We start from the raw sequence: 54,270 nt of genomic DNA, 5'->3' as shown, positions 1-54,270 counted from the left end.
GGATAGCCGTGGCACCAGCGTTGCTCAATTTCCTGATCCTGCTCAGTGGATGCAGGTGCGTCGGCCGCTCGAACCATGTTGAAGTGCATCGCGCCTCTTTCCGGAGAAACGCGCATTCGCATGAAGTAGTCGTTCCAGCCACGACCCTGAAACAGGACGGTGCCGCCTTCAGCGAACAGGGTATGTGCGATGCCTTCGACTTCGTAACCCAGGTCTTTGAGCGTCGATTCGAGAATCTTTGCAGCCAAGGCATCCCGAGTCCGTTGTGCCGCCTCTTCCAGTTCGGCCAAAGCCGCATGGCCGAGCTGTTCCAGATCGCCGTCCCAGGGCCTGACGCCAGCAACCACATCGGCCAGTTGCTCGCGCAAGTCGGCGTGTCTCCCTTGCACATCCAAGGTGGCGAGTCGGTTGCGCCATTCAGCGGCGACGGCCATGGATCGACGGCGCGCATCGACTCGCTCGTTGTGTTGCTGCACCCGCAGACGCAATTCGGTGCAAATCATGTCAAAACGGGCGATGTTCTCGCTGCTGGCCGCGCGTTGAATCAGTGATTCCAGCGCGGTCGGCAGATCCTTCAACGGCGTATCGCGCAACCGGCCCACGATGCGATCAACCGCCTCACGGCGATCTGCAGCGTTTCTTGATTGGTTGTCCACCGTGGTGCTGGGTGCGTGTTTCAGACCCGTGGAAGCCAGGAAACGATCCAGCATCGCGTCCAGGGAGTCGACTTGACCCAGGCTGGAAAGGTCTAGCACACCGAGCGCGTTGGCAGTCCTCAAGCGGTGATGAATCTGTGCAAGGCGTTGGTCGATCTCATGCAGCAACGCCATCATCTCGTCCAGCCCAGCCGAGGATTCATCCCATATCTCTGGAAGCACGGGCAACACCGGGTTGTTTGGGTCTGGCGGTAGCTGGGCGATGGCTCTGTACAGATCCTCTCGCGTAGTGGCCAGCCGCCGTTGGGTGGTGCGCACGGCTTCGAGCTTTTGCTGCCGTACTCTTTCGAGCCTACGCGCCTCCTCGGCGCGGGCGCGTGCTTCTGCTTCGCGGCGTTGGCGCTCTGCTTCGATACGTCGACGCTCTTCTTCTGCACGCTGGCGCTCTTGCTCTTCTTGAAGCTGTGCGACGTGCAGTCGCTCCACCAACTCTGCGCTCAACGTGTAGCTGGCTGATTTCGGCCCACTCATTCGGTGCCTCCAGGATGGACTTCAGCAATGATGATGCTGATGTTGTCGTGACCGCCGGCGGACTTCGCCTCCTGCAGCATGGCCTCAAGCGCCTTTGGTGGTGGCAGGGTCATGAGTTGCTCAAGACGGTCGAGGCTGACCTCATCGGTCAGGCCGTCCGTGCACAGCAGGTATCGGCGTCCTGGCTTAAGCCGTTCCAGCTTCACGCAGGGTCTGACTTTTCTGAGGTCTGTTGTCCCTCCCATGGACTGGGATAGCGAGCGTCGTCCTTCCGGCGTGACGACCACATGGTCATCAGATCGCTGATTTAGATAGCCCGCATCGAAGCGGAAGACTTTCGAGTCACCCACATTCATGCAGACACCTCCGTGTTCGTGACACCAGATGGCAGCAACGGTGGCGCCCATGGCGCACAACCCAGGATCATTGCTGGACATGACGTGAAGTTGCTCATTGGTGAGGTCAAGAAGGCTTTGCGCCGCCTCTGCCGAGGGGGCAAACTGAACATGCAGTTTGGAAATACTGCTGGCGACACTGGCGCTGGCTTCGTTTCCGCCTCGGTGCCCGCCCATACCGTCCACGACTGCGAGCAAGTGTGGAACGTCGAGAGTTAGGGTGCTTTCACCAGACCAGTGCGCCTGATCGGTCACCACTTGGGATCCCAAGCAAAGAGCATCCTCGTTGTGGTGACGAACACAACCTACATCGGTGGTTGCCCACACTTGGAGTGTCGGCGTCATACAGAGGATCTCATCAACAGCGTGACCCGGAGGCTGGCTCCGAACCGCAACTCTCTGTTCCCTGTGACCGGCGTCTCCGCATGAGCAGCAATGGGAACGCCGTCAAGAAAAGTCCCGTTGCTCGAATCCAGATCGGTGACGGACGCCGCAGAACGCAAGACGGTGATTCGGGCGTGTTGCCGCGACACGTTGTCTAGGCCCAACTGGTTCAGCCGACGCCGTAACCATTCAGGGCTCGTATCGCGTCCGATCAGCATTTCGTCAACGATCTGGGTCTCTTCGCCCCACGGCCAGACAGCAAACCATTTCGTTGGCGGCGAAATCTCGTAATCGCATCGGGCACAGCGACAGGGTTCGCCTTGCTGTTCGAGGCCGCATTGCGGACACCGAACTCTTGGCGCCTCCAGGGTAGCGGCGGTCGTTGTGGGTGAGTCTGGCGGCGACCCTTCGTTCACTGCTTTTTCGACGGGCTCAACGTGGCTGATGGAAGTTCCACAGGAAGCGCAAAAGAACACCGTCGCCTCGTTCGTGGACTGGCAGGTGGGGCAAAGGCGATGCAGCATGCGAGTTGAGATGGACGAGAGGTTTGCTCGGATGTATGCCGTGCTTGATGCGGGTGGTCGCTCTATCTGGTCGCTGCGCAGCCCCGTACATGAAAACCCGCTCTTGCAATCAACAAGCGATATTTGCCGACCTGATTGGGCCGAGGAAAGAGGCGCGTCGCAGGGATCAGATGATTCGGCGCAATCAGAGAAGCTGCACGGATATCCCACCAAATGATCACCCAGAGCCAGTCTCTTGAATGAAAAAACAGGGGTGTATTCACACCCCATTTCTCCGTTTCGGCGATGGGGTGCCCTGGCCGGTAGGGCAAGCGGCTATTGAGGCACTGGCATAGAGAAAGCTCTGCGTCTGCGTCTGCGTCTGCGATGCAAACTGACACACCCGGCGAATTCGAGTGTCTGTAACTACGCTTTTTTTGGAGATCTCCAGTGCCGTCGTCAATGCGAACAATGACTTTGCGCAGCTTGTCGAGGTGAGCGTCCCGAAGCTAACGTTAAGTCGAGTTGAGCATCACCCCAAAAACGCCACCACCCGATTCGCCTCCAGCTTGCCCATGGCCCGGGTGAACAAATCGTGCGCCAGCCACCCGCGCAGCCAGCCCTGCAGCGCGGGCAGGGGCAGGGCGTCGAACCAGGTGGGTTCCACCGCGACGAACTGGCGCACGAAAGGGAAGAGGGCGATGTCGGTGGCGCAGGGCGTGGCGCCACCCAGTTGGGCGCTGTGCCGCAGCCGAGCGTCCAGCGGCTGCAGCAGCACCTGCACCGCCTGCGCGTGGTGGTGGGCCTTGACCTCGGCGGTGTCGCCGAAACGCTCGGGGTATTTGGTGCGGTCCAGGTGGTGTTTGAACGGGCCGTCGCAGGTGGCGAGCAGGGCCAGGGTGTCATCGCTCTGCGCGCGGGCCCACCAGCCATCCAAGTCGCCGGTGGACGTGAAGGCCCAGCGCACGATGTCCAGGCTCTGTTCCAGCACGCCGCCGCCCGGCAGGCGCAGCACCGGCACCGTGCCCTTGGGTGACAGGGCCAGCAATTCGGCGGGTTTGTCGCGCAGCACGATCTCGAACGCGTCGAAAGCCACACCGGCCTGCAGCAGGGCCATGCGGGCGCGCATGGCGTAGGGGCAGCGGCGGTAGGTGTAGAGCAGCGGGGCGGTGGTCATGGCCCGGCATTACAGCGCAAAGCGGGCGTGGCCGTGCGGGTGGGCGGCTACCATCGCCCCATGACCCAAGACACCCAGGACCCCATCCACGAAGACCGCGTGTGGAACGACGAGCGCTGGACGGCGCGTGTGATCAAGAACGAAGACGACGATGGCTGGGCGGTGGCCATGTTCCTGCACGGGCAGTCCGAGCCGGCGCTGGTCGGCCCCTGGACCATGGGGCGCGACAAGAAGAACCCCAAGCCGCTGGACGTGAACGCTTTCAACACGCTGGTGAAGACGGCCGGCGAGTTCATCCGCCGTTCCGAACAGCAGCGCCATGCCGAACTGAACAAGAGCGTGCAGGTCTCGGTGAACGGGCGCCGCGTGCGCGTGGCGCTGGCCATCGTGCCCGACGAGGAAGGCGCGACCGCCACGCTGCGCGCGACCGACGAGTACGACGAGGAACTGGCCGTGGTGCCGGTGCCGCCCACCTTCAAGCTCAACGTCGCCAGTGCCGAGGCCTGGGTGGCCTCGGGTTTTGAAAGGCCGCGCCGATGATCGACGGACTGGTGGCCGGCCGGCTGATGGGCGATGCCTCGCGCCGCGTGGACAAGGCGGGGCGCCCGTTCATGGTGGCGCGCGTGCTGGCGCGCAACAAGGCGGACGAAGAATTCATCGTCAACGTGATCGCGTTCGACGACGCGGCCTGTGCCGCGCTGCGGGCGCTGGCCGATGGCGACGCGATCGCGCTGGCCGGCGCGCTCACCCCGAAAGTGTGGACCGACAAGCAGGGCGTGGTGCGGCCCAGCCTGGACCTGGTGGCCACCCGGGTGTTGACGGCGCACCACGCGGCACCGACGTCTGACGACGGAAAGCCGCCGTTTTAGGGTTTTTCCACGTCTGGAGCGCATAATGCGGGTTGCGCGGGTCGTCAAGACCGCGCATATCCAAGTGATCGGTCAGTTTCGCGTGCCACGGTGCACTTTCGGGTTTGTTGTGCTTTCGGGACCCCATCGCTTTTCGTTTCTGCTTTCTTAGGAGTCCTCCATGGGCAACAAACTTTACGTCGGCAACCTGCCGTACACCGTGCGCGACGACGACCTGCAACAGGCCTTCAGCGAATTCGGCTCTGTCACCAGCGCCAAGGTCATGATGGAGCGCGACACCGGCCGTTCCAAGGGTTTCGGCTTTGTCGAAATGGGCAGCGATGCCGAAGCGCAAGCCGCCATCAACGGCATGAACGGTCAGTCCCTGGGTGGCCGCAGCGTCACCGTGAACGAAGCCCGTCCGATGGAAGCCCGTCCCCCCCGCACCGGCGGCTTCGGCGGCGGTGACCGTTCGGGCGGCGGCGGTGGCTACGGCGGCGGCGGCAACCGTTCCGGTGGCGGCGGCTACGGCCGCGGCGGCTACTGAGCCCTGCAGATCTGTTGAACCGGCCTCGCGCCGGGTCCAGTCAAAAAAAGCCCCGAAGCTCACGCTCCGGGGCTTTTTTGTTGCCGCCGTGGCGGCGGCACTCGGACTCGGTGGGCCGAACTCAGCGGCGGATGCGCTTGCCGGTCTTGAACACCCACCAGACCACGGTCAGGCAGGCGCTCATGAAGACCAGGGTCATGCCGGTGCTGACGGCGATGTGCACGTCGGCCTGGCCGTAGAAGGCCCAGCGCAGGCCGCTGATGAGGTAGACCACCGGGTTGAACAGCGAGACGGTCTGCCACGGCTCGGGCAGCATGCTGATGCTGTAGAACGCGCCGCCCAGGAAGGTCAGCGGCGTGATCACCAGCAGCGGCACCACCTGCAGCTTCTGGAAGCTGTCGGCCCACAGGCCGATGATGAAACCGAACAGGCAGAACGAGACCACGGTGAGCAGCAGGAAGCCGACCATCCACACCGGGTGGGCGATGGAGTAGGGCACGAAGGCGCGCGCGGTCAGCAGGATCAGCGAGCCCAGCAGCAGGCTCTTGCTGGCGGCGGCGCCCACGTAGCCCAGCAGCACCTCGACCCAGTTCACCGGCGCACTCAGCAGTTCGTAGATGGTGCCCGACCACTTGGGCATGTAGATGCCGAAGGACGCGTTGGAAATGCTCTCGCTCAGCAACGAGAGCATGAGCAGGCCGGGGATGATGTAGGCGCCGTAGTCCACGCCGCCGATGTCGCCCATGCGCGAGCCGATGGCCGAGCCGAAGACGATGAAGTACAGCGAGGTGGTGAGCACCGGCGCGATGATGCTCTGCGCCCAGGTGCGGAAGGCGCGGTTCATCTCGAACATGTAGATGGCCTTGACGGCGTGCAGGTTCAAGCTCATGGGGTCTTCGCTTTCTGGTCGTTGACGAGGCTGACGAAGATGTCTTCGAGGGAGCTTTCGCTGGTGCGCAGGTCTTTGTAGGCAACGCCCTGTGTGGCCAGCGCGGCCAGCAGCTCGGCGATGCCGGTGTCGTCCTTCTGGGTGTCGAAGCCGTAGGTCAGTGTCAACCCGTCGGCCGACAGCGCGAGCGGCCAGCGCGCCAGCGCATCGGGCACGGCGGCCAGCGGCTGCTGCAGGCTCAGCGCCAGCTCCTTGCGGCCGAGCTGGCGCATCAGCACGGCCTTGTCTTCCACCACGATCAGCTCGCCCTGGCGGATCACGCCGATGCGGTCGGCCATGTCCTCCGCTTCTTCGATGTAGTGGGTGGTCAGGATGATGGTGGTGCCGGCCTCGCGCAGCTGGCGCACCAGGCGCCACATGTCGTGCCGCAGCTCCACGTCCACCCCGGCGCTGGGTTCGTCCAGGAACAGGATCTTGGGTTCGTGCGACAGCGCCTTGGCGATCAGCACACGCCGCTTCATGCCGCCCGAGAGCGTCATGATCTTGTTGTCCTTCTTGTCCCAGAGCGACAGGTCCTTGAGGATGCGCTCGATCAGCGCCGGGTCGGGCGCCTTGCCGAACAGGCCGCGGCTGAAGCTGACCGTGGCCCACACGGTTTCAAAGGCGTCGGTGTGCAGTTCCTGCGGCACCAGGCCGATGGTGGCGCGCGCCTGCCGGTAGTCGCGCACGGTGTCGAAGCCGTCGGCCGTGATCTGGCCTTCGGTCGCGTTGGTCATGCCGCAGACGGTGCTGATGAGGGTGGTCTTGCCGGCACCGTTGGGGCCGAGCAGGGCGAAGATCTCGCCGCGGCGGATGTCCAGTGTGACGTTCTTGAGGGCCTGGAAGCCGCCTGCGTAGGTCTTGCTCACGCCGCGGATGCTGACGATGGCGTCGCCGCCGCCGGTTGGAAAAGGTGGGTGCATCGCGCGATTGTCCGCTGCGCGGCCCCAACCCTCAGTCTGCGGGGGCTTCGGTGGGCGGCGGTCGCTGGGCTTTGGCGTGCGCCAGCATGCGCTCGAACAGCGCCAGCAGCTGTTCCTGCTCGGCCGCGCTCAGGCAGCCGGTCACCGCGGCGTTGCGTTGTTCGACCAGCCGCATCAGCCGTTGCCACACCGGCAGACCGTCGGCCGTGAGTTCGAGGAACACGCTGCGCCCGTCGTGCGCGCTGGCCACCTTCTGCACCAGGCCCTTGTCGACCAGGGCCTGCGCGGCGCGGCTGGCCTGGCCCTTGTCGAGGTTGGCCTCGAAGGCCAGCTGGTTGACCGTGAGGCGGGGAAACGAGCCGATGGACGCCAGCGCGCGCGACTCCGACAGGGCCAGCCCGCCCTCTTGGAGGTAGAGGGCCTGGCTGGCCAGGTCGTTGAGCTTGGTCAGCGTGTTCAGGCGGTAGGTGAAGTACCGCGCCAGCGCCGGCCGCTGGCCTGCCGCGTCGTTCACTTTTTGGTGTTCTTCGCGATCAGGGCGCGGGCGTCGGCCAGCAGGGCTTTGCCGTCAGCGCCCTTCTTGCTGACCTCGGTCACCCACTCGTCGTCCACGTTGGCCGAGGCCTGCTGCCAGCGCAGCAGCTCGGCCTTGGGGATCACGCTGATGGTGTTCTTGGCGGCCACCATGCGGGCTTTGCCCGGCACGTCGTTGTCGCCCATCATGCGGCCGAACCGCATCGACACGTCGCGGCCCGAGTGCTTGTCGATCACGGCCTTGAGGTCGGCAGGCAGCCCGTCGTAGCGGGCCTTGTTCATGGCGGTCACGAACAGGGCGGTGTACAGACCGGGCAGGGCGGGGTCGCCCTCGGCGGTGAAGTGGGTCAGTTCGTCGAGCTTGATGCTGGGGCTGACTTCGTAGGTGGTCACGGCGCCGTCGATCACGCCCTTGGACAGCGCGTCGGGCACCTGCGGCAGCGGCATGCCCACGGGCGTCGCGCCCAGGGTGGTCAGCAGCTTGGTGACCGGGCGGGTCGGGCCGCGCAGCTTCAGGCCCTTGAGGTCTTCCAGCGTCTTGACGGGCTTCTTGGCGGTGAACACGTTGCCCGGGCCGTGGGTGTGCAGGGCGATGACCTTGACGTCCTTGAATTCGTCCTTGGCGTTCTTTTCGTAGTAATCCCAGGCGGCGGCGCTGGTGGCTTCGGCGTTGCTCATCAGGAAGGGCAGCTCGAACACTTCCATCTTGGAGAAGCGGCCGGGTGTGGAACCGGGCAGGGTCCAGACCACGTCCACCACGCCGTCGCGCGCCTGGTCGAACAGCTGGGGCGGCGTGCCGCCGAGCTGCATGGCCGGGAAGATCTGGCACTGGATGCGGTTGGCCGAGTCCTTGGCCAGGTCGTCGCACCAGCCCTTGAGCATGCGGGTGTGCTGCATCGCGGTCGGGGCGAGGAAGTGGTGCACCTTGAGCGTGACGGTCTGGGCCTGGGCGGCGACGGCCGAGCAGGCCAGCAGGGCGCCGAGGGCGATGGACTTGAGGGCGGTGTTCATGGATCTCCTGGGGACGGATGGGAAGTCTGTGATTCTAGAAAAGGTTGCGCCCACAACCAAATGCCTTTTCATCGGGGTTTACGCGGGGGTGTTGGTGTTAATGACTGTACGTGTGTACAGTATTGTCATGGCCGATGTTGTCATTCCCCTGCAGGCGCTCAAAGGGCGCGGCGTGGCGCACCGCCAGCCGCACCGCTTCGAGCGCGACCAGCGCGCCGCCTTTGACGACGGCTGGGGAACGCTCGACGACGGACAGGCCGCGGGCGAGGAAGCCGCCGCACCGGCCACGCAGGTCACCTGGGAAGACTGCAAGAGCGCCATCACCCGCAACGACTCGCCCGACATCGGCTTCAATCTCGGCCTCAACCCCTACCGCGGCTGCGAGCACGGCTGCGTTTATTGCTACGCGCGGCCCACGCACAGTTACCTCAACCTCTCGCCCGGGCTGGATTTCGAGACGAAGCTGGTGGCCAAGCGCAACATCGCCGCCGTGCTGCGGCAGGAATTGCAACGCCCCGGCTTCGTGCCCGAACTGCTGGCCGTGGGCACCGTGACCGACGCCTACCAGCCGATCGAACGCGAATGGCGGTTGACCCGTGCCGTGCTGGAGGTGCTGGGCACCGCGCAACTGCCGCTGGCCATGGTCACCAAGGGCAGCGGGGTGGAACGCGACCTGGACCTGCTCGCGCCGCTGGGCCGGCAGCGCCTGGCGGCGGTGTACGTGACCATCACCACGCTCGATCCGAAGCTCGCGCGCATCCTGGAGCCGCGCGCCGCGGCGCCGCACCGCCGGCTGCGCACCCTCCGCACCCTGTCGGACGCGGGCGTGCCCACGGGCGTGAGCGTGTCGCCGCAGATTCCCTTCATCAACGACGACATGGAACAGGTGCTGGAGGCGGCGTACGAGGCCGGCGCGCGCCGCGCGTTCTACCAAGTGCTGCGCCTGCCCTGGGAGCTGTCACCCATGTTCCGCCAGTGGCTGGAACTGCACTACCCCGACCGCGCCGCGCGCGTGATGGGCCGGGTGCAGGACCTGCGCGGCGGCCAGGACTACGACGCCGATTTCGCCACCCGCATGAAAGGCCAGGGCATCTGGGCCGACCTGCTGCGCCAGCGCTTTGTGAAAACCTGCGAGCGCCTGGGCTTCAACCGCGAGCGCGAGCCGCTGGACTTGAGCCGCTTCCGGCCCGCGGCGCTGCGCGGGCAGGGCGATCTGTTCTGAAGCGCTGAAACCGACGGTGCCGATGTGCCCTGATCGGCAGGTCGCTCGGTCGGTGGCCTGGCCTCGCATCCGCTGCGGTCCGTTGCACCCGCGTGGCGCCGGCTGAACGGGCTCCCGTTCCGCGCCAGCCGGTGGGCCGGTGGCGGCGGCTCAGGCCGGGCGGTCCTGGGCGTGCTCCCACGGTGGCGGTTTGGCGTCCTTGCTCAGGGCCAGCGGGCCGCCCACCGGCAGCCAGACGCGGATGGCGGTGCCCTGGCCCTCCACCGAATGCACCTGGATGGAGCCGCCGTGTTTCTGCACGATGGAGAACGACAGCGACATGCCCAGGCCGGTGCCTTTGCCCACGTCCTTGGTGGTGAAGAAGGGCTCGAAGATCCGGCGCCTGACCTCGGCGCTCATGCCGCAGCCGGTGTCTTGCACCTGCACCCAGGCCCAGTCCTGCTCGACCCCGCTGAGCAGGGTGATGGTGCCCTGGTCGGCGATGGCGTGGGCGGCGTTGACGATCAGGTTCATGAAGACCTGGTTGAGCTGCGCGGCCAGGCAGATCACCGGGGGCAGGGGCTGGAGTTTCCTGACCACCTCGGCCTTGTACTTGACCTCGTGGCGGACGACGTTGAGGGTCGATTCCAGCCCGACGTTGAGATCGGCCTCGGCCCAGTCCGAATGGTCGACCCGCGAGAAGTTCTTGAGGTCCTGGACGATCTTCTTGACGCGGCCCAGGCCGTCCGCGCACTCGTCCAGCAACTGGGGCAGGTCCTGGCGCAGGAAGTCGATCTCGATGTCGTCCCGCGTCTGCGCCAACGCTCGGCACACGCTGGCGTCGCCCGGCGCGGCCAGCATCGCGTCGGCGGCCTCGCTCAGCTGCAACAGCCCGTTGACGCAGTGGCGCAGCGAGTGGAGGTTGGAACTGACGAACGCGATCGGGTTGTTGATTTCGTGGGCCACGCCCGCGGCCAGCTGACCGATCGAGGCCATCTTTTCCTGCTGGAGCAGCTGGTTCTGCGCCTCCTCCAGCTGGTGGTTCATGGTGTCGAGCTCGTTGATCCGGGCCTGCAGCTGTTCTTGCGCGTCCCGGATGTCGGAGCGGTCCTGGATCATCCACCAGGTGCCGTGGGTCGTGTCGACCCAGTCGGCCACGTGGGCGTCGAGCTGCATCCACATCGGGTGACCGTCGGCGTGCCGCATCCAGATCTCGCTGTGGATGGGCTGCCCCTGGGTCAGCAGCGGCCCCGCGTAGCGGCCAAAGGCGGCGTAGTCCTCGTCCGACAGGTAGACCGCGCGGCCCGGCAGGCCGATCAGGTCGTCAGCGGCGTAGCCGAACATGGCGGCCATGGCGGGGTTGGCCCGCTGGATGGTGCCGCCGCTGGAATACGCCACGCCGATCGGCGAGTTGGCGACGAAGACCTCCAGGTCGCGGGCCGTGGCCGCCAGCTCGGCCGACCGCTGCCGGACGATGTCTTCCAGTTCGTTTCGGTGTTTCAGCAGCGCCTCTTCCGAGGTGCGGCGCGCGGTCACGTCCTGCAGGGTTTCGATGGCCCCGATCACCTGGCCCTGTGCGTCGTGCAGGGGCGCTGCGGTGAAGAACAGCCACTTGCCCGATGGGCCGAACTGGGGGAAGAAGGCCTCGACCTCCACGCCGCCGGACACGATGGCGGAGCGGTTCATCTGCCCGCCGTAGAAGGCCTGCAGGGCCGCGTCGTCCAGGCCGTCGACGATCATGTCGGCCAGCAGCGGGCGCTGGTCGCGGTAGAAGGCCTTCCAGCCCTCCTGCGAGCCCAGCACGTCCTGGCGCCGGATGCCCGTCAGGCGTTCGCAGGCGGTGTTCCAGTGCGTCACGCGGTGGTGCTGGTCGATCACCAGGGACGCGACCGAGGCGCCGTCGATGATCTGGGACAGCAGCTTGGTCATGTCCAGCAGGCTGCTCTGCACGTGCATGACGTCGCTGTGGTCAACACAGGTGACGACCACCTGGCTGCGTTCGTCGAGCTGCACCGCGCGGGCGTGGATATCGACCGGGCGCAGACCCCCATCGGGGGTTTCGATCGAGGCGGAGATCACCGGCGGCGTGTCGCCCTGGTCGGCACAGCCGCGGATGGCCGCCAGCAGATGGGGGCGCGACGCCGGGTCGACGAGGTCGATGAAGGACATCCCGCGCAGCAGCGCCGCGGGCCGCGCGCTCAGCCGGCTCAGGGCGTCGTTGGCGACCCGGATCTGTCCGGCGTCGAGCAGGGCCGACGGGACGGCCACGGCGTGCACGATCGCGCTGGCCACGCTGTCGTGCGACACGGCCGTGTCGGGTGTATCGGTCATGCCGGTACGGTCACGGGCGGGGCCGGCTGTCCGGCGTTCGCCGCCACGGCATCGCCTTTCACCCACAGGGTCAGGCGCACCCCCTCGCGCGAGGCAAACGCCGTGACCTGCTTGACCACGCGCTCGTCGAACACATAACCGGCCGCCAGCAGCGTGGCCCCTTTGGAGGACAGCACCGCCCGCGCCAGCACCATGCCGGGCCGCAGTTGGTGGGCTTCGATCTGCACGTCGTCCTTGGCGGCCGCGGCCATGTCGATGGCCACCTGGAGCAGGGTGTCGACCACCGCGCGGTCGTAGTGCGTGTCCACGCCGCCGCTGAGCATGGCGTGTGTCCGCTCGACCGAGAGATGGTGCTCACCCAGGGCCCCGTGGGCCAGTTCGTCGAGGTCGCTGGCTGCGGCCACGATGCGCGCCCCCATCGCGATGGCGGTCCCCACCAGGCCGTCGGGGAAGCCTTTGCCGTCGACCCGCTCGTGGTGCTGCCGCACGATCCTGGCCACCCCTTGCAGCTGCGGCAGCGCCATCAGGGCCGTCTCGCCTTCGATGGTGTGGCGCCGGTAGCGCTGGTGTTCGTCGGCGGTGTAGGCCGACACCGGCTTGCTCAGCATCGCATCCGGAAACCCGATGGTGCCGATGTCGTGCACCAGCGCGGCCAGATAGACGTCGCGGACCTCCTTGTCGGGCAGGCGCAGGCGCCGGGCGGTTTCTTTGCTCAGGTCGGCCACGCGGCGCGCATGGCCCGTGCGGCTGCCGCGCATCTCCAGCAGGCTGGCGAAGACGTTCACCGCGTGCACGAAGGTGTTGTCCAGGTCTTCGTAGGCCGCGTCCAGCATGCCGTTGAGCTGCTGGAGTTCGGCGGTCCGGGCCGTGACGCGGGATTCCAGGGTCTGGTTGGCTTCCTGCAGCTGCTCGTTCTGGCGCTGCGTCAACTGGGTCAGCGCGGCGTTCTGGCGTTCCAGGTCGCGCCGGCTCAGGGCCTCGCGCACCACCAGCACCAGGTCCTGGTCGTCCCAGGGTTTGGCGATGTAGCGGTGGATGGCGCCTTTGTTGATGGCCTCGATCGTGGACGACATGTCGGCGTAGCCGGTGAGCAGGATGCGCACGATGCTCGCGTCGTGGGCCTTGACCTGTTCCAGGAAATGGGCGCCGTCCATGCCGGGCATGCGCATGTCCGAAATCACCAGGTCCACCCGCTGGCCCTTGAGCAGCACCAGGCCGTCGGCGGCACTGGTGGCCTGCAGGGTCTTGATGCCCTGGGCGCGGAACACCCGGCGCAGGGCACTGAGCACCGAGGGCTCGTCGTCGACGGTCAGCACCGTCGGTTCCCCGTGCAGGCCTTCGACCCTTTCGGTGGTGGGCGACTCTTCGGGTAGCGCAGTGGTGGTCATGGGACGGCAGGAAGTCCAAACGTGGGGTACCGGTATTTCGGCCGCCCCGCCACGCACTTGAGTGCGCCGCCGTGGTAACCCCCGCGAGGGGAGGGTCAAACACCCTCTGCCTGCCTGCCTGCCTGCCTGCACGGCGCGCCGCGCGGTCCGGCGGTTCAGCTGCTGGCCAGCCGGGCCAGCGCGTCCACTCGCCAGTGGTGCAGCGCTTCGTAGAAGCCTTCCCACACACAGCCGTTGCAGCCGCGGCCGCAGCAGCTGTCGGGCTCGGGCGGCGGCGGGCGCAGGGCCGCGTCGAGGTTGTCGCCGCGTTCGCGTTGCGCCCGCCCGCGCAGGTGGGCGATCAGGGCGCGGGCGGTGCTCAGGTCGCCCAGCGGCACCCGGGCCGGGTCGTGCGGCGTGAAGCGCGGCTGCTCCTTCCCCTCGAACACACCGCGTTCGGCGAACATGGCGGCCGGCCGCACCCACAGACCGAAGCCGCCGTAGAGCGCGCGGTACAGCGTCATGCCCTGCAGGGTTTCGCTGCAGCGCACGGTGTCGTGATCGCTCGCCGGGCCGCCCCAAGAGCGATCGCGCCCCCCCGGGGGGCCTGGCATGGCCAGGGCTGGGGGCGAAATCACCTCGTACCAGCCGCCCTTGTAGTGGCGGTACAGGCCGGGCGGGGTGGCGTTCAGCGGGGGCAGGTCGTGGTCGGTCGGGGCGCTCATCGGTCGGGGAAAGATGTCAGTCGTCGGCGATCAGCCGGCCCATGCGGTGGGCCAGTTCCACCGCCGAGGCCACCCCGAGCTTGTCGAAGATGTTGGCGCGGTGGAACTCCACCGTGCGCTGGGCGATGCCCAGGTGGTCGGCGATGTTCTTGTTGTAGTGGCCCTGCAGCAGCTCGGTCAGCACCTCGCGTTCGCGCGCGCTCAGGGCGGCCAGGGCCTGCTGGAAGCGCAGCTTTTCCCGCGCCTCGGTGTGCAGGCGCAGGGCGGCCTGCCGCGCGGCCTCCACCTTGTCCACCAGCTGGTTGTTCTGGAACGGCTTTTCCAGGAAGTCCCAGGCCCCGTTCTTGACCGCGGCCACCGCCATGCCGACGTCACCGTGGCCGGTGAGGAACAGCACCGGCCAGGGCCAGCCCAGGGTCTTGAGCTGCTCGAAAGTGGCCAGGCCCGACAGCGGCTCCATGCGGATGTCCAGCAGCAGCACGCTGCAGGCCCGGGCCAGTTCACCGAGTTCGCCGCGTTGCAGCGCCTGCACGAAGGCGTCGCCCCCGGTCCACACCCGCGTGGGCAGGCCGCGCGAATCGAGCAGCCAGGCCAGGCCGTCGCGGAAATCCGCGTCGTCGTCCACGATGTGGACCGGCGGGTTCGGTGGGGTCAGGGGTTCAGGGGCAGCCACAGCGTGAATTGTGCGCCGAGCAGGTCGGGGCAGTCGCCCAGCTCGATGTGGCCCTGATGCGCTTCGGCGATGGAGCGGCAGATGGCCAGGCCCATGCCCATGCCGCCGGGCTTGTGGCTGGCGAAGGCGTCGAACACGGTGGCGCGCTGTTCGGGCGGCACGCCGGGGCCGCTGTCGCACACGCGCAGGCCGACCTGGCCGTCGCCGGCCACCAGGCTCACGCGCACGGTGGGCGGGGTGCGGTCGCTGCGCGCGGCCCATTCGCCGGCGTTGAGCACCAGGTTGTGCAGCGCGTTTTCCAGCAGCAGCGCGTCGGCCGGCACGGTGGGGCCGTCGCCCTCGGGCAAGGCCAGCACCAGCCGCACGCCCTCGGGCAGTGGCACGGCCTGCGCCACGCGGGCCGCCCACGGCGCCAGCGCCAGCGGCAGGCGCACGGTTTCCTGGCGCCGGGCCAGGGCGTTGACGCGCTGGATCACGCGGCCGGCCTTGTCGGCCATGCGCTCCATGCGCTCGACCACCGGCACCACCTCGTCGAGGGTGATGCGCTGGTCGCGCACCCGGTTGAGCAGGCCGGTGGCGAAGCTGCTGAGCGCGCCCAGCGGCTGGTTGAGTTCGTGCGCCAGGGTGGACGCGACCTCGCCCATGGCGACCAGCCGGCCCGAGGCTTCGAGCTGTTCCTGCTGGCGCGCGGCCAGGCGTTCGATGCGGCGGCGCTCGGTCACGTCCAGCACCGAGCCGACCCAGCCCGCCACCTCGCCGCTGGCCAGACGCAGCGGGGCGCTGTGCACCAGCACGTCCAGCCGCTGGCCGTCGCGGTGCAGCAGCTGCAGGGCCTGGGCCTCGGGCGCCTGCGCGGCGCGCTGCACCTGGGCGAACTCGTCGCCCTGTTCGGCGGGCCAATACGGCTGCGTGCGGGGCGGCGGGCCGCCGTGCGCCATCAGCTCGGCCGGCGTCCAGCCCACCAGGCGGGCAAACGCCGGGTTGACGTGCAGCAGGCGGCCGGTGGTGTCCCAGGCGCGCAGGCCCAGGGGCACCGAGCGTTCCATGGCCGAGCGCAGGGCCAGCTGGGTCCGCAGCCGCGCCTCGGCGCGCTGGCGGCGGGCGCCGTCGCGCCACAGCGCCAGCAGCGCCAGCAACATGCCCAGCAGGCAGAGCAGGGCCACCGCAAAAAAGGCGCGCGGCGCCAGCGGCGGCGTGCGGTCGGTCAGATCCACCCGCAGCCGCAGCTGCGCGCCGGGCAGCTGGATGGGGGCGACAAAGCCCGGGTCCTCGTCGACCGGGGCGGGGGCGCTGTCGTCGGCCAGGCCCACCGCGTGGCCCTGCAGGAACCAGGCCGGCAGCGTGTCGGCCAGCAGGCGCTGCACCGGCACGGCGGCGACCGCGTCGCCGGTGAAGCGGCCCTGCTCGAAGTGCGGCACCGCGAGCCAGAGCCAGGCGTCGGCACCGTCCGCCGTGGCGAGCGGCCCGGCGTAGGCCGGGCGCTGCAGGCCGCGCGTGGTGTCCAGCATGGTGGTCAGCGCGGCGGCGTGCCCGGGCGCCTGCGCGGCGGCATGCAGTTCGGCGGGCCAGGCGCTGCGCCGGTCCGGCGCGCCGGCGGGCACCCAGCCGTGGAAGGCGATGCGGCCGGGGCGTTGCCACCAGGGGCCTTGGCGGGTCACCGCCGCCGGGTCGCCGCCGCCGTGCTGGTGGGCCAGCGCCAGCGCGGCCAGGTCGGTTTCCAGCCGGCGGAAATGGAAGCGCAGGGTCTGGTCCAGCCACTCGGCGTCGGCGGTGCGGCGGCGGTCGGCCTCGCGCGCTTCTTCGCTGCGCAGGAACAGCCACAGCGCCAGCGCCGACGCGGCCACCAGCACCAGCAGCGCCACCAGCCAGCCCATGGCGCGGCGCGTCAGCGCAGCGGTCTGGCGCGTGTCCAGATCCAGGGTGTCGAAGTCGGGGGTGGCGGCGGGCGGCATGGGCCCGCTAGCATAGCCAGCATGGCCGCCCCCCGTCTGCCCACCGCCCCCCGTTTGCCGCGGCGCACCGTGCTCGGTCTGGCCTGCGCGGTGCTCGGTGCGCCGGTGCTGGCGGGGGCGGTCCCGCCCGTGCTGCTGCGTTTCTCGCACGTGGTGGCGCCCGACACGCCCAAGGGCCAGATGGCGTTGCGCTTCCAGTCGCTGGTGCATGAGCGCGCGGGCGGGCGCATCCGGGTGGAGGTGTTCCCCGATTCGCGGCTCTGGGGCGACGACGACGAGGTGGAGGCGCTGCGCCTGGGCGCGGTGGAGATGCTGGCACCCTCGCTGTCCAAGTTCGGCATGGCCGGCGTGCCGGAGTTCGAGGTGTTCGACCTGCCCTACCTGTTCACCGACCTGGCCCAGGTGCGGCGCGTGACGCAGGGCGCCGTGGGGCGCGGCCTGCTGGAGCGGCTGGCGCGCCAGCAGATGCGGGGGCTGGGCTTTCTGGACAACGGCTTCAAACAGATGAGCGCCACGCGCGCGCTGCGCACGCCGGCCGACTACCGCGGCCTGCGCGTGCGGGTGCAGGCCTCGCGGGTGCTGGGCGAGCAGGTGCGCGCGCTCGGCGCGCAGCCGGTGGTGCTGCCGTTTGGCGAGACGCCGCGCGCGCTGGCCAGCGGCGTGGTGGACGCGGCGGAGAACCCGCTGTCGAACTTCCTGACCCAGGGGCTGGCGGCGCGGCAGCCGCACCTGACGCTGACGCAGCACGGCTACCTGGGCTACGCGGTGGTGACGCACCCGCGCTTCTGGGCCAGCCTGGCCCGGGCCGACCGCGCGCTGGTGGACGACGCGCTGGCCGAGGCGCTGGCCCACGGCAACCGGCTGGCCGAGGCGCTGGACCGCCAGGCCCTGGCCACGTTGCGCCAGACCCCCGGCCTGCAGGTGCACGCGCTGAGCGCGACCGAGCGCGAGGCCCTGCGCCGCCACCTGCGGCCGGTGGTGGACGGCTTCGGGCGCAGCGTGGGGGCGGGCTTGCTGCGCGACCTCCTGCGCGCCATCCCGACCGGCTGACCCGGCCGGTACGTAGTTCTACGACTGTTGAACGCCACAGTTGGCGCGCGGCGGGGGGCTGCGTATCGTCCCGCATCCCCCAAAACGGCCTTCACGGAGACACCCCATGGCTGCACCCGCCGAGCGCAAACCGCTCTACAAGTCCCTCTACGTCCAGGTCCTGGCCGCCGTCACCATCGGCGTGTTGCTGGGCCACTTCCACCCCGAGCTGGGGGCGCAGATGAAGCCGCTGGGCGATGCCTTCATCAAGCTCATCAAGATGATCATCGCGCCCATCATCTTCTGCACCGTGGTGGTGGGCATCGCCGGCATGGAAGACATGAAGAAGGTCGGCAAGACCGGCGGCCTGGCCCTGCTGTACTTCGAGGTGGTGTCCACGGCGGCGCTGCTCATCGGCCTGCTGGTGGTCAACCTGATCCAGCCCGGCGCGGGCATGCACGTGGACGCCGCCACGCTGGACACCAAGGCCATCGCCGCCTACACCGCGCCCGGCAAGATGCAGGGCACGGTCGACTTCCTGCTGGGCGTGATCCCCAGCTCGGTGGTGGGCGCGTTCGCCCAGGGCGACATCCTGCAGGTGCTGCTGTTCTCTGTGCTGTTCGGCTTCGCGCTGCACAAGTTCGGCGGCCGCGGCACCCTGGTGTTCGACTTCATCGAAAAGTCCTCCCACGTGCTGTTCGACATCGTCGGCATCATCATGAAGGTGGCCCCCCTCGGCGCCTTCGGCGCCATGGCTTTCACCATCGGCAAGTACGGCATCGACTCGCTGTTCTCGCTGGGCAAGCTCATGGGCACCTTCTACCTGACCTGCCTGATCTTCGTGTTCGGGGTGCTGGGCCTGATCGCGCGCCTGCACGGGTTCAGCATCGTGAAGTTCGTCCGCTACATCAAGGAAGAGCTGCTGATCGTGCTGGGCACCTCGTCCAGCGAATCGGTGCTGCCGCGCATGATGGAGAAGATGGAAAACCTGGGGGCGCGCAAGTCGGTGGTCGGCCTGGTGATCCCCACCGGTTATTCGTTCAACCTCGACGGCACCTCGATCTACCTGACCATGGCCGCGGTGTTCATCGCCCAGGCGACCGACACGCCCATGACGCTGACCCAGCAGCTGACCCTGCTGGCCGTGCTGCTGCTCACGTCCAAGGGCGCGGCCGGCATCACCGGCAGCGGCTTCATCGTGCTGGCGGCCACGCTCTCGGCGGTGGGCGGCGTGCCGGTGGCCGGCCTGGCGCTGATCCTGGGCATCGACCGTTTCATGAGCGAAGCCCGCGCCCTGACCAACCTGGTGGGCAACGGCGTGGCAACCCTGGTGGTGGCCAAGTGGACCGGCGACCTGGACATGCAGCGCCTGCAGCAGGGCCTGGACCGACCCACGGCGCAGGAAGCCGACGAGCCCGAAGAGATCCTGGACCAGCAGGTCGCGCACATGGCGGTGGGCAAGGCCAAGGCCTGACCGGACGCGCTCGACCCCAGAAAAAAAGCCGCTCGATGAGCGGCTTTTTTTCGAGAGGTGGTGGCGCGAAGTGCCTGCGTCCAGGGACACCGAGGAACCGGCTTTTCCGGGCCTCAGGTGTCGTCTCCCTCCCAGCGCCGCAGGCGCGCCAGAGAGGGGGAAGCCGCGCAGCGGCGCAGGGGGTGAACACCCCTCTCGCAGGGGGGGCTTACAGCTTGACGTTGGCGATGTAGCTGTCAAAACGCCATTCCGAGAACTTGCTCCACAGCACCTGGTCGCGCTGGAAGGCGCGCATGTCCTGGTGGATCTTCCTGAACTCGGGCGACCGGGCTTCGTGCGCGGCGAACACTTCCATGCTGGCCTTGTAACCCGCGTCCATGATCTCCTTGCTGAAGCCGCGCAGCTTGGTGCCGCTGGCCACCAGGCGGCGCAGCGCGGCCGGGTTCTGGGCGTCGTATTTGGCGGTCATGTCGCGCGCGGCCACGGCACCCGCGGCGCGCACGATGGCCTTGTGCTCGGCCGACAGCGCGTCGAACGCCTTTTTGTTGATGAAAAACGCCAGCTCGGCGCCGCCTTCCCACCAGCCGGGGTAGTAGTAGTGCTTGGCCACCTTGTGGAAGCCCAGGCGCTCGTCGTCGAACGGGCCGACGAACTCGGTCGCGTCCAGCGTGCCTTTTTCCAGCGCCTGGTAGACCTCGCCGGCGGGCATGTTCTGCGACACCACGCCCAGCCTGGCCATGGCCTCGCCGAACAGGCCGCCGCCCATGCGCATCTTCAGGCCCTTGAGGTCGGCCACGGTCCGGATCTCCTTGCGGTACCAGCCGCCCATCTGGGTGCCGGTGTTGCCCGCGCTCATGGAGACGATGTTGTACGGGGCGTAAAACGCGTCCATGTATTTGCGGCCGTTGCCGTGTTCCATCCAGGCGTCCATGTGGCGCGCGGTCAGGCCGAAGGGCACGGCGCAGCCGAAGGCGAACACCGGGCTCTTGCCGGTGAAGTAGTAGGGCGCGGTCTGCGCCATCTCGACGGTGCTGTTCTGCAGTGCGTCGACCACGCCGAACGGGGGCAGCAGGTCACCGGCGGCGTGCACCGAGATGTCGAACTTGCCGCCCGACAGGGCCTTGACGGTTTCGGCGAACTTTTCGGCCGAACCGAAGATGGTGGGCAGCGACTTGGGAAAGCTCGACGCCAGGCGCCAGCGCACCGCGGCCTGGGCGTGAACGGCCGGGGCGATGCCGGCGGACAGCACGCCGGCGATGCCAGCGCTCTGGAGGAGGGAACGACGGTCCATGGGGTTTTCTCCGGGATGAAAAGCCGGTGCTCCTGGGCGTCTGGCGCCCCGGTCGCCCGGCGGTGACGAAACCCCCGGACCTTACCAGAGCCGAGGGTTAACCCTTACCCAGAGACGGGGCGGTCGGGGCCGCGCAGCGTGGCGTGCGGCAGGGCCGGCACGCCGTGCTGGCCGCGCACCGCCTGCCCGGTGCGCCAGGCGTTGCGCCAGGCCGGCAGGGTGCTGGCGGGGTCGTCGCCCAGCCCGCGCACCACGCAGCCACCGGCCGCGCCGGCCGCGGCCACGGCCTGCAGTTGCGCGGGGTCCAGCACGCCACCAATGCCCACCACCGGTGCCGGCGCCATGTGCGCCCACCAGGCCAGGTTGTCCAGGCCCTGGGGTGCCCAGGGCATGGCCTTGGTGGTGGTGGGCCAGACCGGGCCGCAGGCGATCAGGTCGGGCCGCAGCGCGGCGGCGCGGCACAGCTCCCACAGGCTGTGCGAACTCAGCCCGAGTTGCACGCCCCGGTCGCGCGCGGTCTGCAGCGTCGCCTGGTCGGCGGGCGTGAGCGCCATCAGGTCCTCCTGCCCCAGGTGCAGCGCGCGCGCGCCGGCCAGCAGCGCGGCCCGCCAGTGGTCGTTGATGACCAGGGGCACCCCCGCGGCATCGGCCGCGCGCTGGCTGCGGCCGATGGCCTCGCGCAGCTGCGCCTGCCAGTCCGCATCGGGCAGGCCGTCGGGCCGCTTCATGCGCAGCTGGACCGTGTCCACCGTCGGCGTGGCGCGCAGCACGGCCTGCACCCGCTCGGCGCTGTCCACGATGGCGTAGACGCCGGGGTCGCGCGCACGCGCTCGGGCGGCGGGCCAGGCGCTGGGGGCCTGCGCGTCCAGCGACAGCCGGGGCAGCAGCGTCGGGTCGGTGCCGAAACCTTCGCGCGCGGCCACCGGCCCGGCGCCGCGTCCCACCGCGCGCGCATGCCGCAGCGCGTGGGTGGTCGCCATCTTGGCCAGCACGGCGGCGTCGGCCGCCACCCAGCCCAGGGCCAGCGCGGCCGCCAGCGCGGTGGCGAAGGTGCAGCCGGTGCCGTGGTGGTGCGGTGTGTCCACGCGCGGCAGCGTCAGCCAGCCCTGCGCGTGGGGCGCGTCCAGCCAGTCGCTCGACAGCCCGGGCGTGGCCGCGTCGCCCCCGGTGACCACCACGGCCGGCACGCCCAGCGCCCGGAACGCGCGACCGAGCGCCGGCACGTCGCTGCCACCGAGCGGGCCGAGCAGCAGCACCGCCTCGCTCTGGTTGGGCGTGATGACGCTGGCGCGCGGCAGCAGCCGTTCGCGGTAGGCCTGCATCAGGGCCGGGTCGGCGAAGGCTGCGCCGGTGCTGGCGCGCAGCACCGGGTCGATCACCAGTGGCAGCGGGCCGCGCTGGCGCAGCCGGTCCACCCAGCGCGCGACGACTTCCACGTTGGCCGCGCTGCCCAGCAGCCCGGTCTTGATGACGGCCGGCGGCAGGTCCTCGGCCAGGGCGGCGAGTTGCGCCTCCAGCAGCTCGGGGGCCACGGCGTCGATGTGCGTCACCGCGGTGGTGTTCTGCGCCGTCACGGTCGCGACGACCGGGCACAGGTGCACGCCGAAGGCGTCGGCCGCGCGCTGGTCGGCCGCCAGGCCGGCGCCGCCGCCGCTGTCGGTGCCGGCGATGCTCCAGATCACGGGGACCATGGCGTCATCCGATCAGAAAAGGGTGGCCGGACACGGGCGTGGAGGCCACGGCCATGTCCTGCGGGGCCATCACGCCGGCCTCGAACGCGGCGCGGCCGGCTTCGATGGCCAGGCCGAAGGCGCGCGCCATGCGCACCGGGTCCACCGCCTGCGACACGGCCGAGTTCAGCAGCACCGCGTCGAAGCCCAGTTCCATGGCCGCCGCCGCGTGCGAGGGCGCGCCGATGCCGGCGTCCACCACCAGCGGCACGCCGGGCAGGCGCGCGCGCAGGGTGCGCAACGCAAACGGGTTGATCAGGCCCTGACCCGAGCCGATGGGCGCGCCCCAGGGCATCAGCACTTCGCAGCCCGCGTCCAGCAGGCGCTGGCAGGTGACCAGGTCGTCGGTGCAGTAGGGGAAGACCGCGAAGCCGTCCTTGATCAGCTGCGTCGCCGCCTCCACCGTTCCCCAGGGGTCGGGCTGCAGGGTGTGTTCGTCGCCCACCACTTCGAGCTTGAGCCAGCGCGTGCCGTACAGCTCGCGCGCCATGTGGGCCAGCGCGATGGCTTCGCGCGCGGTGCGGCAGCCCGCGGTGTTGGGCAGCAGGTGCACGCCGCTGTCGACGATGCCCTGCACGACACCGTTGTCGCCGGCGGCCGCCAGCGTGCGCCGCAGGCCGACGGTGACGACCTGGGTGCCGGCGGCGGTGATGGCTTCGCGCAGCACCTGGGGCGAGGGATAGCCCGCGCTGCCGAGGAAGAAGCGGCTGTTCAGCGGGGTGCCATAGACGTTCAGCGTGGACATGGTTCAGGCTCCTTGAGAGACCGTTGGCGGGGCGACCGGTGTGCAGGCCAGCCGGTCCAGCGCCTGGACCAGCCGGTCGATGTCGGCTTCGGTGTGGGCGGCCGAGAGCGCGATGCGCAACCGGGCCGTGCCCTCGGGCACGGTGGGCGGGCGGATGGCCGGCACCCACAGACCCTGCTCGCGCAGGCCCTCCATCACCGCCAGCGCCTCGGCGTTGCCGCCGATCAGCAGCGGCTGGATGGGCGTGTCCGAGTGGCCGAGTCGCCAGCCGCTGCGCGCCAGCACCGGCGCCAGACCCTGGCGCAGGCGGGCGATCAGGCGCTGCAGCTGCGCCCGGCGCTCGTCGCCGTGTTCGATCAGCCGCAGGCTGCGGCGCAGCGCGCAGGCCAGCAGGGCCGGCGCCGCGGTGGCGAAGATGTAGCTGCGGGTCTTCTGCAACAGCCACTCGACCAGGTCGTCGGGCCCGGCCACGAAGGCGCCGGACACGCCCGCGGCCTTGCCCAGCGTGGCCATGTAGAGCACGCGGCGCGAGGCGCTGTCGCCGGTCAGGCCCGCGGCGGCCAGGCTGCCGCGCCCCTGCGGGCCGCAGACGCCGAAGCCGTGTGCGTCGTCCAGCAGCAGCAGGGCGTCGTGCCGCTCGCACAGTGCCCGCAGCGCGGGAATGTCGGCCGCGTCGCCGTCCATGCTGAACACCGCGTCGCTGATGACCAGCTTGCGCCGCGCCGGGCTCGCGGCGAGCTGTTCTCCGAGTTCGGCCAGGTCGGCGTGGGCGAAGCGGTGGATGCGGGCGCGCGAGAGGCGGGCGCCGTCGATCAGGCAGGCGTGGTTGAGCGCGTCCGAGAAAATCGCGTCCCCATCGCCCACCAGCGCCGGCACGATGCCGATGTTGGTGGCGTAGCCGGCGTAGAAGTACAGCGCGCGCGGCAGGCCCACGAAGGCCGCCAGCTCGCGCTCCAGCACCTCGTTGGCGCTGCTGTGACCGCTGACCAGGGGCGAGCCGCCGGCGCCGACACCGTATTGGCGGGCGCCTTCGCAGGCGGCGTCGGCCAGGTCCGGGTGGCCGGCCAGGGCCAGGTAGTCGTTGCTGCAGAAGGCCAGCATTTCGCGCCCGTCCACCCGCAGGCGGGCGCCCGCGCCGGGGCCGTTGGCGGGCTCGACGGCGCGGCGGCGGCGGCGCAGGTGGGCGTCGTCCAGGGCGCTCAGGCGCTGGGGGATCTCGTCCAGCCAGGAGCTGGTGGGGGGTGTGGGGTTCATGGCAGCTGGAGGTCCACGGTGCGGAAGTCGGGGGCGCCGCTGTGGGCGATGTCGGCCAGCAGCGGGGCGGGCAGGTGCTGGCGCAAGAAGGCGATGTTGTCGTCGGGCGCGGCCATGGCGGGGTCGATGCGGTTGGCCACCCAGCCGGCCAGCGTGAGGCCGCGCGCGCGGATCGTCTCGGCGCTGAGCAGCGCGTGGTTCAGGCAGCCCAGGCGCAGGCCCACCACCAGCAGCACCGGCAGGCCCAGGGCCTGCGCCAGATCGCCGCCGGTGTGCTCGGGCGAAAGCGGCACCAGGAAGCCGCCCGCACCCTCCACCACCATGGCGTCGGCGTGCTGGGCGAGTTCGCGCTGGCAGGCCACCAGGTGGGCGATGTCGATGTGCGTGCCCGCGCGCTCGGCCGCGAGGTGGGGTGAGAGCGGGTCGGGCAGCCGCACCGGGCTGTCCAGTCCGGGCGGCACGCGCACGGTCGAGGCCGTGCGCAGGGCGATCGCGTCCTCGCTGTCCCAGCCCTCCGGCGTGGGCACCAGGCCGGCGGCCACCGGCTTCATGCCGACCACACGCGGGTGGCGGCGCGCCAGCGCATGCAGCAGGGCGCAGCTCACGAAGGTCTTGCCGACGCCGGTGTCGGTGCCGGTCACGAAGAAAGCGTTCATGCCCTTGGCTCCATCCAGGGCACCCGTGGAACCGGCTTTGCCGGGCCACAGGGGTGAGTCCCCCTCCCGCCGAAGGCGAGAGAGGGGGAAGACGCGAAGCGGCGCAGGGGGTGCCTCATGTCATTCCTCGGCCAGCGTGGCGTCCAGCGCGGCCAGCGCGCCGTGGGCCAGGTGCTGCATCGCCTCTTCACCCAGCACATAGGGCGGCATGAAGTACAGCGTCTGGCCGATGGGCCGCAGCACCAGGCCGCGCGCCAGCGCGTGGCCCTGGTAGCGGCGCGCAAAGTCGGGCAGCGGGGTCTCGATGTCCCAGGCCCAGATCATTCCCTGGCGCCGCGGATGCCGCACCCGCGGGTGCGCGGTCAGCGGCGCCAGCAGCGTGTCCAGCGCCTGTGCGGTGGCGCGGTTGCGGACCAGGGCGTCTTCCTGTTCGAACAGGTCCAGCGTGGTCAGCGCGGCGCGGCAGGCCAGCGGGTTGCCGGTGTAGGAGTGCGAGTGCAGAAAGCCGCGCGCCACGTCGTCGTCGTAGAAGGCGGCGTACACCGCGTCGGTGGTCAGCACCGCCGACAGCGGCAGGGTGCCGCCGGTCAGGCCCTTGGACAGGCAGAGGAAGTCGGGCCGGATGCCGGCCTGCTCGTGCGCGAACAGGGTGCCGGTGCGGCCGAAGCCGGTGGCGATCTCGTCCACCACCAGGTGCACGCCGTGCTGGTCGCACAGGGTGCGTGCCTGGCGCAGGTAGGCCGGGTCGTGCATGGCCATGCCGGCGGCGCACTGCACCAGGGGCTCGACGATCAGCGCGGCCGTGGTCTCGTGGTGCTGGGCCAGCCAGTCGGCCAGTGCGGCCGCGGCGGCATCGGCGCCGGCGCCACGCCGGTCGGGGCTGGGTACGGTGGCGGCCAGCCGCACCAGCGGCGCGTAGGCCTCGCGGAACAGGGCGATGTCGGTCACGGCCAGCGCGCCCACGGTCTCACCGTGGTAACCCCCGGCGAGGCCGACGAAGCGGCTCTTGGCCGGGCGGCCGCTGTTGCGCCAGAAGTGCGCGCTCATCTTCAGCGCGATCTCGGTGGCCGATGCGCCGTCGCTGGCGTAGAAGGCGTGGCCCAGGCCGGTCAGCGCCGACAGCCGCTCCGACAGTTCCACCACCGGTGCGTGCGTGAAGCCGGCCAGCATCACGTGGTCCAGTGTGTTCATCTGGTCGGCCAGCGCGGCGCGCATGGCGGGGTGGCTGTGGCCGAACAGGTTGACCCACCAGGAGCTGACCGCATCCAGGTAGCGGGTGCCGTCGGTGCCGACCAGCCACGGCCCTTCGGCGCGCGCGATCGCCACGGGCGGCTGGGCCTCGTGCCGCTTCATCTGCGTGCAGGGGTGCCACACGCTGCGCAGGCTGCGCTGCGCCAGGTCTTTGTCGGTCATTGCTGCTGCACCGGCACGTGGTCGCGCGAGCCGGTGGCGCGGTTGTGTTCGTCGACGAAGACCAGCTGCGGCCTGTGAGCAGCGACGTGGTCCTCGTGCACCTGTGCGAAGGCCGCGATGATGAGCAGGTCACCGACCGAGGCGCGGCGCGCCGCCGAGCCGTTGACCGAAATCATGCCGCTGCCACGCGCGCCCTGGATGGCGTAGGTGATGAAGCGCTCGCCGTTGTTGATGTTCCAGATGTGGATCTGCTCGTTTTCGCAGATGCCTGCGGCTTCCAGCAGGTCTTCGTCGATGGCGCAGGAGCCTTCGTAGTGCAGCTCGCACTGCGTCGCCGCGACGCGGTGGATCTTGGACTTGAGCAGGGTGCGGAACATGGTGGGGTCTCCGGGTTCGGTGAAGGGGGTCAGCCGCCGACGATGGCCTGGAAGGTCAGCACGGTGTCGCCGGGCTGCAGCAGGGTGGTGGCGCGCTGGGGGCGCGGGACGAAGGCGCCGTTGACGGCGGTGGCCACCCGGATGGCGTCCACCCGCTGCGCGTCGAGCAGCGCGGCCAGCGTCAGGCCTTCCGGGCAGGGCAGGGTGAGGTCGTTGAAGGTCAGCATGGGTCGGTGCGCGCAAGGATTTCGTCCAGGACAGCCGTGGAACGGGCTTCGCCCGGCCACAGGCTGTGTCCCCCCTCCGGCACGGGAGGGGGGAAGCCGCGCAGCGGCGCAGGGGGGAGTCCGATCTTTTCCAGCGCGTCCTGCACCAGCGCCGGCGCCAGCAGCCAGCCGTGGCGGTACAGGCCGTTGATGCGCAGCAAACCGGGCGCGTGATCGATGCGCGGTTCGTTGTCGGGCAGGGCCGGGCGCAGGTTGGTCTCCAGGTGCACGATGCGCGCCTCGGCCAGCTCGGGCATCACGCTCTGGGCCGCGGCCATCAGCTCGACCGCGCTGCGCAGGCTCACCGGCGAGCGGTCCTCGCTCTCGATCTCGCTGGCGCCGATGACGATGTGGTCGCAGGGCCGGGGCACGATGTAGACGCGGTGGCGCGGGTGCAGCAGGCGCACCGGCCGCTGCAGCGGCACGCCGGGCGCCTGCAGCCAGACCACCTCGCCGCGCACACCGCGCACCGGCAGGTCGGGCCGGGCGCCCGTGCCGCGCACGTCGATGGCCAGGTCGAAGCGCTGCTCGGTGCCGTCGTCCAGTTCGATGCGGCCCGGCCGCACCGAGGCCACCGTGTGCCGCCAGCGCCAGCGCACGCGGGGCGAGGCCGCGCACAGCGCGGGCAGCACCTGCAGCGGCAGGATCTGCCCCTCGCCCGGCAGCAGCCAGGCGTGCAGGCGCGGGTCGATGGCGGGCTCCAGCGCGCTCAGGGCATCGCGGTCCAGCCGCTGTGGGCTGGCCGCGATGCCGGCCAGGTCGGGCGCCTGCGCCAGCCGCGCCAGCACCCGCTGCGCCGCGCCCAGGTCGCTGCCGTGCGCCACCAGCAGGCTGCCCAGGGTGCGCAGCTGCAGCGCCGCCGCGGCGCCGTCGCCATCACCGCCCGGTGTGGCGCAGCCGGTGCAGCTGCCGCAGGCCGCCGGCAAGGCGCCCGTTCGCGGTGAACGGGTGTGCGCCAGCGCCTCGGTGATCTCGCGCCACAGCGCCATCGAACGCCAGCCCAGGGCCGCGATGGCCGGGCCGCTGTTGTCCAGCTCGGCCAGCGGGCTGAGCATGCCCGCCGCCGTGAAGGCCGCCGGCCCCCGGCCATCGCTGCGGGCCTGCGGTCCGTCGGCGGGGTCGAACACCGTCACGTCGTGGTCGGGCGCCAGCCGCCAGGCGAGCAGCCGGCCGAGCAGGCCGGCGCCTGCAATGCCGATGCGTGCCATGGCTCAGCCCCTTTTCGAGGTCAGTGACTCCACCGGCACGTAGAACTCGCCACCGACCGCCTTGAACTCTGCGCTCTTCTGCGCCATGCCATCGGTCAACGCGGCCTCTTCGCTCAGACCCTTGGCGGCGGCGTAATCGCGCACGTCCTGCGTGATCTTCATGCTGCAGAACTTGGGCCCGCACATGCTGCAGAAATGCGCCTCCTTGGACGAGTCCTTGGGCAGGGTTTCGTCGTGGTAGGCCTCGGCGGTCTGCGGGTCCAGGCCGAGCGCGAACTGGTCGCGCCAGCGGAACTCGAAGCGCGCCTTGCTCATCGCGTCGTCGCGTGCGCGTTGTCCCGGGTGGCCCTTGGCGACGTCGGCGGCGTGCGCCGCGATCTTGTAGGCAATGATGCCCTGCTTGACGTCGTCGCGGTCGGGCAGGCCCAGGTGTTCCTTGGGCGTGACGTAGCACAGCATGGCCGTGCCCATCCAGCCGATCATGGCCGCGCCGATGGCGCTGGCGATGTGGTCGTAGCCCGGCGCGATGTCGATGGTCAGCGGGCCGAGCGTGTAGAACGGTGCCTCGTGGCAGTGCTTGATCTGCTCGTCCATGTTGGCCTGGATCATGTGCATGGGCACGTGGCCGGGGCCTTCGATCATGGTCTGCACGTCGTGCTTCCAGGCGATCTGCGTCAGCTCGCCCAGCGTGCGCAGCTCGGCGAACTGCGCCTCGTCGTTGGCGTCGGCGCCCGAGCCGGGGCGCAGGCCGTCGCCGAGCGAGAAGGTCACGTCGTAGGCCTTCATGATTTCGCAGATCTCGTCGAAGTGCGTGTACAGGAAGTTTTCCTTGTGGTGCGTGATGCACCACTTGGCCAGGATCGAACCGCCGCGCGAGACGATGCCGGTGCGCCGCTGCGTCGTGAGGTGGATGAAGGGCAGGCGCACGCCGGCGTGGATGGTGAAGTAGTCGATGCCCTGCTCGGCCTGCTCGATCAGGGTGTCGCGGAAGATCGCCCAGCTCAGGTCCTCGGCCACGCCGCCCACCTTCTCCAGCGCCTGGTAGATCGGCACCGTGCCGATGGGCACCGGCGAGTTGCGCACGATCCAGTCGCGCGTGGTGTGGATGTTCTTGCCGGTGGACAGGTCCATCACCGTGTCGCCGCCCCAGCGGATCGACCACACGAGTTTTTCGACCTCTTCCTCGATCGACGAGGTCACGGCCGAGTTGCCGATGTTGGCGTTGATCTTCACCAGGAAGTTGCGGCCGATGATCATCGGCTCGACCTCGGGGTGGTTGATGTTGGCCGGGATCACCGCGCGGCCGCGCGCCACCTCGTCGCGCACGAACTCGGGCGTGATGATGTCGGGGATGCGCGCGCCCATGGGGTTGCCGCGCAGGCGTGCCTCGCGTTCGGCGCTGCCCAGGTACTCGCGCATCCACTCGCGTTTGCCGTTCTCGCGGATCGCGATGTATTCCATCTCGGGCGTGACGATGCCCTTGCGCGCGTAGTGCATCTGGGTCACGTTGGCGCCGGCCTTGGCGCGCAGCGGCTGGCGCTGCAGAGCCGCGGCCTCGGCGCGCAGGGCTTCGATGCGGGCGTCGGTGGTGTCCCCGTGTTTGCCGCCGTCGTCCAGCGCCACACGGCTGCGGCCTTCATAGGCTTCGGTGTCACCGCGCGCCGCGATCCAGCCGGCGCGCGCGCCCGCGGCCAGACCCTGGCGGATGTTGATGGCCGCGGCCGGGTCGGTGTAGGGACCGGAGGTGTCGTAGAACGTGACCGTCTCGCCGTTGGTCAGCGCGATCTCGCGCATGGGCACCTGCACGCCGGGCTGGGCACCGGGCACATAGACCTTGCGGGACTGGGGGAAGGGTTCGCGGGTGAGCGTGAGCAGTTGTTGCAGCTTGTCGGGGGCGTTCATGAGGCAGTCTCCATGTGGATTGGATGAATGCCCCGCCTCGACGCCGTGGGGTGCAAGCCCACCAGTGACCCTATGGGCCCGGACGGACTCGCGCACATCGGCGCTGCAGCTCTTCTTACGCTGGTACTAACCAGATCAAGTTCGCGGTTCCGGCGGTCAAGTCCGCCATCTCAGCACGCCTTACGTGCACCCCGGAGCGGGACGGAGTGTAAACGCCTTTGGCGCGCGGGGTGCGCCGACCCAGCGGTCTGGAGGGACATGGGCCCTGTCGGGACCAACGCGCACCGCTGGCCTCAGACCGCCGCCTCAGACCTGCGCCTTTGCACCAGCGCCCGCACCATGACCGCAACGACGACCACATTGACCGTCAGGACCGCCAGGCCCAACGCAGACGGTTGGCGCATGAGCTCGACCAGCTCGACCGGCACATACACGCCACCGCTCACCGCCGCCAGCCATTCCGCCCAGGCCCGCTCCCAGAACAGGCCATAGGCCTCGACCAGGCGCAGCGTGGCGTAGACGGCCGCCCCCAGCGCGAGCCAGACCAGCCGGGGCTGCCAGTGCGCGGCCGCATCCAGAAAGATGTGGGGGTATTCGGCGGCGGGGTTCAGATGGAAGTGCGCCACCAACCGGACCGCCAGTTGATGGAGGTCCTCATGCACCATTGAGGCCAGCCCCGTCGCGGCGAGCAACACGATGACGCCTTTGGCGGCTTCGACGCAGGCGATGGCCCTGATCGCGCGGCGCGACGATGGACGGGTGGCGTGTGTTGAACTCATGCGCGTGCACACCGCGCGACGGTGTCCCAGGTCCTGGTCGTCACCTCGGTGCCGTAGGCCCGCTGAATGAGCTTCATGAAGACCGGGCCGTCGGGGCCGGGGATGTAGGCGGTGAAGACTTCGGCACCGATCTGGTGAATCACCGTGGCCGCGCCTTCTGTCAACGGCAGCGGCAGCCTGGACGGCATCGGTGTCTTCAGGAAGGTGACGACGCGCTTGGCATGGGCGGGCAGGCCGTACGGCGCATAGGGATCCGAGCGGAGCAGCGCCGCCAGCGCTTCGGCGCTGCGCAGCATGACGGGAAACACGCGCCCGACGCGCCGGGCAATTGCCAATTCAACCCGCTGCGCCAGTGCGACACCAGCCTGCTCGTCGCAGTTGAAGACCGCGTTGCCGCTGGAAAGCACCGTGCGGACTTCATCGAAGCCGGCGTGCTCAAGGGCCGACCTGAGGTCCTGCATCTTGAGGTTCGTCGGCGAAACACCGCGGAGGAAGGCGACGTATCGAGGCATGGGTGATGGGCTTGTCGTTTGAAGGCATCGGCCGCAGGCGTGAACCGGTTCAAGCGATCCGGCAGGCCCGACCGTGCCCATGGTGCCACCACAAACACCCGGTCGGGTCCGCAAAAACCAGCACAGCCCCCACGGCGCTGATGCGCTCAGCCTGGCCGCATTGTGTCAACCAGCGGCGGCGTGAACGCCTGGCGCGCCGCCGCGGCTTTGGCCCGCGAATGGCAGCCCAGTTCGTGGTCGTTGATCAGGCCCATGGCCTGCATGAAGGCGTAGGCGGTGGTCGGGCCGACGAAGGACCAGCCGCATTGCTTGAGGTCCTTGGACATGGCGACCGAGGCCGCGTGGGTCGACGCGGTCTGCGGCGCGGCGAGCGTGGCCGGGTCGGGTTCGAAGCGCCAGAAGTAGGCGCCGAGCGAGCCGAACTCTTTCACCAGCGCCTGCGCGCCAGCCGCGTTGCGGATCACGGCGTCGATCTTGCCGCGGTGGCGCACGATGCCTTCGTCCTGCAGCAGGCGCTCCACGTCTTTGGGGCCGAAGGCGGCGACGCGGTCGAAGTCGAAACCGAGGAAGGCGCGGCGGAAGTGCTCGCGTTTGCTCAGGATGGTGCGCCACGACAGGCCCGACTGGAAGGCTTCGAGGCAGACCTTCTCGAACAGGCGCCGGTCGTCTGCGACCGGGAAGCCCCACTCGGCGTCGTGGTAGGCCGGGAACTCGGGCGCGCCGTCGCACCAGCGGCAGCGCGGCAGGTCGTCGGCGTTGGCGTCGTCGGTCGGCGGTGGGGTGGTCATGGGTGGTCCTGGGCGCCGGGGAGTGCCAGTGTCTCACCGCGCACCGCCTGCGCCATCAGTGGCCACACGCTCTGGTGCGAGCTGCGGAACCAGTCGAGATGGCCGAGCTGGCGCAGGCCGTGGTCGCGCGGCCGCAGGCAGTGCGCCTGGCGCGGTGCGGCGGGCAGGGTGCGCAGCAGGTCGGCCACGGTGGCCGGGTTGGCGATGTCGTCGTCCTCGGCGTGCAGCACCGTCACGGGCGTGCGCACCAGGGCGTGGAAATCCTTTTCCGGCTGGTGCCGCACGGCGTTGGTGGCGTAGCCGCCGCGGGTGCACCAGCGCGACCACTGCAGCGCCACGCCCGCGGGCAGATTTTCGCCCAGGCCCAGCCGCGCGGTGGTGCCATAGCCGGTCAGCCGGGTGCCCAGCGGCAGCAGCAGCCGCATGCCGAGATTGGCTTTCCAGCGGAACCCGGGGCGCATGGCCTTGAACCAGCCGGTGGAGGCCGAGATGCCGACCAGCCGCGCCACGCGGTGGTGGTTGGGCAGCAGGCCGAGCATCTGCCCGCCCGCGCTGTGGCCGACGATGACGGCCTGCGCCGCGCCGGTGCGCGCCAGCAGCCAGTCCAGCGCCGCGACCTGGTCGAGCTGGCCCCAGTCGGCCAGGGTGGCGCGGCAGTCTTTGAGCCGGCCGTGCAGCGACAGGCCGATGCCGCGGTAATCGAACACCAGCACGTCGTGGCCCTGCGCCGCCAGCCAGCGGGCGAAGCGCAGGTAGAAATGCTGGCGCACGCCGGTGGCGGGCGAGATCAGCACCGGCAGGCCGCCCGGGGCGCCGCCGCTGCGGGCGATGAAGTGGCCGTGCAGGCGCTGGCCGTCGGCGCAGGTGATGTGCACGGTTTCGTCGGGGGTGTGGTGCGGGGTGGTCACTGAACGACCCTCCGTGCTGTGCACTGCGGAGCCGAGCGCCTTGGGAGCGGCCCGGCGGCGCTCATGGGTGCGTCGGGTGTCGGGGTGGTCTGTTGCACGTGTTGCAGCCAGCGGGCCACGGTGGCCAGCTCGTCGGCGCTGAAGCCGGCGCCCAGCCGGCGGTTGATGCGCTGCACGGCGGCGCGCAGCAGGGGCAGCTGATCGCGCCCGGCGGCCAGCAGCCACACGCGCTGGGTGCGCGCGTCTTGCGGGCAGGCGGCGCGCTGCACCCAGCCCAGCGCCTCGGTGCGCTGCACCAGGCCGGTGGCGGCCGAGGGCGCGAGGTCCAGCGCCTGCGCGATCTCGCCCATGGTGCAGCCGTCGTTGTGCTGCAGCACGAACAGCAGGCCGCCTTGCGCGGGCGAGGGGGCGTTGTCGCTGTCGTGGGCCAGGCGCAGCTGTTCGGCGGCGACGAGCTGCTGCAGCCGGCGTTGCGCGGCGTTGAGCAGGAAGATCAGGCGGGGTGGTCGGGTGGGAGGCATGTGGTGTGGCTATTTGTTTCGCATGCGAAATATACCAGCCGCACTTGCCATGGGAGGACGACGGCCCTGCGGGCGGGTCGCCGGGGCTTAGCCGGTTTCTTTCTGCAGCCGCCCGATCATGAAGTCGGCGGCCTCCAGGATGTGGCGCCGGGCCAGCTTCTCCGCGCCTTCGCCATCCCCGGCGGCGACGGCGGCCAGCAGGGCTTCGTGCTGGTCCCAGATGTCGCGCGGTTTGTCGTCGCGCATCAGCACCTCGCCCATCACGCGCTGGGTCTGGGTCCAGTGGGTCTCCATCGCGGGCGCGACCAGGGGATTGCCCGAGAGGCCGTAGATGAAGTCGTGAAAGGCCATGTCGGCGGCGATCATGGCGCCATAGGCGCCGCTGGCGGCGGCTTTGCGGCCGGCCAGGATCAGCGCCGGCCCGCGCGCGGCGGCGGCCTTGGCGTTGCGTTCGGCGGCGCTGCGGAAGGCCAGGCCTTCGATCACCGCGCGCACCTCGTACAGGTGGCGCACATGCGCCAGGTCCAGCGGCGCCACCTGCAGGCCGCGGCCGGGCGCGTCGATCAGCACGCCTTCCTTGCGCAGCAGGGTCAGGGCCTGCTGCACCGGCTGGCGCGAGATGCCCAGCTGCTGCGCCAGCTGCTCCTGGATGATGCGTTCGCCCGGGCGCAACTGGCCCGAGGCGATCTCGGCGAGGATCGAGCGGTGGACCTGTTCGACCAGGCTGGGCGCGGCGTGCAGCGGTTTCATGGCGCCAATGGTAGTGGGCGGGGGCTCAGGTGCCGGCCCGCCAGCGCCGTTCCGCCTCGTCCCAGGCGCCCAGCGCCTGCAGGTCGGGCACCCAGGCCAGACCGCTTTTGGCGTCGGACGACGCGGCCTCGGGCGTGACCACCACGTCCAGCAGCGCGGGGCGGCCGGCGCGCAGCTCGGCCAGGGCGCGGGCGATGGCACCGGCCAGATCCTCGGCTTTCTCGACCCGTTCGGCGTGCATGTTGAACGCCCGCGCCATGGCCGCGTGGTCGGCGAACTGCAAATGGGTGCCGACCACCTTGCCGTGCGTCTCCTGCTGGTCGCGCACCTCGATGGCCCAGGACCCGTTGTTGGCCACGACGATGAACACCGGTGCTTTCTGCCGCACGGCGGTGTCGATCTCCATGGCGTTGAAGCCGAAGGCGCCGTCGCCCGTGGCCACCACGACGGTGCGGCCCGGGCAGGCCAGGCTGGCCGCGATGCCGAAGGGCGTGCCGACGCCGATGCAGCCCAGCGAGCCGGGGTCGAGGTAGGTCGATGCCGGCAGGCCGACGCGGGCGAACGAGAGGAAGTCGCCACCGTCGGCGACCACGATGGCGTCGGCCGGCAGGGCCTCGCGCAACGCGGCCAGCACGCGGTTGGGGTGCAGACGGCCGTCGGTTCCGTCGGGGGCGTCTTGCATGGACTGCGCCAGTTTGGCCGAGCGCTGGCGGTGCTGTTCGCGCAGGCCGGCCAGCCAGGCGCCGTCGCTGGCGGGCGGCGTGTCGGGGGCGGCGTCCAGTAGCGCCTGGAGCGTCAATCCGGGGTCTGCGAACACCTCGACCGCGCCGCGCCGGTTGTCGCGCAGCTCGGCGGCGGTGTCGGCGATGCGCAGGAATTGCGCGTCGCCAAAGACCGCGGGTGAACCGAAGGCGAGCTGGAAGTCGAGCCGCCGGCCGACGGTGACCACCAGGTCGACCTGGCCCATGACCGCGCCGCGCATGGCCGCGACCACGCCGGGGTGCTCGTCGGGCACCAGGCCCTTGCTCTCGCCGGTGTCCAGGTAGGCGGCGCCGGTGCGCTCCAGCAGCGCGCACAGGGCCGGGCCGGCGCCCTGGGCGCCACGGCCGCTGATGAACAGCGGGCGCTTGGCGGCCCACAGCAGCTGCAACGCGGCCTGCACCGCCTGCGGGTGCGGCGGCATGGGCAGGGCGGCGGGCGGTGCGAACACCTCGGGCAGCTGCATCGGCACGGCCACGTTGGCGCGCAGCGTGTCGATCGGGAAGTCCAGGTAGACCGGGCCGGGTTCGCCCGCTTCGCCCAGCGCGCGGGCCGTGGCCTCGGCGAGTTCCTGCGGCACCAGGTCGGGGTGGCGCACCGTGCGGGCGTAGCGGGTCAAGCTGCGCACCAGCTCGGTGTGCACGATGTCCTGCAGCGCGCCGCGGTTTTCCTGCGGCGTGGGCGGCAGGCCCGAGAGCACCAGCACCGGGGCCTTGGCCACATGGGCGTTGGCGATGCCGGTCATGGCGTTGGTCACGCCCGGCCCGGCGGTCACCAGGGCCACGCCCAGGCTGCCGGTCAGCTGCGCTTCGGCGTGCGCCATGTAGACCGCGGCGCGTTCGTCGCGCACGTCGACGATGCGGATGCCCTCGGCGTCCAGCCGCATCCAGATCGGCATGACGTGCCCGCCGCACAGGGCATAGACGCGCCGCACGCCGCGCGCCTTGAGGAACCGCGCGATGACGGCGGCGGCGGACTGTTCGCCGATGGGGGGTGGGGTCATGGTGTGTCTCCGGGGGTATTGACGAAATTGCATTCTGAATTCAGAGTTCAAACAAATCAAGTCCGGATTCACCCCGACCCCCACGAACGCATCACACAGGAGACAGACCATGGGCCCCTTGCTCACCATCGCCGACGCCGTCGCCACCCACGCGCGGCTGACGCCCCACAAACTTGCCGTGCGCGACTCGCGCCGCCGCCTGAGCTACGCCGAATGGGACGCGCGCGCCACCCGGCTGGCGGCCGGCCTGCTCGGGCTGGGCCTGCACAAAGGCGACCGGGTGGCGGTGATCGCGCACAACCGGCTCGAATGGATGGAGATCTACGCCGGCATGGCGCGCGCCGGCCTGCTGGTGGTGCCGCTGAACTTCCGCCTGAGCGGGCCGGAGATCGCCTACATCCTCGGCCACGCCGAGGTCGGCGCGGTGATCGCGGGGCCGGGCTTCTGCGCCACGGTGGACGGCGTGCGCGGCGACCTGGCGCTGCCGGCCGGGCGCTGCATCGCGCTGGACGCCGCCGACGCTGCCGCCGGCTGGCTGGATTACGAGGTGCTGCTGGCCGGTGCCGACACCACCATCGCCCTGCCCGAGGTCGGCCCGCAGAACCATTGCGCGCTGATGTACACCTCGGGCACCACTGGCCGGCCCAAGGGCGCCGTGCGCGCCCACGGCGGCAGCACCCTGATCGCGCTGGCGACCGCGCTGGAGATGGGCTTCACCCGCGACGACACGGCGTTGCTGGTGATGCCGCTGTGCCACGCGAATTCGCTCTACTTCGGCACGACCTTCGTGCACCTGGGCGCGAGCATCGTGATCGACGACAGCTCCAGTTTCGACCCCGAGGCGGTGATGAAGACCCTGGCCGAAGACCGCGTGACCTTCACCTCGCTGGTGCCGACCCACTACATCATGATGTTGTCGCTGCCGGGCGAGGTGAAACGCCGTTACGACCTGAGCGCCGTGGGCAAGCTGATGATCTCGTCGGCGCCGGCGCGGCCCGACACCAAGCGCGGGATCATGGAGCTGTTCCCCAACGGCCAGCTCTACGAGTTGTACGGCTCCACCGAGGCCGGCTGGGTCACGCTGCTGCGTCCCGACGAACAACTGAGCAAACTCGGCTCGGTGGGGCGCGAGTGGGCCGGCAGCGGCCCGATCCGTCTGCTCGACCCCGAGCGCCGCGAGGTGCCGGACGGTGACGTGGGCGAGCTGTTCTCGCGCACCGCCTACGTCTTCGACGGCTACTGGCGCAACCCCGAGAAAACCGCCGAGGCTCTGGACGGCCACTGGTGTTCGGTCGGTGACATGGCGCGCCGCGACGCCGACGGCTACATCTGGCTGGTCGACCGCAAGAGCAACATGATCATCAGCGGCGGCGAGAACGTGTACCCGTCCGAGGTGGAATGCGTGATCGGCCAGCACCCCAAGGTGCGCGACGTCGCCGTGGTCGGCGTGCCGCACGAGAAGTGGGGCGAGACGCCGCTGGCGGTGGTGGTGCTGCAGCCGGGGTTCGGTGCGACCGAGGCCGAGCTGCGCGACTGGTGCCGCGAACGCCTGGCCGGCTTCAAGTGCCCGACGCGGGTGGTCTTTGCCGACGACAGCGAGATGCCGCGCAACGCCACCGGCAAGCTGCTGCACCGGGTGCTGCGTCAGCGCTTCGCCGGGGCGTGAACGCTCAGGCGCCGGCGCGGCTTTCCACCAGCCTGACCACCGCCCACAGCACGCGGTTGGCCTGGGTGGGCACACCCAGCGCCTCGCCCCGGCGCACTACATAGCCGTTGAGGTGGTCGATCTCGCTGGGCTTGCCGCGCATCAGGTCCTGCGCGGTGGACGAGTATTGCGAGGGCATGGTTTCTGCGATGCGGCGCACGGCCTCGTCCACATCGCCGGGCAGGGACACGCCGTCGGCGGCGGCGACGGCGCGGCATTCGGCCACCACGTCGCGCATCACGTCCCGCACGCCGGGGCGCTGCACCAGTTCGCCGTAGGCGATGCGGCCCACGGCCGAGAGCGCGTTGTAGGCGCAGTTGAGGATCAGCTTGGCCCAGAGCGCGCCGCGCACGTTGTCGCTCACTTCGGTGGGCACACCGGCGGCGATCAGCGCCTGCGCCACGGCCGCGCTGCGGGGCGAGGGTTCGATCACCAGCTCACCGCGCCCGTGGTGGCGCAGATGGCCGGGGCCGGCCATCTCGGTGGCCACGTAGACCACGGCGGCGGCCACATCGACGCCGGGCAGCACGGCGCGCAGGCGTTCGGCGTTGTCGACGCCGTTCTGCAGGCACAGCACCAGGGCGCCGGGCTTCAGATGCGGGCGCATCTGTTCACCGGCGCTTTCGGTGTCGGGCGACTTCACGGCGAACAGCACCAGGTCGGCGTCGGCCACGGCCGAGGCCTCGGTGCTGGCGGCGAGCGGCACGGTCTCGTCGAACGCGAGGGTCTGCATGCGCAGTCCCTGCGCGGCGAAGACCTGCACGTGCTGCGGCCGGCCAATCAGCGTGACGCGGTGACCGGCGCGGGCCAGCATGCCGCCATAGAAACAGCCGACGGCACCGGCGCCGAGCACGGCAATCCGAAGAGGGGAAGGGTTTGCGGAGCTCATGCGGGCATTCTAGGAACGCCCGCGTCCGCGGCAGCGTGTGGGAGCTGCGACCCGCACAGCGGTGGAGCGTGAGGGCTGAATCGATCCGGCGCCGGGCCGCCCCAAGTCGGATCAGTCCCCCTGGGGGGCATCGACCCGCGCAGCGGCGGAGCGTGGGGGCACCGGGCCAGCCGCCGGGCCGCCCCAAGGCAGGCCCAGCCCCTCTGGGGGGCAGCGACCCGCGCAGCGGCGGAGCGTGGGGGCGTTATATGGCCAGCAGCTTGGAGATGGCGGCGATGTGGGCGGGCGTCGGCTTCTCGGCCGGCATCTCGTCTTCGGCCGCGCTGGCGTCTTCGTGGGCCTGTATGGCGGCGACCAGGGCGTACTGGTTCTCCCACGAGAGGGTCTTGCCTTCGGGGCACATGTCGCGCAGGGTGCCGAACCAGTAGTAGCCGTCCTTGCCGCCGAACAGCTGGTCGATGCCGGCGGCGTCGCCGGTCTTCAGGCCAGCGCCGCTGAGGATGAGTTTGAGTTTGTGGTGGGAGACGGCGTAGTGCATGGCGTGGGGAGCAGGTCGGGGGGGCAAAGGGGCAAGATTTTAAGGCGACGCCGAGCGCGTCCCCGCAGACGCGCCCGCCCGCCGTCGGCATGGACCGCCAGGGAAGGCCGGGGCGCCGCCGCGACGGGGTTGGCATCGGCCTTGCTAAGGGTTGGGCGGGTGACGGCAACGGCCTCGCGCCGCTGCCGCCGGGTTCGCCCATCGGGGCTCTGACCAGGTGATGGCTCATGTCTTCAGACGACTCTTCTCCCTCGGGCGAGGCTCTGGCCCTGTCCCAGACGCCGCACCCGCGGCACATCCGGCTGACCTCGCACTCGGGCGGTTTCGGTGCCCTGCCCATCGCCTGGGGGGCGGCCACGGCGCGCGAACGCGGGCCGGTGGTGGGCACCACCACCAACCGCGCACACCGCAACGTGATCGGCACGCACAGCGGCAGCTACAGCGTCTACCGCGCGCTGGCCGTGGCGGCGGGCGCCCTCAGGCGCGAGCACCGGGCCGACCTGACCAACACCGCGCCCACCGACCTGATCGGCCCCTACCCGCAGTGGACCGACCCCGGCAAGATCGTCAGCCTGGACCCCTGGGGCGCCGAGGTGGCCGATGTGTATGCGCAGGAACTGGCGGCGGGCTACGACATCCGCCCCACCATCGCCGTCACCAAGGCCCATGTGCTGCTGCCCGAGGTGATCGATGCGCTGCAGAAAGGTCGCCTGCAGCCCGATGGCCAGTTGCTGACGGCGGGCGGCGCCGCGGTGGTGACCAAGGTGGCGCTGGAGCCGGTCTGGTACCTGCCGGGCGTGGCAAAGCGCTTCGGCTGCAGCGAAGCCGAGCTGCGCCGCGTGCTGTTTGAAGAGACCGGCGGCATGTACCCGGAGCTGGTCACGCGATCGGACCTCGAAGTCTTCCTGCCCCCCATCGGCGGGCAGACGGTCTACATCTTCGGCAATCCGCGCGACCTGGCCAACCCGGCCGTGACGCTGACCGCGCGCGTGCACGACGAGTGCAACGGCTCGGACGTGTTCGGCTCCGACATCTGCACCTGCCGGCCTTACCTGACGCACGCCATCGAAGAGTGCATCCAGGGCGCGCAGCGCGGTGGCGTGGGCCTGGTGGCCTATTCGCGCAAGGAAGGCCGGGCGCTGGGCGAGGTGACCAAGTTCCTGGTCTACAACGCGCGCAAGCGCCAGGTGGGTGGCGACACGGCCGACCAGTATTTCGCCCGCACCGAATGCGTGGCCGGCGTGCAGGACATGCGTTTCCAGGAGCTGATGCCCGACGTGCTGCACTGGCTGGGCATCACCAAGATCCACCGGCTGGTCTCCATGAGCAACATGAAGTACGACGCCATCACCGGTTCGGGCATCGAGGTCGGCGAGCGCGTCAACATCCCGGACGAGCTGATTCCCGCCGATGCGCGGGTGGAGATGGACGCCAAGATGGCGGCGGGCTATTTCACGCCCGGCGTGGTGCCCGACGCAGACGAACTGAAAAAGGCCAAGGGCCGGGCGCTGGGGGCATGAACGTGCCGATGCCGACACCCGATCCGTCCACTTCCGCCGGCGCTGCCCGGCTGCTGCGCTCGACCACCGCGGTCCGCGAACGGGCGCAGCAGTTGCTGGCCCGCGCGCGGGCCGGTGGGTCCGGCCATTTCGCGGTACACGACGCGGCGCTGGCCGGCGCCGCGCGCACCGTGGCCCAACTCACGCGCGAGCGCTACCCCGACGGGCGCATCCCGTACCACAGCCGCTGGCGCCACTTCGAGTCTGGCGGCGTGGACCGCCAGGGCCGGCTGGATGCGGCGCTGGGCGCGGTGGACGCGGCCACGCGGGCGCGGGCGCAGATCGACCTGGTGCTGGTCAGCGTGCTGCTGGACGCCGGTGCCGGGGCCGACTGGCATTACCTGGAAACCGCCAGCTGCCAGCGCTTCGCCCGTTCCGAAGGCCTGGGTGTGGCGAGCTTTCAGGCGTTTCTGGACGGTCTGTTTTCCAGCGATCCGCAGCAGCCGCTGCGCGTGGACGCGGCCGGCCTGCAGCGGGTGACCGCCGCGCAGCTGGGCCAGGCCTTCCAGGTGCGGGCCGACAACCCGCTGGTGGGGCTGGAAGGGCGGGCCGCGTTGCTGCGCCGCCTGGGCGAGGTGCTGTCCGCGCAGCCGGCGGTGTTCGGTCCGTTGGGGCGCCCCGGCGCCCTGTTCGACGCGCTGACGGCGGGCGGTGCGTCCAGCGTGGCGGCGCACGACATTCTGGTCTTGCTGCTGGAGACGCTTTCGGGCATCTGGCCCGCGCAGAACGCCATCGACGGCGAGCCGCTGGGCGACTGCTGGCCGCACCCGACCGTGACGGGGGCGGGCCTGAGCGATGGCTGGATGCCCTTTCACAAGCTCTCGCAGTGGCTGACCTATTCGCTGCTCGAACCCTTTGAATGGGCAGGGGTGCGGGTGACCGGGCTCGACGCGCTGACCGGCCTGCCCGAGTACCGCAACGGTGGCCTGCTGATCGACGCCGGCGTGCTGCGCCCGCTGCCGACCGACTGGGCCACACGTGCCTGGCAGGCGGGCGACGCCTTCATCGTCGAGTGGCGCGCGCTCACCGTGGCGCTGCTCGACGAACTGGCACCGCTGGTGCGCGCCGAACTGGGCCTCAGTGACAGGGACATGCCGCTGGCCTGCGTGCTCGAGGGTGGCACCTGGGCGGCCGGGCGCGTGCTGGCGCAACGCCTGCGTGGCGGACTGCCGCCACTGAACATCGTCAGCGACGGCACCGTCTTCTGAATCACTCCACTGCAACACAAGGACACACACCATGAGCAACGTCCACGTCGTGAACCACCCGCTGGTGCAGCACAAGCTGACCCTCATGCGCAGCCAGGACGCGAGCACCAACAGCTTTCGCCGACTGCTCAACGAACTGTCCCTGCTCATGACCTACGAGGTCACGCGCGACATGCCCACGCAGGACCTGGTGGTGCAAACGCCGCTGGAGACCATGACCGGCCAGGTCATCGATGGCAAGAAGCTGGTCTTCGTCTCCATCCTGCGCGCGGGCAACGGCATCCTGGACGGCATGCTCAGCGTGGTGCCCAGCGCGCGCGTGGGCCACATCGGCCTCTACCGCGACCCCAAGACGCTGACGGCGGTGGAGTACTACTTCAAGATGCCGCCCGACATGCACGGGCGCGACGCCATCGTGGTCGACCCGATGCTGGCCACCGGGCATTCGGCCATCGCGGCCATCGACCGGCTCAAGGAATGCCGCCCCAAGTCGATCAAGTTCGTCTGCCTGCTGACCTGTCCCGAGGGCCTGGCCGCGCTGCAGAAGGCCCACCCCGATGTGCTCATCTACACCGCGGCCATCGACCGCCAGCTCAACGAGCACGGCTACATCCTGCCCGGCCTGGGCGACGCGGGCGACCGCATCTTCGGCACACAGTGAGCGCCGCGTATGCTGGCGCCCTGACCTGAAAGGAGTCCGTCCATGCCCAGCCTGCAGACCCTGCTGATGTTCGCCACCGCCTCGCTCGCGCTGGCGGTGATTCCCGGCCCCACCATGCTGCTGGCCCTGTCCAACGGCATGGGCGGAGGCCTGCGGCGCGCGGCCTGGGGCATGGCCGGCGCCAACCTGGGCAGCGTGATCGTGATCAGCGTCGTCGCGGTGGGGCTGGGGGCGCTGCTGGCGTCGTCGGCCTGGCTGTTCGAAGCCGTGCGTGCGGTGGGGGTGCTCTACCTGCTGTGGCTGGCGGTGCAGCTCTGGCGCAGCCCGCCGCAGGACGTGCGGGCAGCGCTGGCCCAGGTGCCGGGGCAGCAGATGCAGGGCCGCGCGGCCTTCGTGCGCAGCCTGCTGGTGGCCCTGTCCAACCCCAAGTCGCTGCTGTTCTTCGCGGCCTTCCTGCCGCAGTTCGTGGACCCGGCGCAGGCGATGGTGCCGCAGTACGCGCTGCTCGGGGCGCTGTTCGTCGCCATCGACGCGCTGGTGATGGTGGCCTATGCCCTGGCCGGGCGGCAGGCGGTGCGCTGGCTCTCGGGCGACGGCCTGCGCTGGCTGCACCGCGGCTGCGCGGTGGGCATGGGCCTGCTGGCGCTGTTGCTGGCCAGCGTCCGCCGCCAGGCGGCCTGAAGGGGGCGCCGTGCTGGATCTGCTGATCACCCACGCCAACCTGCCCGACGGGCGCACCGATGTGTCCGTGGCCGTGCAGGCCGGCCGCATCGTCGAGGTGGCCGAGGGCCTGCAGGCGCCGGCGCACGAGACCGTGGACGCCGCCGGCCAGCTGCTGAGCCCGCCGTTCTGCGACCCGCACTTCCACATGGACGCGACGCTGAGTTATGGCCTGCCGCGTGTGAACCAGAGCGGCACCCTGCTCGAAGGCATCGCGCTGTGGGGCGAGCTCAAACCGCTGCTGACCGAAGAGGCGCTGGTCGACCGCGCGCTGGCCTACTGCGACTGGGCCGTGGCCAAGGGCCTGCTGGCCATCCGCAGCCACGTCGACACCAGCGACCCCAGCCTGCGGCCGGTGCGCGCGATGCTGGAGGTGCGGCGTCGCGTCGCGCCCTACCTGGACCTGCAACTGGTCGCCTTCCCGCAGGACGGCGTGTTGCGCTCGCCCGGCGGACTCGACAACCTGAAGCGCGCGCTCGACCTGGGCGTGGACGTGGTGGGCGGCATCCCCCACTTTGAACGCACCATGAGCGAAGGCGCGGCCAGTGTGAAGCTGCTGTGCGAACTCGCGGCCGAACGTGGCCTGCCGGTGGACATGCACTGCGACGAAAGCGACGACCCGCTGAGCCGCCACATCGAGACGCTGGCGTTTGAAACGCAGCGCCTGGGCCTGCAGGGCCGCGTCAATGGCTCGCACCTGACCTCCATGCACAGCATGGACAACTACTACGTGAGCAAGCTGATCCCGCTGATCGCGGAAAGCGGCGTGAGCGCGGTCGCCAACCCGCTGATCAACATCACCCTGCAGGGTCGCCACGACACGTATCCGAAACGCCGTGGCATGACGCGCGTGCCCGAGCTGATGGCTGCGGGCGTCACGGTCGCCTTCGGCCACGACTGCGTGATGGATCCCTGGTACAGCCTGGGCAGCGGCGACATGCTGGAGGTGGCCCACATGGGCCTGCACGTGGCGCAGATGACCAGCCAGGCCGGCATGCGCCAGTGCTTCGACGCGGTGACGGTCAACGCCGCGCAGGTGATGGGGCTGGGGGGTTACGGCATCGCGGCCGGCCAGGACGCGAGCTTCGTGCTGCTGCAGGCACGCGATCCGGTGGAGGCGATCCGCCTGCGCGCGACGCGGTTGCAGGTCTGGCGCAAAGGGCAGCGGCTGGCGCAGACCGCGCCGACCGAGGCGCAACTCTCGCTGCCGGGGCGGCCGGGCCGCACCGCCTTCAAGCCGGTGCGCGGCTGAACGCGGCGCCAGCGCCGGGTGAGGCGGCCCCGCCGCTCAGGAAAACGGCCCGGGCGCGTCGAAGTTGACCGCCGCCCGGCCCGAACGGATCAGCTCCGCCAGCAGGGGGCGGGGGTCCTCGTCGCGGAAGTGCAGGCCGTATTCCAGGCTTCTGAGCGCCTGCGGGCTGCGGAGCACACGCAGCTGCTGGCGTTGAACCAGCGCCTTGGCCAGGCCCATGGGCAGCAGGCCGATGCCCGCGCCGGCGGCCACCAGACCCGCCGCTGCGCCCCACTGGTTGCAGACCAGGCGCTCGCGCGGCTGGCCCCCCATGCGGGCCAGCCAGTCGTCCAGGATGTGGGTCACGCCCGAGCCGCGCGGCAGACAGACCAGGGTCTGCTGCGCGATGGTGTCGGCGTTCAGCGTTTTGATGTGCCGGGCCAGGGCGGGTGAGGCGCAGAGCGCGAAGCTGGCGCTGGCCAGGGGCACCGAACGCAGCTTGGCCCGCCGCGCGTGCCCGGCGATGACGGCCAGGTCCAGCTCGCCCTTTTCCAGCCGGTCGGCCAGCGCCTCGCCGATGTCGACCACCAGGTGCATCGTCAGGCCCGGGTGCTCGGCGCGCAGCGTCTGCACCCACTGGGGCAGCCAGGTGATGGAGGCGAGTTCACCGCTGCCGATGCGGCACTGACCACTCAGGCCGACGCCTTCGCGGGTGGCCGACTGGCGGACCTCGCTGGCGTGGTGCAGCAGCGCGACCGCCTGTGGCAAGAGCCGCTCGCCCGCCGGGGTCAGCACGGCGCGGTGGCCGCGCCGGTCGAACAGGTCCTGACCGAGCGAGGCTTCCAGTTCGGCCAGCCGCTTGGACAGCGACGAGACCGTCAGGTGCACGCGCTCGGCCGCGGCGGCGAAGCTGGCGCAGGTCGCGGCCCAGTAGAAGGCCTCCAGTTGTTTGAGGGTCATGTGATCAAAAAAGCGAACATCGAATTCACGAATTATTCGCTTTTTTGGTTCATGTCGGCGCCCTACATTCGCGGCCATGAACCAGCACACCCTTGCTTCTTCCGCCGCCCAGCCGGTCGCCGCGCCCGTCAGCCACGCCTGGAAGGCGTTCAACGGCACCTCCACCAAAGGCGTGCTGGGCAAGGTGCTGGCGCTGGAGGATTTCGAGCCCCTGGCCCGCGCCCGGCTGCCGCGCTGCATTTATGGTTATGTGGCCGGCGCGTCCGAGACCCGGCAGAGCTGGCGCGACAACTGCCAGGCGTTCGAGCACTGGGGCTTCGTGACCCGCGTGCTGCGCAACGTGGCCGAACGCAGCCAGGCCACGCGCCTGTTGGGCCGCACGTGGGCCAGCCCCTTTGGCATTGCGCCCATGGGCCTGGCCGCGTTGTCGGCCTACCAGGGCGACCGGGTGCTGGCGCAGGCGGCCGCGCAGGCCAACATCCCGTTCGTGATCAGCGGCACCGCGCTGACGCCGCTGGAAGCGCTGGTCCGCGCCGCGCCGCACAGCTGGTTCCAGGCCTACCTGCCGGGGGAACAGGCGCGCATCGACGCGCTGGTGGACCGGGTGAGGGCCGCCGGCGTCGAGACCCTGGTGGTCACGGTCGACATCCCGGTGGCGGGCAACCGGGAGAACAACATCCGCACCGGCTTCTCGACCCCGCTGCGGCCCAGCCTCGGGCTGGCCTGGGATGGCCTGTCCCACCCCCGCTGGCTGCTGGGCACCTTTCTGCGCACCCTGGCCAACGGCATGCCGCACTTCGAGAACTCGTTCGCCGAGCGGGGCGCGCCCGTGGTGTCGCGCCACGTCGAGCGCGACTTTTCGCGGCGCGAGCACCTGGACTGGGGGCACATCGAGCGCATCCGCCAGCGCTGGCCCGGCCACCTGGTGATCAAGGGCATCCTGAGCGCGCAGGACGCGCTGCAGGCGCGCGCCATCGGCGCCGATGGCGTGATCGTCTCCAACCACGGCGGGCGCCAGCTCGACGGCGCGGTCTCGCCGCTGCGGGTGCTGCCGGAGATCGTGCAGGCGGTGGGCGATCTGCCGGTGATGGTCGACGGCGGCGTCCGGCGCGGCAGCGATGTGCTCAAGGCGCTGGCCCTGGGCGCGCGCTTCGTCTTCGTCGGCCGGCCCTTCAACTTCGCCGCGGCCGTCGCCGCCCGGCCCGGTGTGAGCCATGCCATCGAGCTGCTGCAAGCGGAGGTGGACCGCAACCTGGCGATGCTGGGGGTCGAGAGCCCGGCCGAACTCAACACCGGCTTTCTGCGCCCCCTGGGCGCGTGATGCCCCGTCCCGCTTTCCCCGTTCCCCGCTCCGCTTTCCCAACCCCATCCGAGGAGACACCATGAAGCCTGTCCGACCCCTTTTGACGATGGCGCTGGTCGCCGTGGCCGCCAGTTCCGCCTGGTCGCAGACCTATCCGACCAAGCCCATCCGCCTGATCGTGCCGTTTGCGCCCGGGGGCACCACCGACATCGTCGCCCGCGTGATCGCCGACCCCCTGGGCCGGGCCCTGGGCCAGCCCGTGATCGTGGACAACCGCGCCGGTGCCGGCGGCGTCATCGGCGCGACCGAGATCGCCCGCGCCACGCCGGACGGTTACGTGCTGGGCATGGCCACGGTGTCCACCGTGGCGGCCAGCCCGGCCATCAACCCGCAGGTGAGCTACAACCCCGTCACCGACTTCACGCCCATCATCAACATCGCGGCGACGCCGAACGTGCTGCTGGTGCATCCGCGCTTTCCGGGCACCAACGCCAAGAGCTTCCTGGACACCGTCAAGAAGGCGCCCGGCCAGTATTCCTACGCCACGGCCGGCAGCGGGAGCATCGGCAACGTGCTGATGGAGCTGTACAAGATCACCACCGGCACCTTCATCACCCACATTCCCTACCGCGGTTCGGGCCCGGCCCTCAACGACACCGTGGGCGGCCAGGTGCCGGTGATGTTCGACAACCTGCCGTCGGCGCTGCCTTTCATCAAGGACAAGCGGCTGATCCCGGTGATGGTGGCGGCGCCGCAGCGGCTGAAAGAGCTGCCGGACGTGCCCACGTTCAAGGAAGCGGGTGTGGCGGTGGTCAACCGCATGGCCTTCTACGGCATCCATGGCCCCAAAGGCCTGCCGCGCGAGACCGTCGACAAGATCAACGCCGCCGTGCGCAAGGTGCTGGAGGACCCGGCCACGCGCAAACGCATCGAGGACACCGGTTCGCTGGTGGTGGCGAACACGCCCGAGCAGTTCGCCCAGCAGGTCGAGGCCGAACTCAAGGTGTACCGCGAGGTGGTGGCGAAAACCAAGATCCGGCCAGACTGAATACGGCCCCCACGCTCCGCCGCTGGCGCGGGTCGCTGCCCCCCGAGGGGGCGCGAATTCAGCTTGGGGCGGCCCGGCGCTGAATTCATGGCCCCCTTGCGCTCCATCGCCTGCGGCGCTGTTTCGCGGCTCCGCCGCTGGCGCGGGTCGCTTCAGGCGTCTGGCTGCCCCAGCAGCGCGCGGGTCAGTTGCTCGTCGCTGCGGCCCGCGACCTCGACCCGCTTGGTGCGGCCCGAGGCGCCGAGTTCGATGGTGATGGTCGACTTGGGCACGCCCAGGACGTCCGACAGAAAACCGATCAGCGCCTTGTTGGCCGCGCCGTCGACCGGCGGCGCCTTGAGCTGGATCTTGGGCTTGCCGTCGTGCAGGCCGACGCACTGCGTCTGCTTGGCGCCGGGCTGGCAGTAGACGACGATCTTGCCCATGCAGGAGCGGTGCTCAGCTCTTCTTCACGAACTCGGACTTGAGCTGCATCGCGCCAAAGCCCTCGATCTTGCAGTCGATGTCGTGGTCGCCCTCAACCAGGCGGATGTTCTTGACCTTGGTGCCGACCTTGATGACGGCCGACGAGCCCTTGAGCTTGAGGTCCTTGACCAGGGTCACGCTGTCACCGTCGGCCAGGACGTTGCCGAACGCATCCTTCCAGACCTTCACGTCTTCGGTGGCCTCGGCCGAAGCGGTCTTGCCCCATTCGTGGGCGCATTCGGGGCAGATGTAGAGATCACCGTCTTCGTAGGTGAAGGCGGACTGGCATTTCGGGCAGGCGGGCAGGGTCATGGTGCGTGGGGTGTCGGGCGCTCAGCAGCGCGGAGGCCGACACTGTACCCCTACCCGTGTCCAGGCTTCTCATGGGCCCCCACGCATCTGCCGATGCCTTCAGGAAGCCTCCTGGAACCGGTACGGGGTCTGGCGGTCGGCGGCGTCCTGCTCGCGGAACTGGCGTGGCGACTGGCCGGTGGTGCGCTTGAAGACCTTGGAAAAACCGAAGGCGTCCTGGTAGCCCACGGTCTGCGCGATCTGTTCCAGCGGCTGCCGGGTGTCGGCCAGCAACTGCATGGCCTTCTGCATGCGCAGGGTGCGCAGGTGGTTCAGCGGCGTGTCGCCCAGCGCGCTGCGAAAGCGTTCGGCCAGCGCCGAGCGCGACAGGCCGGCCTGCTGGCTCAGTGCTTCCAGCGTCCAGCCGTGGCCCAGGTTGCCGTGCATGAGCGTGAGCACCTGGCGGATCGGGCGGTCGGCGATGGCGTGCTGCCAGCCCGGCGCACCGGGGTTCTCGCGTTCGGCGATCTCGCGCAGGGCAAAGGCGAACAACGCGTCGAGCAGGCCGTGGGTGGCCGAGGTGGCGCCCAGTCCTTCGCCGCCCAGCTCGCGGTCGAGCAGGCCGAGGGTCAGGGGCAGGGTCGAGAGCGGGGGCAGTTCGTCGCCGCGCACCACGAACCACGGCGGCAGGCTGCGCAGGAAGGGGTGCAGCGGGGCGTGCCAGAGCTGGTAGGCGGCGCTGATGACCTGGGCGGCGGCCGGGGGGGATGACGTGGCATTCGCGCCGCTCACGGCGGCCGGCGCTCCGTCCGCCAGACCACCGCCCACGAAGGTCGCGATCGGCACGGTGGTGCTGCGGGCAGGCGGTGTGCGGTCGAGCGAGAGCAGGTGCACGCAGCCGCGCGCCATCAGCACCAGGTCGCCGGCTTGCAGCTCCAGCGGCTCGTCCAGGTTGGGCGCGTGCACGAAGGCGCGGCCGCGCGTGACCGCGTGCAGGCCAAAGCTGCGGTCGCAGGGAAAGCGCAGCGCCGCCTCGGGCGTGAGCGCGTGCAGATCCAGCAGGCGGCGCCGCAAGCCGGCGACATGGAGGATGTCGGAGAGTATGTCCATGGTGCGGGATTTTATGGACGATCAGACATGAATGGTGGAATTTCATGCATTCACGTTCGTGTCACCGCGAAAGACACTGGAGCCCTTCCAACACACACAGGAGTTTTCAGATGACCACCACCCTCGTGACCGGCGCCAGCGGCCAGATCGGTTCCACCCTCGTTGACCTGCTGTCCGCCCAGGGCCAGACCGTGCGCCGCGCCACCAGCCGCACGCCGTCGTTGGCCGGCGAAGTCAGCGTCAACCTGGCCACCGGCGAAGGCCTGGCGGCGGCGCTGGCCGGCGCCGACCAGCTGTTCCTGATGGCGCCGCCCGGCTTCGCCAACCAGCACGAGCTGCTGATCCCCGCCATCGACGCCGCCAAGGCCGCCGGTGTGCGCAAGGTGCTGCTGCTGTCCGCCATGGGCGCCAACGCCGACGACAACATCCCGCTGCGCCGCGCCGAGCGGCACCTGGAGCGTTCGGGCCTGGCCTGGAACGTGATCCGCCCCAACTGGTTCATGCAGAACTTCCACACCTTCTGGCTGCACGGAATCCAGACCCAGGGCCAGATCCTGCTGCCGGTGGGTGGCGCCAAGGGCAGTTTCATCGATACGCGCGACATCGCCGCCGTGGCGGCCAAGCTGCTGTCATCGGACGATTTCGTCAACGCTGAGCACGACCTGACCGGCAGCGAGGCGCTGGACCACACGCAGGTGGCGGCCATCCTGTCCCAGGCGTCGGGCCGGACCATCGGCTACACCGACATCCCAGAGGATGCGATGCGCCAGGGCCTGCTGGGCGCGGGGCTGCCGGCGGACTACGCCGAGTTCTTGCTGGTGATCCTGGGCGCCTTCAAGGCGGGCTACTCGGAGCGCATCACCGACACCGTGCAGCGCATCACCGGCCAGGCGCCGATCCGCCTGGCGCAGTACGCGCAGGACTTCAAAGCCCACTGGGCCTCCTGAGCAGGGGTGAACGGACCCGGCGGGCCCGAGCGGGGTCGGGTTTCCGTTCGGTGGCCGTCGGCGGCGGTCGGATTTCCGTTCGCAGGCCGGGCCTGAACGCCGGTTTTCGGGGGAAAAACCGGCCCGCAGGGGTGTTGTCTACGGGTTAACACCGACTGGCACGCCCCTTGCGCCATGGGCGGCACACTGTGCCCATGAAACCCCTCCGCCTGCTCCCCTTCCTGCTGTTGCTGCCCCTGGCGTTCGCCGCCCGGGCCGAGTCGGGCCTGCCGACGCTGGAGAAGATTTCGCGCACGGCCACCATCAAACTGGGGCACCGCGAATCCTCGGTGCCGTTTTCCTACTACGACAACAAACGCCAGGTGGTCGGCTACTCGCACGACCTGATGCTGGCCGTGGTCGAGCGCATCCGCAAGGAGCTGAAGCTGCCCGCGCTGGCGGTCAAGCTGGTGCCGGTCACGTCGCAGAACCGCATCCCGCTGGTGCAGAACGGCTCGGTCGATCTGGAGTGCGGCTCCACCACCCACAACCGCGAGCGCGCGCGCCAGGCCGCGTTCTCGGTGTCCATCTTCCTGACCAGCTCGCGCCTGCTCACCCGGCACGGCTCGGGCATCCAGGAACTGTCCGACCTCCAGGGCCGCCGCGTGGCGGTGACCGCCGGCACCACCAGCGAGCGTTCGTTGCTGCTGCACGCCGAGGCCACCGGCACCCGCTTCGACATCCTCAAGGTCAAGGACCACGGCGACGGCTTCAACAGCGTGCAGGACGGCCGCGCCGCCGCCTTCCTGATGGACGAAGCCATGCTCTACGGCCTGCGCGCCAAGGCCGGCCGCCCCGACGACTGGCGCGTGGTCGGCCAGCCGATGGCGGCCGAGGTCTACGCCTGCATGCTGCGCAAGGACGACCCCCGCTTCAAGGCCCTGGTGGACCGCAGCCTGACCGAGTTGATGCAGTCGGGCGAGGCGCTCAAGATTTTCCGGCGCTGGTTCCAGTCGCCGATCCCGCCCAGAGGGATCAACCTGAACTGGCCGGCGCCCGAGGCGCTGCTGGAGCTGTACCGCTCACCCAACGACCAGCCGCTGGGCTGAATGCCTCGTCACCGTTTTTCCAACCCACTCGAAGGAGTCACCATGAAGAAAACCCTGATTGCTTTTGCCGCCGTGCTGGCCGCTTCCGCCGCTGTCGCGCAGACCGCCGACACACTCAAGAAAATCAAGGACAGCGGCAGCATCACCCTGGGGGTGCGCGAGTCCTCCGGCCTGTCCTACACCATCGGCAACGGCAAGTTCGTGGGCTTCCACACCGAGATGGCCGAGCGCGTGATCGCCGACATCCGCAAGCAGCTGGGCATGAACGCGCTGGAAGTGAAGTACCAGCCCGTGACCTCGCAGAACCGCATCCCGCTGGTGCAAAACGGCACCGTGGACCTGGAGTGCGGCTCCACCACCAACAACGCCACCCGCCAGAAGGACGTGTCCTTCGCCATGACGACCTACGTGGAAGAAGTGCGCATCGCCGTCAAGGCCAACTCGGGCATCAGCTCCATCGCCCAGCTGGCCGGCAAGAAGGTCGCCACCACCACCGGCACCACCTCGGTCCAGACTTTGCGCAAGCACGAGCGCGCCGCCAGCGTGAACTTCGAGGAAGTGTTCGGCAAGGACCACGCCGACAGCTTCCTGCTGCTCGAATCGGGCCGCGCCGACGCCTTCGTGATGGACGGCTCCATCCTGGCCGCCAACATCGCCAAGTCCAAGAACCCGGCCGACTACAAGATCGTCGGCGAGGTGCTGTCGGTCGAACCCATCGCCTGCATGCTGCGCAAGGACGACACCGCCTTCAAGAAGGCCGTGGACGACTCCATCAAGGGCCAGATCAAGAACGGCTCGCTGGCCAAGCTGTACGACAAGTGGTTCATGCAGCCGATCCCGCCGGCCAACGCCAAGGTCGGCCTGCCGCTGTCGGAAGCCACCAAGTCCGCCTGGGCCAACCCGAACGACAAGCCGATGGAAGACTACGCAGCCAAGAAGTAAGGCCCCCACGCTCCGCCGCTGCGCGGGTCGCTGCCCCCCGAGGGGGCTGGGCCTGCCTTGGGGCGGCCCGGCGGCTGGCCCGTCGGCCCCCGCGCTCCACCGCTGCGCGGGTCGCTGCCCCCCAGGGGGGCCGGGCCTGCCTTGGGGCGGCCCGGCGGCTGGCCCGTCGGGCCCCCACGTTGCGCCACCGCACGGGTCGCTTTCTCTAGAACAAGGAATTCACCATGAGCACATGGGATTGGCAGGTGTTCTGCAAGGACACCATCGACGGTGAGGTCCGGCCCAGCTGTTTCGGCAAGGGCGGCGACATCACCTACCTGGACTGGCTGCTCTCGGCCTGGGGCTGGACCCTGTCCGTCGCCCTGCTGGCGCTGGTGGTCGCGCTCGTGGTCGGTTCGATCATGGGCATCTTCCGCACCACGCCCAGCAAGGCGCTGGTGGCCATCGGCAATGTCTGGACCGAGCTGTTCCGCAACATCCCACTGCTGGTGCAGGTGTTCCTCTGGTACCACGTGCTGCCGTCGCTGATCCCGGCGCTCAAGGACTTCCCCAGCTTCATCCTGGTGGTGTTTGCGCTGGGCTTCTTCACCTCGGCGCGCATCGCCGAGCAGGTGCGCGCAGGCATCCAGAGCCTGCCCAAGGGCCAGCGCTACGCCGGTCTGGCCATGGGCCTGACGCTGCCGCAGACCTACCGCTACGTGCTGCTGCCGATGGCCTTTCGCATCGTCATCCCGCCGCTGACCAGCGAGAGCATGAACATCATCAAGAACTCCTCGGTGGCCTTTGCCGTGTCCATCGCCGAACTGACCATGTTCGCGATGCAGGCGCAGGAAGAGACCTCGCGCGGCATCGAGGTCTACCTGGCCGTCACGGGCCTGTACTTCATCTCCGCCTTCGTCATCAACCGCATCGCGCTGTTCATCGAACACCGGGTGCAGGTGCCCGGCATGATCGGAGGGCACTGACATGAACACCCCCGCAGCGCTTCGCGCTACCCCCTCAAGGGGGCGGCACCAGCCGTCCGGCAAAGCCGGCCCGGCGGTGCCCCTGGCTGGATCTGTGCACACGCCGTGTGTCTCGCTCCGGCGTGATGGAGAACCGACATGAATCTCGACTTTTCCTTCCTGAACTGGGACGTGCTCACGGGCTTCGTGCTCAAGGGCCTGGTCTTCTCGGTGCAGCTCACGCTGGTGGCCATGATCGGCGGCATCGCGCTGGGCACGGTGCTCGCGCTCATGCGGCTGTCGGGCAAGAAGTGGCTGGTGATGCCGGCCGCGTTCTACGTCAACACCCTGCGCTCCATCCCGCTGGTGATGGTGATCCTGTGGTTCTTCCTGCTGATCCCGCTGATGATCGGCAAGCCCATGGGGGCGGAACTGTCGGCCATCATCACCTTCACGGTGTTCGAGGCGGCCTACTACTCCGAAATCATGCGCGCCGGCATCCAGAGCGTGCCCAAGGGGCAGGTCCACGCGGGCTACGCGGTGGGCATGACGTATGGCCAGACCATGCAGCTGATCGTGCTGCCGCAGGCCTTCCGCAACATGCTGCCGG

Annotated in this window: 55 protein-coding genes, 2 pseudogenes and 1 riboswitch (1 of these 58 only partly in view); of the genes and pseudogenes, 20 read left to right on the top strand and 37 right to left on the bottom strand. The window is 69.8% G+C overall.

What is annotated here, in order from left to right:
* The 3 genes in view from RMP09_RS13475 to RMP09_RS24090 are tightly spaced (each overlapping or abutting the next) and all read right to left on the bottom strand, a layout consistent with a single transcriptional unit that may run on beyond the window.
* Positions 1 to 1,187 carry the 5' portion of a hypothetical protein gene (locus RMP09_RS13475; protein WP_310566490.1) on the bottom strand. Its footprint begins 169 nt before the window's first position, so only the first 1,187 of its 1,356 coding nucleotides appear in the window; its start codon is at positions 1,185 to 1,187; its stop codon lies off the left edge, out of view.
* Positions 1,184 to 1,927 (bottom strand): PP2C family protein-serine/threonine phosphatase, encoded by a 744-nt coding sequence (locus RMP09_RS13470; protein ID WP_310566489.1) that lies wholly within the window; start codon positions 1,925 to 1,927, stop codon positions 1,184 to 1,186. The genes RMP09_RS13475 and RMP09_RS13470 overlap by 4 nt, the downstream gene beginning before the upstream one ends.
* Entirely contained in the window at positions 1,924 to 2,184 is a 261-nt protein-coding gene (locus tag RMP09_RS24090) for an FHA domain-containing protein (RefSeq protein WP_409559727.1), read from the bottom strand. Before RMP09_RS24090 ends, RMP09_RS13470 begins: the two co-directional genes overlap by 4 nt.
* A gap of 226 nt (positions 2,185 to 2,410) precedes the next feature.
* Between RMP09_RS24090 and RMP09_RS13465 the strand changes: the two genes are divergently transcribed.
* Positions 2,411 to 2,707: a hypothetical protein gene (locus RMP09_RS13465; protein ID WP_310566488.1), complete on the top strand. Its 297-nt coding sequence runs from the start codon at positions 2,411 to 2,413 to the stop codon at positions 2,705 to 2,707.
* A gap of 294 nt (positions 2,708 to 3,001) precedes the next feature.
* Here RMP09_RS13465 and RMP09_RS13460 read toward each other — a convergent pair whose 3' ends face one another.
* Positions 3,002 to 3,646: a glutathione S-transferase gene (locus tag RMP09_RS13460; RefSeq protein ID WP_310566487.1), complete on the bottom strand. Its 645-nt coding sequence runs from the start codon at positions 3,644 to 3,646 to the stop codon at positions 3,002 to 3,004.
* A 60-nt stretch (positions 3,647 to 3,706) separates the two neighbouring features.
* Here RMP09_RS13460 and RMP09_RS13455 point away from each other — a divergent pair, with 60 nt between their 5' ends.
* From RMP09_RS13455 to RMP09_RS13445, 3 genes are all read left to right on the top strand, one after another.
* Positions 3,707 to 4,186: a hypothetical protein gene (locus tag RMP09_RS13455; RefSeq protein ID WP_310566486.1), complete on the top strand. Its 480-nt coding sequence runs from the start codon at positions 3,707 to 3,709 to the stop codon at positions 4,184 to 4,186.
* Positions 4,183 to 4,515: a single-stranded DNA-binding protein gene (locus RMP09_RS13450; protein WP_310566485.1), complete on the top strand. Its 333-nt coding sequence runs from the start codon at positions 4,183 to 4,185 to the stop codon at positions 4,513 to 4,515. Before RMP09_RS13455 ends, RMP09_RS13450 begins: the two co-directional genes overlap by 4 nt.
* Before the next feature lie 160 nt (positions 4,516 to 4,675).
* Positions 4,676 to 5,041 (top strand): RNA-binding protein, encoded by a 366-nt coding sequence (locus RMP09_RS13445; RefSeq protein ID WP_310566484.1) that lies wholly within the window; start codon positions 4,676 to 4,678, stop codon positions 5,039 to 5,041.
* A gap of 121 nt (positions 5,042 to 5,162) precedes the next feature.
* On the opposite strand, the gene RMP09_RS13440 is transcribed toward RMP09_RS13445, so the two are convergent.
* The 4 genes from RMP09_RS13440 to RMP09_RS13425 are packed head-to-tail and all read right to left on the bottom strand — an operon-like array spanning position 5,163 to position 8,437.
* A complete protein-coding gene (locus tag RMP09_RS13440) occupies positions 5,163 to 5,924 on the bottom strand; it encodes an ABC transporter permease (protein ID WP_310566508.1) in 762 nt (253 codons plus the stop codon).
* Positions 5,925 to 5,926: 2 nt separating this feature from the next.
* Positions 5,927 to 6,892: an ABC transporter ATP-binding protein gene (locus tag RMP09_RS13435; protein ID WP_310566483.1), complete on the bottom strand. Its 966-nt coding sequence runs from the start codon at positions 6,890 to 6,892 to the stop codon at positions 5,927 to 5,929.
* 31 nt (positions 6,893 to 6,923) lie between these two features.
* Complete coding sequence (locus RMP09_RS13430) at positions 6,924 to 7,406, bottom strand: MarR family transcriptional regulator (RefSeq protein WP_310566482.1); 483 nt, start codon at positions 7,404 to 7,406, stop codon at positions 6,924 to 6,926.
* Positions 7,403 to 8,437 carry a TRAP transporter substrate-binding protein gene (locus tag RMP09_RS13425; protein ID WP_310566481.1) on the bottom strand — a complete coding sequence of 345 codons (1,035 nt, stop codon included), beginning with the start codon at positions 8,435 to 8,437 and terminating at the stop codon, positions 7,403 to 7,405. Before RMP09_RS13425 ends, RMP09_RS13430 begins: the two co-directional genes overlap by 4 nt.
* Positions 8,438 to 8,564: 127 nt before the next feature.
* On the opposite strand from RMP09_RS13425, the gene RMP09_RS13420 reads away from it, so the two are divergent.
* On the top strand, positions 8,565 to 9,659 hold the full coding sequence (locus tag RMP09_RS13420; protein WP_310566480.1) for a PA0069 family radical SAM protein: 1,095 nt from the start codon (positions 8,565 to 8,567) through the stop codon (positions 9,657 to 9,659).
* A 150-nt stretch (positions 9,660 to 9,809) separates the two neighbouring features.
* Here the strand turns inward: RMP09_RS13420 and RMP09_RS13415 are convergent, their stop codons facing one another.
* The 6 genes and pseudogenes from RMP09_RS13415 to RMP09_RS13390 form a co-directional block, all read right to left on the bottom strand.
* The gene (locus RMP09_RS13415) at positions 9,810 to 11,969 is read right to left on the bottom strand and encodes a PAS domain S-box protein (RefSeq protein WP_310566479.1); all 2,160 of its coding nucleotides are present in this window, start codon (positions 11,967 to 11,969) and stop codon (positions 9,810 to 9,812) included.
* Entirely contained in the window at positions 11,966 to 13,357 is a 1,392-nt protein-coding gene (locus RMP09_RS13410) for an HD domain-containing phosphohydrolase (RefSeq protein WP_310566478.1), read from the bottom strand. Before RMP09_RS13410 ends, RMP09_RS13415 begins: the two co-directional genes overlap by 4 nt.
* Before the next feature lie 155 nt (positions 13,358 to 13,512).
* A pseudogene (locus RMP09_RS24085) lies at positions 13,513 to 13,629 on the bottom strand (oxidoreductase-like domain-containing protein); the annotation flags it as partial.
* 126 nt (positions 13,630 to 13,755) lie between these two features.
* Positions 13,756 to 14,061, bottom strand: a pseudogene (locus RMP09_RS13400) (DUF1653 domain-containing protein); the annotation flags it as partial.
* 16 nt (positions 14,062 to 14,077) lie between these two features.
* Positions 14,078 to 14,734, bottom strand: a complete 657-nt coding sequence (locus RMP09_RS13395; protein WP_310566477.1) for a response regulator transcription factor — start codon at positions 14,732 to 14,734, stop codon at positions 14,078 to 14,080.
* A complete protein-coding gene (locus RMP09_RS13390; RefSeq protein ID WP_310566476.1) occupies positions 14,713 to 16,686 on the bottom strand; it encodes a sensor histidine kinase in 1,974 nt (657 codons plus the stop codon). Before RMP09_RS13390 ends, RMP09_RS13395 begins: the two co-directional genes overlap by 22 nt.
* Before the next feature lie 21 nt (positions 16,687 to 16,707).
* Here RMP09_RS13390 and RMP09_RS13385 point away from each other — a divergent pair, with 21 nt between their 5' ends.
* A complete protein-coding gene (locus RMP09_RS13385) occupies positions 16,708 to 17,736 on the top strand; it encodes a DctP family TRAP transporter solute-binding subunit (RefSeq protein ID WP_310566475.1) in 1,029 nt (342 codons plus the stop codon).
* Positions 17,737 to 17,842: 106 nt separating this feature from the next.
* Positions 17,843 to 19,189: a dicarboxylate/amino acid:cation symporter gene (locus RMP09_RS13380; protein WP_310566474.1), complete on the top strand. Its 1,347-nt coding sequence runs from the start codon at positions 17,843 to 17,845 to the stop codon at positions 19,187 to 19,189.
* 208 nt (positions 19,190 to 19,397) lie between these two features.
* On the opposite strand, the gene RMP09_RS13375 is transcribed toward RMP09_RS13380, so the two are convergent.
* From RMP09_RS13375 to RMP09_RS13295, 17 genes are all read right to left on the bottom strand, one after another.
* A complete protein-coding gene (locus RMP09_RS13375) occupies positions 19,398 to 20,480 on the bottom strand; it encodes a TRAP transporter substrate-binding protein DctP (RefSeq protein ID WP_310566473.1) in 1,083 nt (360 codons plus the stop codon).
* Positions 20,481 to 20,584: 104 nt separating this feature from the next.
* Positions 20,585 to 22,171, bottom strand: coding sequence for a bifunctional hydroxymethylpyrimidine kinase/phosphomethylpyrimidine kinase (gene thiD, locus RMP09_RS13370; protein WP_310566472.1), 1,587 nt, complete (start codon positions 22,169 to 22,171; stop codon positions 20,585 to 20,587).
* 4 nt (positions 22,172 to 22,175) lie between these two features.
* Entirely contained in the window at positions 22,176 to 22,955 is a 780-nt protein-coding gene (locus tag RMP09_RS13365; RefSeq protein ID WP_310566471.1) for a thiazole synthase, read from the bottom strand.
* 3 nt (positions 22,956 to 22,958) lie between these two features.
* Positions 22,959 to 24,209, bottom strand: a complete 1,251-nt coding sequence (gene bioF, locus RMP09_RS13360) for an 8-amino-7-oxononanoate synthase (protein WP_310566470.1) — start codon at positions 24,207 to 24,209, stop codon at positions 22,959 to 22,961.
* Positions 24,206 to 24,865, bottom strand: coding sequence for a dethiobiotin synthase (bioD, locus tag RMP09_RS13355; protein WP_310566469.1), 660 nt, complete (start codon positions 24,863 to 24,865; stop codon positions 24,206 to 24,208). The genes bioF and bioD overlap by 4 nt, the downstream gene beginning before the upstream one ends.
* 120 nt (positions 24,866 to 24,985) lie before the next feature.
* The gene (locus tag RMP09_RS13350; protein ID WP_310566468.1) at positions 24,986 to 26,278 is read right to left on the bottom strand and encodes an adenosylmethionine--8-amino-7-oxononanoate transaminase; all 1,293 of its coding nucleotides are present in this window, start codon (positions 26,276 to 26,278) and stop codon (positions 24,986 to 24,988) included.
* Entirely contained in the window at positions 26,275 to 26,655 is a 381-nt protein-coding gene (panD, locus tag RMP09_RS13345; RefSeq protein WP_310566467.1) for an aspartate 1-decarboxylase, read from the bottom strand. Before panD ends, RMP09_RS13350 begins: the two co-directional genes overlap by 4 nt.
* Positions 26,656 to 26,684: 29 nt before the next feature.
* The gene (thiS, locus tag RMP09_RS13340; RefSeq protein WP_310566466.1) at positions 26,685 to 26,882 is read right to left on the bottom strand and encodes a sulfur carrier protein ThiS; all 198 of its coding nucleotides are present in this window, start codon (positions 26,880 to 26,882) and stop codon (positions 26,685 to 26,687) included.
* Positions 26,876 to 28,129, bottom strand: a complete 1,254-nt coding sequence (locus RMP09_RS13335) for an FAD-dependent oxidoreductase (protein WP_310566465.1) — start codon at positions 28,127 to 28,129, stop codon at positions 26,876 to 26,878. Before RMP09_RS13335 ends, thiS begins: the two co-directional genes overlap by 7 nt.
* Before the next feature lie 3 nt (positions 28,130 to 28,132).
* A complete protein-coding gene (gene thiC, locus RMP09_RS13330) occupies positions 28,133 to 30,031 on the bottom strand; it encodes a phosphomethylpyrimidine synthase ThiC (RefSeq protein ID WP_310566464.1) in 1,899 nt (632 codons plus the stop codon).
* A gap of 95 nt (positions 30,032 to 30,126) precedes the next feature.
* A riboswitch (TPP riboswitch) is annotated at positions 30,127 to 30,235 on the bottom strand.
* An 89-nt stretch (positions 30,236 to 30,324) separates the two neighbouring features.
* Complete coding sequence (locus RMP09_RS13325; RefSeq protein ID WP_310566463.1) at positions 30,325 to 30,822, bottom strand: DUF2127 domain-containing protein; 498 nt, start codon at positions 30,820 to 30,822, stop codon at positions 30,325 to 30,327.
* A complete protein-coding gene (locus RMP09_RS13320) occupies positions 30,807 to 31,322 on the bottom strand; it encodes a DUF1697 domain-containing protein (RefSeq protein ID WP_310566462.1) in 516 nt (171 codons plus the stop codon). The genes RMP09_RS13325 and RMP09_RS13320 overlap by 16 nt, the downstream gene beginning before the upstream one ends.
* Positions 31,323 to 31,468: 146 nt before the next feature.
* Positions 31,469 to 32,110, bottom strand: coding sequence for a DNA-3-methyladenine glycosylase I (locus tag RMP09_RS13315; RefSeq protein WP_310566461.1), 642 nt, complete (start codon positions 32,108 to 32,110; stop codon positions 31,469 to 31,471).
* Positions 32,107 to 33,018: an alpha/beta fold hydrolase gene (locus RMP09_RS13310; protein WP_310566460.1), complete on the bottom strand. Its 912-nt coding sequence runs from the start codon at positions 33,016 to 33,018 to the stop codon at positions 32,107 to 32,109. The genes RMP09_RS13315 and RMP09_RS13310 overlap by 4 nt, the downstream gene beginning before the upstream one ends.
* Positions 33,015 to 33,539: a MarR family winged helix-turn-helix transcriptional regulator gene (locus RMP09_RS13305; protein WP_310566459.1), complete on the bottom strand. Its 525-nt coding sequence runs from the start codon at positions 33,537 to 33,539 to the stop codon at positions 33,015 to 33,017. Before RMP09_RS13305 ends, RMP09_RS13310 begins: the two co-directional genes overlap by 4 nt.
* 87 nt (positions 33,540 to 33,626) lie before the next feature.
* On the bottom strand, positions 33,627 to 34,289 hold the full coding sequence (locus tag RMP09_RS13300) for a GntR family transcriptional regulator (protein ID WP_310566458.1): 663 nt from the start codon (positions 34,287 to 34,289) through the stop codon (positions 33,627 to 33,629).
* Between the two features lie 25 nt (positions 34,290 to 34,314).
* On the bottom strand, positions 34,315 to 36,051 hold the full coding sequence (locus tag RMP09_RS13295; RefSeq protein WP_310566457.1) for a thiamine pyrophosphate-binding protein: 1,737 nt from the start codon (positions 36,049 to 36,051) through the stop codon (positions 34,315 to 34,317).
* A 109-nt stretch (positions 36,052 to 36,160) separates the two neighbouring features.
* Here RMP09_RS13295 and RMP09_RS13290 point away from each other — a divergent pair, with 109 nt between their 5' ends.
* On the top strand, positions 36,161 to 37,717 hold the full coding sequence (locus RMP09_RS13290; protein ID WP_310566456.1) for a class I adenylate-forming enzyme family protein: 1,557 nt from the start codon (positions 36,161 to 36,163) through the stop codon (positions 37,715 to 37,717).
* A gap of 4 nt (positions 37,718 to 37,721) precedes the next feature.
* On the opposite strand, the gene RMP09_RS13285 is transcribed toward RMP09_RS13290, so the two are convergent.
* On the bottom strand, positions 37,722 to 38,645 hold the full coding sequence (locus RMP09_RS13285) for a 2-dehydropantoate 2-reductase (RefSeq protein ID WP_310566455.1): 924 nt from the start codon (positions 38,643 to 38,645) through the stop codon (positions 37,722 to 37,724).
* 244 nt (positions 38,646 to 38,889) lie between these two features.
* Positions 38,890 to 39,183 (bottom strand): hypothetical protein, encoded by a 294-nt coding sequence (locus tag RMP09_RS13280; RefSeq protein ID WP_310566454.1) that lies wholly within the window; start codon positions 39,181 to 39,183, stop codon positions 38,890 to 38,892.
* A 227-nt stretch (positions 39,184 to 39,410) separates the two neighbouring features.
* On the opposite strand from RMP09_RS13280, the gene RMP09_RS13275 reads away from it, so the two are divergent.
* The 5 genes from RMP09_RS13275 to RMP09_RS13255 are packed head-to-tail and all read left to right on the top strand — an operon-like array spanning position 39,411 to position 44,583.
* The gene (locus RMP09_RS13275) at positions 39,411 to 40,703 is read left to right on the top strand and encodes a GTP cyclohydrolase II (protein ID WP_310566453.1); all 1,293 of its coding nucleotides are present in this window, start codon (positions 39,411 to 39,413) and stop codon (positions 40,701 to 40,703) included.
* Complete coding sequence (locus RMP09_RS13270) at positions 40,700 to 41,950, top strand: URC4/urg3 family protein (RefSeq protein WP_310566452.1); 1,251 nt, start codon at positions 40,700 to 40,702, stop codon at positions 41,948 to 41,950. The genes RMP09_RS13275 and RMP09_RS13270 overlap by 4 nt, the downstream gene beginning before the upstream one ends.
* 31 nt (positions 41,951 to 41,981) lie before the next feature.
* Positions 41,982 to 42,611, top strand: a complete 630-nt coding sequence (upp, locus tag RMP09_RS13265) for a uracil phosphoribosyltransferase (RefSeq protein WP_310566451.1) — start codon at positions 41,982 to 41,984, stop codon at positions 42,609 to 42,611.
* A 42-nt stretch (positions 42,612 to 42,653) separates the two neighbouring features.
* Complete coding sequence (locus tag RMP09_RS13260; RefSeq protein ID WP_310566450.1) at positions 42,654 to 43,292, top strand: LysE family translocator; 639 nt, start codon at positions 42,654 to 42,656, stop codon at positions 43,290 to 43,292.
* A 10-nt stretch (positions 43,293 to 43,302) separates the two neighbouring features.
* Positions 43,303 to 44,583 (top strand): amidohydrolase family protein, encoded by a 1,281-nt coding sequence (locus tag RMP09_RS13255; RefSeq protein ID WP_310566449.1) that lies wholly within the window; start codon positions 43,303 to 43,305, stop codon positions 44,581 to 44,583.
* 36 nt (positions 44,584 to 44,619) lie between these two features.
* On the opposite strand, the gene RMP09_RS13250 is transcribed toward RMP09_RS13255, so the two are convergent.
* Positions 44,620 to 45,522, bottom strand: coding sequence for a LysR family transcriptional regulator (locus RMP09_RS13250; protein ID WP_310566448.1), 903 nt, complete (start codon positions 45,520 to 45,522; stop codon positions 44,620 to 44,622).
* 76 nt (positions 45,523 to 45,598) lie between these two features.
* On the opposite strand from RMP09_RS13250, the gene RMP09_RS13245 reads away from it, so the two are divergent.
* Together RMP09_RS13245 and RMP09_RS13240 are read left to right on the top strand one after the other, a co-directional pair.
* Positions 45,599 to 46,843: an alpha-hydroxy acid oxidase gene (locus tag RMP09_RS13245; protein WP_310566447.1), complete on the top strand. Its 1,245-nt coding sequence runs from the start codon at positions 45,599 to 45,601 to the stop codon at positions 46,841 to 46,843.
* 61 nt (positions 46,844 to 46,904) lie between these two features.
* On the top strand, positions 46,905 to 47,873 hold the full coding sequence (locus tag RMP09_RS13240; RefSeq protein ID WP_310566446.1) for a tripartite tricarboxylate transporter substrate binding protein BugE: 969 nt from the start codon (positions 46,905 to 46,907) through the stop codon (positions 47,871 to 47,873).
* 152 nt (positions 47,874 to 48,025) lie between these two features.
* Here RMP09_RS13240 and RMP09_RS13235 read toward each other — a convergent pair whose 3' ends face one another.
* From RMP09_RS13235 to RMP09_RS13225, 3 genes are all read right to left on the bottom strand, one after another.
* Positions 48,026 to 48,298: a DUF167 domain-containing protein gene (locus tag RMP09_RS13235; protein ID WP_310566445.1), complete on the bottom strand. Its 273-nt coding sequence runs from the start codon at positions 48,296 to 48,298 to the stop codon at positions 48,026 to 48,028.
* Positions 48,299 to 48,311: 13 nt separating this feature from the next.
* Entirely contained in the window at positions 48,312 to 48,650 is a 339-nt protein-coding gene (locus tag RMP09_RS13230; protein WP_310566444.1) for a zinc ribbon domain-containing protein YjdM, read from the bottom strand.
* 99 nt (positions 48,651 to 48,749) lie between these two features.
* Entirely contained in the window at positions 48,750 to 49,739 is a 990-nt protein-coding gene (locus tag RMP09_RS13225) for an AraC family transcriptional regulator (RefSeq protein ID WP_310566443.1), read from the bottom strand.
* A gap of 110 nt (positions 49,740 to 49,849) precedes the next feature.
* Here RMP09_RS13225 and RMP09_RS13220 point away from each other — a divergent pair, with 110 nt between their 5' ends.
* From RMP09_RS13220 to RMP09_RS13200, 5 genes are all read left to right on the top strand, one after another.
* On the top strand, positions 49,850 to 50,686 hold the full coding sequence (locus RMP09_RS13220; protein WP_310566442.1) for an SDR family oxidoreductase: 837 nt from the start codon (positions 49,850 to 49,852) through the stop codon (positions 50,684 to 50,686).
* A 194-nt stretch (positions 50,687 to 50,880) separates the two neighbouring features.
* Complete coding sequence (locus RMP09_RS13215) at positions 50,881 to 51,774, top strand: transporter substrate-binding domain-containing protein (RefSeq protein WP_310566441.1); 894 nt, start codon at positions 50,881 to 50,883, stop codon at positions 51,772 to 51,774.
* A 42-nt stretch (positions 51,775 to 51,816) separates the two neighbouring features.
* Positions 51,817 to 52,716, top strand: coding sequence for an amino acid ABC transporter substrate-binding protein (locus tag RMP09_RS13210; protein ID WP_310566440.1), 900 nt, complete (start codon positions 51,817 to 51,819; stop codon positions 52,714 to 52,716).
* A 224-nt stretch (positions 52,717 to 52,940) separates the two neighbouring features.
* Entirely contained in the window at positions 52,941 to 53,681 is a 741-nt protein-coding gene (locus tag RMP09_RS13205; RefSeq protein ID WP_310566439.1) for an amino acid ABC transporter permease, read from the top strand.
* Positions 53,682 to 53,819: 138 nt separating this feature from the next.
* Positions 53,820 to 54,270 (top strand): amino acid ABC transporter permease (locus RMP09_RS13200; RefSeq protein WP_310566438.1); only part of this gene is annotated, 451 nt, incomplete at its 3' end.

The organism is Hydrogenophaga sp. (assembly GCF_031426985.1).
GTDB lineage: Bacteria > Pseudomonadota > Gammaproteobacteria > Burkholderiales > Burkholderiaceae_C > Hydrogenophaga.
This window is presented reverse-complemented; position numbering and strand designations above follow the sequence as displayed.

What these genes read in the sequence shown, in the direction of transcription:
- RMP09_RS13365 (WP_310566471.1), bottom strand. Translation starts at nt 22,955, where the DNA reads ATGTCCACGCTGAACGTCTATGGCACCCCGCTGAACAGCCGCTTCTTC.
- RMP09_RS13280 (WP_310566454.1), bottom strand. Translation starts at nt 39,183, where the DNA reads ATGCACTACGCCGTCTCCCACCACAAACTCAAACTCATCCTCAGCGGC.
- RMP09_RS13450 (WP_310566485.1), top strand. Translation starts at nt 4,183, where the DNA reads ATGATCGACGGACTGGTGGCCGGCCGGCTGATGGGCGATGCCTCGCGC.
- thiC (WP_310566464.1), bottom strand. Translation starts at nt 30,031, where the DNA reads ATGAACGCCCCCGACAAGCTGCAACAACTGCTCACGCTCACCCGCGAA.
- RMP09_RS13470 (WP_310566489.1), bottom strand. Translation starts at nt 1,927, where the DNA reads ATGACGCCGACACTCCAAGTGTGGGCAACCACCGATGTAGGTTGTGTT.
- thiD (WP_310566472.1), bottom strand. Translation starts at nt 22,171, where the DNA reads ATGGTCCCCGTGATCTGGAGCATCGCCGGCACCGACAGCGGCGGCGGC.
- RMP09_RS13220 (WP_310566442.1), top strand. Translation starts at nt 49,850, where the DNA reads ATGACCACCACCCTCGTGACCGGCGCCAGCGGCCAGATCGGTTCCACC.
- RMP09_RS13390 (WP_310566476.1), bottom strand. Translation starts at nt 16,686, where the DNA reads ATGCCGCCCGCCGCCACCCCCGACTTCGACACCCTGGATCTGGACACG.
- RMP09_RS24090 (WP_409559727.1), bottom strand. Translation starts at nt 2,184, where the DNA reads ATGCTGATCGGACGCGATACGAGCCCTGAATGGTTACGGCGTCGGCTG.
- RMP09_RS13380 (WP_310566474.1), top strand. Translation starts at nt 17,843, where the DNA reads ATGGCTGCACCCGCCGAGCGCAAACCGCTCTACAAGTCCCTCTACGTC.
- bioD (WP_310566469.1), bottom strand. Translation starts at nt 24,865, where the DNA reads ATGAACGCTTTCTTCGTGACCGGCACCGACACCGGCGTCGGCAAGACC.
- RMP09_RS13385 (WP_310566475.1), top strand. Translation starts at nt 16,708, where the DNA reads ATGGCCGCCCCCCGTCTGCCCACCGCCCCCCGTTTGCCGCGGCGCACC.
- RMP09_RS13335 (WP_310566465.1), bottom strand. Translation starts at nt 28,129, where the DNA reads ATGGCACGCATCGGCATTGCAGGCGCCGGCCTGCTCGGCCGGCTGCTC.
- RMP09_RS13305 (WP_310566459.1), bottom strand. Translation starts at nt 33,539, where the DNA reads ATGCCTCCCACCCGACCACCCCGCCTGATCTTCCTGCTCAACGCCGCG.
- RMP09_RS13225 (WP_310566443.1), bottom strand. Translation starts at nt 49,739, where the DNA reads ATGGACATACTCTCCGACATCCTCCATGTCGCCGGCTTGCGGCGCCGC.
- RMP09_RS13270 (WP_310566452.1), top strand. Translation starts at nt 40,700, where the DNA reads ATGAACGTGCCGATGCCGACACCCGATCCGTCCACTTCCGCCGGCGCT.
- RMP09_RS13300 (WP_310566458.1), bottom strand. Translation starts at nt 34,289, where the DNA reads ATGAAACCGCTGCACGCCGCGCCCAGCCTGGTCGAACAGGTCCACCGC.
- panD (WP_310566467.1), bottom strand. Translation starts at nt 26,655, where the DNA reads ATGTTCCGCACCCTGCTCAAGTCCAAGATCCACCGCGTCGCGGCGACG.
- RMP09_RS13445 (WP_310566484.1), top strand. Translation starts at nt 4,676, where the DNA reads ATGGGCAACAAACTTTACGTCGGCAACCTGCCGTACACCGTGCGCGAC.
- RMP09_RS13415 (WP_310566479.1), bottom strand. Translation starts at nt 11,969, where the DNA reads ATGACCGATACACCCGACACGGCCGTGTCGCACGACAGCGTGGCCAGC.
- RMP09_RS13235 (WP_310566445.1), bottom strand. Translation starts at nt 48,298, where the DNA reads ATGGGCAAGATCGTCGTCTACTGCCAGCCCGGCGCCAAGCAGACGCAG.
- RMP09_RS13460 (WP_310566487.1), bottom strand. Translation starts at nt 3,646, where the DNA reads ATGACCACCGCCCCGCTGCTCTACACCTACCGCCGCTGCCCCTACGCC.
- RMP09_RS13295 (WP_310566457.1), bottom strand. Translation starts at nt 36,051, where the DNA reads ATGACCCCACCCCCCATCGGCGAACAGTCCGCCGCCGCCGTCATCGCG.
- bioF (WP_310566470.1), bottom strand. Translation starts at nt 24,209, where the DNA reads ATGAACCCCACACCCCCCACCAGCTCCTGGCTGGACGAGATCCCCCAG.
- RMP09_RS13420 (WP_310566480.1), top strand. Translation starts at nt 8,565, where the DNA reads ATGGCCGATGTTGTCATTCCCCTGCAGGCGCTCAAAGGGCGCGGCGTG.
- RMP09_RS13455 (WP_310566486.1), top strand. Translation starts at nt 3,707, where the DNA reads ATGACCCAAGACACCCAGGACCCCATCCACGAAGACCGCGTGTGGAAC.
- RMP09_RS13285 (WP_310566455.1), bottom strand. Translation starts at nt 38,645, where the DNA reads ATGAGCTCCGCAAACCCTTCCCCTCTTCGGATTGCCGTGCTCGGCGCC.
- RMP09_RS13375 (WP_310566473.1), bottom strand. Translation starts at nt 20,480, where the DNA reads ATGGACCGTCGTTCCCTCCTCCAGAGCGCTGGCATCGCCGGCGTGCTG.
- RMP09_RS13350 (WP_310566468.1), bottom strand. Translation starts at nt 26,278, where the DNA reads ATGACCGACAAAGACCTGGCGCAGCGCAGCCTGCGCAGCGTGTGGCAC.
- RMP09_RS13320 (WP_310566462.1), bottom strand. Translation starts at nt 31,322, where the DNA reads ATGCCTCGATACGTCGCCTTCCTCCGCGGTGTTTCGCCGACGAACCTC.
- RMP09_RS13425 (WP_310566481.1), bottom strand. Translation starts at nt 8,437, where the DNA reads ATGAACACCGCCCTCAAGTCCATCGCCCTCGGCGCCCTGCTGGCCTGC.
- RMP09_RS13275 (WP_310566453.1), top strand. Translation starts at nt 39,411, where the DNA reads ATGTCTTCAGACGACTCTTCTCCCTCGGGCGAGGCTCTGGCCCTGTCC.
- RMP09_RS13250 (WP_310566448.1), bottom strand. Translation starts at nt 45,522, where the DNA reads ATGACCCTCAAACAACTGGAGGCCTTCTACTGGGCCGCGACCTGCGCC.
- RMP09_RS13410 (WP_310566478.1), bottom strand. Translation starts at nt 13,357, where the DNA reads ATGACCACCACTGCGCTACCCGAAGAGTCGCCCACCACCGAAAGGGTC.
- RMP09_RS13215 (WP_310566441.1), top strand. Translation starts at nt 50,881, where the DNA reads ATGAAACCCCTCCGCCTGCTCCCCTTCCTGCTGTTGCTGCCCCTGGCG.
- RMP09_RS13465 (WP_310566488.1), top strand. Translation starts at nt 2,411, where the DNA reads ATGGAAGTTCCACAGGAAGCGCAAAAGAACACCGTCGCCTCGTTCGTG.
- RMP09_RS13245 (WP_310566447.1), top strand. Translation starts at nt 45,599, where the DNA reads ATGAACCAGCACACCCTTGCTTCTTCCGCCGCCCAGCCGGTCGCCGCG.
- RMP09_RS13260 (WP_310566450.1), top strand. Translation starts at nt 42,654, where the DNA reads ATGCCCAGCCTGCAGACCCTGCTGATGTTCGCCACCGCCTCGCTCGCG.
- thiS (WP_310566466.1), bottom strand. Translation starts at nt 26,882, where the DNA reads ATGCTGACCTTCAACGACCTCACCCTGCCCTGCCCGGAAGGCCTGACG.
- RMP09_RS13290 (WP_310566456.1), top strand. Translation starts at nt 36,161, where the DNA reads ATGGGCCCCTTGCTCACCATCGCCGACGCCGTCGCCACCCACGCGCGG.
- RMP09_RS13210 (WP_310566440.1), top strand. Translation starts at nt 51,817, where the DNA reads ATGAAGAAAACCCTGATTGCTTTTGCCGCCGTGCTGGCCGCTTCCGCC.
- upp (WP_310566451.1), top strand. Translation starts at nt 41,982, where the DNA reads ATGAGCAACGTCCACGTCGTGAACCACCCGCTGGTGCAGCACAAGCTG.
- RMP09_RS13205 (WP_310566439.1), top strand. Translation starts at nt 52,941, where the DNA reads ATGAGCACATGGGATTGGCAGGTGTTCTGCAAGGACACCATCGACGGT.
- RMP09_RS13240 (WP_310566446.1), top strand. Translation starts at nt 46,905, where the DNA reads ATGAAGCCTGTCCGACCCCTTTTGACGATGGCGCTGGTCGCCGTGGCC.
- RMP09_RS13230 (WP_310566444.1), bottom strand. Translation starts at nt 48,650, where the DNA reads ATGACCCTGCCCGCCTGCCCGAAATGCCAGTCCGCCTTCACCTACGAA.
- RMP09_RS13315 (WP_310566461.1), bottom strand. Translation starts at nt 32,110, where the DNA reads ATGACCACCCCACCGCCGACCGACGACGCCAACGCCGACGACCTGCCG.
- RMP09_RS13435 (WP_310566483.1), bottom strand. Translation starts at nt 6,892, where the DNA reads ATGCACCCACCTTTTCCAACCGGCGGCGGCGACGCCATCGTCAGCATC.